Raw genomic sequence first — 57,671 nt, 5'->3', positions numbered from 1 at the left:
CGGGGCGGCGCCGTGGAGCGCCAACTGGACCGCCTGGACAAGGCGGTGGGACTGCCGCTGACCCTGCGCGGCCGGCACACCGCACGCCTCACCTCGGCGGGCTCGCGCCTGCTGGCCGCCGGCCGCCGGTTCTTCCGCCAGGTCGACCTCGCGGTCCGGACGGACATCTTCGGGCACGGGCCCGAGGCCGTCGACGCCCCGGCCGTCCTGGCCATCGCCTCCGCCGAACCGTTCCTGGAGGACGTCGTCGAGGACGCCGCCGCCGCCCTGGACATCCTGCTGTCGGTGCACCACGACACACCCCAGCAGGTCATGCGCAGGCTCGCCGGATACCACGTGGACGCGGCGCACACCTGGAGCCTGGACGCCCCGGGCCGGTCCGTCGAACGCCCCGTGCGCACCTACCCGGTACTCGACGACCCCCTGTGGGTCACCCTGCCCCACGGCCACCGGCTGGCCGGCGGCGGCGCGGTCTCGCTCGCCGATCTGCGGGACGAGACCTGGGTGTCCGAGGTCGGACCCGACTCCGAGGTCCTGGTCGCGCGGGTCTTCCAGACGGCCGGGCTGCCCGCCCCCGCCGCCCTGCACGTCACCGGGGCCTCCGTGGCCCGGGGCATGCTGCGGCGCGGCGACGCGATCGGCCTCGGCTCCCCGACCCGCCCGGCCGTCGTCGCGCCCTCCGTGGTGCACCGGTCCGTCGTGGAACGCCCCCACCGCTCCACCAGCCTCCTCGTCGACCCGACGGTCGTTCCCGGCGCCCTCGCGGAGCACCTGGCCGAGCTGCTCGCCGACCGCTATCTGCGGCGGTTCGCCGACCGTCACCCGGGCCTGCTCGCCGAGCCCTGGTGGACACGCTGGTACCGCGAGCGAACGACCGGAGCCGCCCGCACCGGCGGTCCGGCACCGGCCGCGCCCACGGCGCCGGACGCCGCGCAGGGCACCCGGAAGCTCGACGTCGACGACCTGCACGTACTGCGGGCGGTGGCGCGGCACGGCAGCATCAACCGGGCGGCCGCGGTGCTCTCCATCAGCCAGTCCGCGCTGACCCGCCGCATCCACCGGCTCGAACTCGGCCTGGGCACCCAGCTGTTGCTGCGCAGCGCACGGGGTACGGACCTCACCGGGTCCACCCGCAGCTTCCTGCACCGGCTGGGCCGCTTCGAGGCGGAGTTCCACGAGGCGGCGCAGTCCTGCCGGAGCCTCGCCCTGCCGGTGGTCACGGGAACCCACCGGCAGGACCCGCGCGCGGTGTCTCAGCTCGCCCCGAGCGCCACGTAGTCGTACATCCCGAAGGACCCGGTCACGTAGACGTTGCGGGCGTCCGGGTGCCGGTAGAGGAGCGAGCGCGGATACAGGTACGGCACGATCACCGCGTGCTCCATGGTGAGGCGGTCGATCCGGTGCCAGATCTCCGCGCGCTCGGCCGGGTCGGAGGAGGTCGCCCCGCGGTCGAGCAGGGCGTTGATCTCCGGGTCGTCGAGCTCGCCCATGTTCTGGTTGCCGCGCTCCTTGATGGCCCGGCCGTCGACGATCTGCTGGAGGAACCCGTACCCGTCGGGGAAGTCGGCGCCCCAGCCGAACATGATGATCCCGATGCCGTGTTCGCGCAGATAGGCCGGGCAGCCGCCGTAGATGTCGAAGTAGTCGCCCGAGGGGAAGTCCAGGACCTCGGCCTCGATCCCGACCCGGGCGAGCCCGGCGGCCAGCGCCTCGGCCGCCCGGTACTCCTTCAGCCGGTCCTTGCGGGCGGCGATCTTCGTACGGAACCCGTCGGGCATCCCGGCGGCGGCGAGTTCGGCACGCGCCGCGTCGAGGTCGCCGCGCCCCTCGGGTCCCACCGGGTAGCGGTCGAAGTCCTGATGGCCGTCGATGGTCGGCGGCAGGATGGTCGTCGCGATGTCCCCGCCGACCGAACCGCCGTACGCCTCCTGCATCGCCGCCTTGTCCGTGGCGAACTGCACGGCACGGCGGGCGTGCACGTTGTCGAACGGCGCGATCCGGCTCGACAGGCAGTAGATCCAGGTGAACCCGGACAGCGGGTTGTCGGCGTCGGCGCGCAGCGCCGGGTCGGCCAGGATCTTCTCCTGCGTCGAGGGCTGGACGCCGAACCCGGCGAGGTCGATGTGCGCCTCCCCGGCGAGCAGCATCCGGTCCACGTCGTGCGGGTCCTTGCCGAGGTGGACCTCGATACGCTCCGCCCGCTGCCTGCGGACCGGGTCGGTCTCCGGGTCCCAGTGCGGATTGCGTTCCAGGACCGCGAGTTCACCGCGCGTGTACGAGACCACGCGGTACGGGCCCGTCGCGACCGGCCGCAACCGGTACGCCGCGCCGGTGTCGAGCCGGCGCGGCACCGGGGTCGTGCTCGGCATCGTCGCCAGCAGGTCCATCCCCGCGAACGGCTCGGCCAGCCGGAACACGAGGGTGCGCTCGTCGGGGGTCTCCAGGGTGACCGGCCCGTCGGCCTCGGGCTCACGCCACGGCCCGCCGTACTCGGTGCCCAGCAGGTGCCGGAAGTAGGTGGGTCCCGCGCCGAGCACGTCCGTGCCGTAATTGCTGCGGGCTATCGCGTACTTGACGTCGCCGGAGGTGACCGGGCCGCCGTCCTCGTACCGCAGTCCCTCGCGCAGCCGGTACGTCCACACCCGGCCGCCCTCCGAGGCCTCCCCGAGAGACTCCGCCAGGTCCGGCACGAGGCGCTGGCCGTCCTTGCCCGGCGCGGTGTCGAAGGTGACGAGCGTCCGCCCGATCAGGCGCAGGAAGTTCCACGTGTACGCGTAGTACGTGTTGCCCGGGTCCAGCGAGTCGAAGTCGTCGGTGCGGACGAGGCGGAGGGTGCCGCCGAGTGCGTCGCCCGGCCTCACCACGCCCCGGACGCCCGCGTCGTACCCGGCCTCGCCGGCAGATGTCCTCGTGCTCTCCATGTCCCTGCAGCCCTCCTCGCGGATGCTTTCCGCCCTCATCGTGGGGGCCGGACACCGTCCGCAGGGCCGCTGGACAGGGGGACGCATAGCGACTGCGGGGTCGGCATACCCGTGCCCGGGGGCGCCCCCCCCGGACCCGCCCGAAGGCTCCGGCCCGTCCGGCGAATGAGGACGAGGCCGTACAGGCCGAAGCGGGCGCCCGGGGGCGGCAGCCCTCAGGTACGGGACGGGCAGGGGCGGCGGGGGCGAGAACCCGCCGGGGCGGACGTCAGGTCGTGTACTCCGAGTTGAGGCGGACGTAGCCCTCGGTGAGGTCGCAGCCGTACACGGTGAACGCCCCCTCGGCGATCCCGAGGTCGATCCCGATGACCACCTCGTCCCCCTTGAGGTGCTCCGCGACAGCGGCCCGTACGGCGTCCTCCTCCACCACGTCGGCGGACCCCGCGGGGTACACCTCCGTCTCCCCGAACCGGATCCGCACCGCGTCCTGCTCGATGTCGGTGTCGTCGGAGCACTTGCCGACCGCCATCGCGACCCGTCCCCAGTTGGGATCGCTGCCGTGCACGGCGGTCTTCACGAGCGGCGAGTTGACGACGGTCTTGCCGACCCGCTTGGCCTGGGCGGCGTCCCGTGCCCCGGTCACCCGCACCTCGATGAGCTTGCTCGCCCCCTCACCGTCGCTCGCGATGTCCTTGACGAGCGCGAGGGCGACCTCGTGGAGGACCTGTTCGAACTCCTCGGGATCGACGTCGCCGGCCAGCCCGTTGGCGAACAGGACCGCCGTGTCGCTGGTCGAGGTGTCCGTGTCGATGCTGACGGCGTTGAACGTCCGGTCCATGACCCGCCGGAAGATCCGGTCCTGCTCGGCCGGGTCGAGGCGGGCGTCGGTGGCGAAGAAGGTGAGCAGCGTCGCCATGTCGGGCTCCAGCATGCCGACACCCTTGGCGATCCCGACGACCGTCGCGGCGCCGCACCGCAGCCGGACCTCCTTGGGCCGGGTGTCGGTGGTCATGATGGCGCGGGCCGCCCGGTCGAAGCCGCCCTCGGGGAAGGGCAGGGCCAGCGACTTGAGGTGCTCGCGGATCTGCGGCATGGGGTACTGGCGGCCGATCACGCCGGTGGAGGCGACCAGCACCTCCGACGCGGGCACGCCGAGCGTGGCGGCGACCGAGGCACGGATCTCGCGCGCGTTGGCCTCGCCCTCCCCGCCGGTCGCGACGTTGGCGTTGCGGGCCAGCACGACGACGCCCCGCGCCTGTCCGTCGGCGACGGCCTCGCGGCTCAGCAGAACGCTCGGCCCGACGAACCTGGACCGGGTGAACACCCCGCTGACCTGGGCCGGGACGGTCGAGGCGAGCACGGTGAAGTCGTCCCGCCCGTCGTCGCCGAGACCGACCGGAGCGGTGTGCACGACGAAGCCCAGCGGCGTCGCCCGAGCCGTCGATGTGGAGTCGGACATGTCCATCGTCTCCCGTCTGTGTTACCTGCAGTGAGCCAGCGTTTCACGCACCGCTCGGGGCGCCACCGAGAACGAGCCGAACGCGCCGCGGCCCCCTCCGCGCGCCCCGGGGCCAGGATCGGGGTGCGCGAAGAGGGCCCGACGACCGTCCGGCGGCAATCTGCCTAGCGGCGCGGGGAGAACGACACCACGTCGCCCGCCCGTTCACCACCCGACAACTGCCCGTTGCGCTCCGTCCTGATGTACACCCGGTGCAGCCAGCGGTCCTTGCCGTCCCAGCGCGGGCTGAACGGCGTACGGGCGTGCGTGGTACGGAAGTTGTCGATGATCAGGAGGTCACCGGGGGTCAGCTTCACGGCCTCCGTCACGTCGTCCAGGGCCTGCGACAGGGCGGCGACGGCCTCCTTGTCGCCCGCGTCCTCGGGGGCGAGCAGCTCACGGTCGTAGCCGAGGAACGGGTCCTTCGCGTCGCCGTACAGCGCCTTGACCTCGGCGATCGCGCCCGGGTCCTCGATGCCGCCGCGGAAGGCGACGTCCACGCAGCACGGCAGCTTGCGGTCGAAGAGCCGCGCCTTGGTGTCCTCGTCCAGCAGGGCGAGAGCCTTGCGCACCGAGCCGACCAGCGTCTCGGCCCGGCGCTCGTGGTCCGCGCGGGAGCAGGCGAGCATGACGTAGTTCGGCTGGAGGACGTGGTACGCCATCTCGGTGTGGAACTCCAGGAGCGTCTCGGAGGTCTCCGAGCTGAGGTAGTGCGCGCCCGGCGAGGGATACACGTCGTGGTAGACCGTGCCGGAGCGCAACTCGGCGTAGCCGGTGTGCAGTCCGAGCCGGCGGCCGGCCAGGGCGAGCATCGCCTCCATGAGCAGCCGGCCCCGGTCGGCCGGCGCGGGTGTGGAGACGGGCGTGGGCGGCAGCTCGCCCTCCGTCTCCAACGGCAGTCCGCGCAGCAGCAGATAGCCGTCCTCGGTGCCCTCGGCGTTGAACCTGTCGAGGGCGGTGCCTATGTCGCGCGGCAGCCGCTCGGACAGGGCCTTCGCCTGCTCCAGGAAGCCGTACAGGTCGGCGCGCGGCACCTCGGGGAGTTCGGCCGCGAGGGCACGCAGGTGTTCCTGGTGGGCGGTGCAGTCGATGATCGGAGAAGCCATGGGTGCGATGTCTCCTTTGCGTCTGGATGCGACGGTGCGCGGGCCGCGTCGGGCCGGAACGGCCTCGGGGCTACGCCGGGGCGCGGTGGGCGCGGGCGTACTGGTAGAGCAGTTCGGCGCCGATCTCGGTGGCCAGGACGGAGGTGATCCCGGCGTGGTCGTACAGGGGCGAGACCTCCATGACGTCGAAGCCCACCGGTCTGAGGTCGCCGACGCAGCGCAGCAGGGCGAGGACCTCGCGGGAGCTCAGACCGCCGGGCGCGGGGGTTCCCGTGCCGGGGGCGAAGGCGGGGTCGAGGACGTCGATGTCGACCGACACGTACACGGGCCGTCCCCCGACCCGTTCCCGTACGAGGTCCGCGGTGCCCGCCACACCGAGGTCGCCGAACTCGTCGGCGGTCACGACGCGGACGCCGTTGCCGCGGGCGTAGTCGAGCGAGTCGGGCTTCGGGTTGTGGCCGCGGATCCCGATCTGCACCATGGCGGCCGGATCGATGAGCTTCTCCTCGATGCCGTGCCGGAAGGGTGTGCCGTGGTGGTACTGGCCGCCGTAGAACGCGGGGTTGGTGTCGGAGTGCGCGTCCAGGTGCACGACGGCGACGGGCCCGTGCTGCTCGGCGACGGCCCGCAGGGCGGCCACGGTCAGGGAGTGGTCGCCGCCCAGCATCATGAAGGCGGCGTTGCTCTTGAGCAGTTCCGCCAGATGACGCTGCGCGGTCTCGATCGCGATGTTCATGTTGAACGGCGTGAGGTCGATGTCGCCGCCGTCGACACAGTTGATGAGGTCGAAGGTGCCCGGGCCCCGGTCGATGCCGACGCCGTGGATGAGCCCGGACTCGTTGCGGATCGCGCGGGGTCCGAAGCGGGCGCCGGGCCGGTAGCTGGTGCCGCCGTCGTAGGGGGCGCCGATGACGACGACGTCGTAGCCGCGCGGATCCTGGTCGTGCGGCAGGCGCATGAAGGTGGGGATCTGCGCGTAGCGGGGCGAGACGTGCGAGTCGATGCGTTCCACGGCTCAGTTCCCCTCCGGGAGGTCGTCGGCGCGCACGGTCCCGGCCGGGACCGTGCGGCGGGTGTACGGCCTGGTGCTGGGGCCACGCGGTGGCCGGCCGGCGCGGACGCGGGGGCCGCCGCCGGCGGATCCTCGGCCGGCTGTGAGGGAGTTCGGTTCCGTGCGGTCGGTGGGCGCGCTCATGCCGCACCCCGTCGCAGCCGCTCGGCGACCGAGCGGACCACCTCGGTGGTGCTCACCTGGCCCGGGTCCTCGCCCCCCACCACGGTGCGGTCGAACAGCAACCGCACGACCTGCTGTTTGGCCGCGTCGACGGAGCGCTCCGCGATGCCCTCCTCCAGCAGCATCAGCGAGAAGGACGAGGTGGTGCCGGAGCCCTCGTGGACGCCCAGCTTCGGCCGCTTCACGGTCTGTTCGGGCAGCAGCTCGGCCATCGACGCCCGCAGCACCCACTTGTCGCGCCCGTAGCGGCGCTTGAGCCCCGCCTCCAGCGACACGAGCAGGTCGAGCACGTCACGGTCCCAGTACGGGTGCGTGGACCAGTGGCCGCACACGGCGGACAGCACCGGCGACATCTCGTTGAGCCCGTCGTACGTCGCCATGTCGTACGCGACCGCCGTGTCGAGGTCGGGCAGCCGGTCCTCACGGTGCATGCCCGCGAGCGGGATGTCGGCGCCGTATCCGGTGAGCACGCGGCGGGGCGGCCCGTCGAGCGCGCGGTAGAGCGCGACGAGGGGCAGCAGGTACTCGATGATGTTCGGGTCCTCCGACTCCGACGCCCAGACGGCGTACGGGAGTTGGCCGAGCAGGTCCGTCGTCGGGACGACGATCTCCCGGTGCCGGCTGCCGAGGTGGTCGGCGACCGTGCGGGCCTGCGCGAACTCGTCGGAGACGTCGGTGCCCATCGACAGCGAGTCGATCCGCCCGGCGGCCCGGTGGGCGAGCGCGGCCACCCCGGAGGAGTCGATGCCGCCGGACAGCACGACCAGCGGGGTGGCGCCGGGGGTGACGCGGGCGCCCACCGCCCGGTCGAGCGCCGCGTGCACGGCGTCCACGGCCTCGCTCTCGTCCATGACGCGGCGGGCCAGCGGCGGCGCCCAGGTACGGTGCGCGGCTGCCGTGCCGGTGCCGAGGTCGATGTCCAGCACGGTGCCCGCGGGCACTTGGTAGACGCCGGGAAGGCCGCGCACCCGGCGGGCGTCCGCGAACGGGAAGCCGCGCGGACCGCCGTGTCCGGACAGGGTCTTGGCCTCGGTCGAGGCCGTGACCTCGCCGGGGCCCGCGCACACGTACAGCGGGACGGAGCCGGCGTGGTCGGTGGCCAGCAGCACCCGCCCACCGGAGCAGACGACCGCCGCGAAGCGGCCGTTGACCAGGCGGAAGGCGTGCAGGCCGTAGCGGCGCAGCAGGTCCAGCAGCAGCTGGGCGTCGCCCGCCGAGCCGGCGCCGGATCCGAGGACGGAGGAGAGGTCGCCGCGGTTGTAGATCTCCCCGGCGAGCACAACGGCGGTGTCGGTGTCGTGCGCGAGGGCGGCGTCGGGCGGGGTCCCGGGGGTGTGCACCAGGGTCGTGCCGAGGGTCTGCGAGCGCAGTCTCAGGTCGACGCCGGTGTGGGTGCCCCGGGTGGCGAAGGCGGCTCGGGGGGCCCGGCCCCCGCTCGGGCGAGCGGAGGCCAGGAACCCGAAGGCCGCTGGAAGGTCCTGGGAGGCCATGATCAGATACTCAGTGCCCCGAAGCCACCGGGCTGGAAGTCGTAGTTGATCGGGACCTCGATCAGGAACGGGCGGCCGAGCCCGGCGCCCTTGCGCAGCGCGGCGAGTAGTTCCTGCCGGTCGGTCGCCTTGGTCGCCTCGACACCGTTGGCCTCGGCGAGGGCGACGAAGTCGACGCCGTTGAACTTGACCGCCGGGTCGTGGCTGCGGTGGTGACCGAGGTTCTGGTAGAGCTCGATCAGTCCGTTGGTGTCGTTGTTCACGACGACCGTCACGATGGGCAGGTTGAGGCGGGCGATGGTCTCCAGGTCCGCGCTGTTGGAGTGGAAGCCGCCGTCGCCCGCGATGAGGAAGGTGGGCTGGCCGGGGCGCGCGAGCTGGGCGCCCATGGCCGCGGGGATGCCGTAGCCGAAGCTGGAGCAGCCGGCCGAGGTGAGGAAGCCGAAGGGCTGGTCGGCGCGGGCGAACAGCACCCCGTAGTGCCGGAAGAAGCCGATGTCCGAGACGATCGTGCCCTCACCGGACTCGGCGACCTCCTCCATGACGGTGTTCATGGAGTCCATGACCTGGTGGACCCGCATGCCGTCCTCGTGCACCGTCGGGTCCGCGAGGAACTCGGCGACCCGGGCGCGCAGCGGCTCGATGTCGTGGCGCTTCTTGGCCGGGAACGGGGCGGTCGCGGCGTCGAGGTGCTCGACGAAGGCGAGGACGTCGGTGACGACGTCGACGGTGGGCCGGTAGACGCGCGGGATCGGGTTGGCGGTGGGCGAGACGCGGACGGTCTTCTTCTCGGCGCCCTTCTGCCACATCGAGGGCCGCAGGTCCTCGGCGTAGTCGTAGCCGACGGTGAGGATGAGGTCGGCGGGGCCGAACAGGGTCTCCAGGGCGGGGAAGTCCAGGATGCCGTCCATGTAGCCGGTGACCGCGCCGTAGTTCAGCTCGTGTCCGTGCGGCAGGACACCCTTGGCTATGTAGGTCGTGATGACCGGCACGTTCAGCCGCTCGGCCAGCGCGCGGATCGCGGGCACCGCGCCGGAGCGGATCGCGGCGGCGCCGACCACCAGCACCGGGTGCTGCGCGGACCGGAACAGCTCGACGGCCTCGTCGGCGGCCTTCTGCCAGCCGTCCTGCACCGCGCCGATCGGCTTGCGCGGGGTGTTCGCCGGCGGGCGCTCCGCCTCGGCGTCGATGCCCTCGGAGGAACCGAGCAGGTCGACCGGCAGCGAGATGAAGCTGGGGCCGACCGGCTCGGTCATGGCGGCGGTCACCGCGGAGTCGACGAGGTCGGTGATCTCGTGCGGACGCTCCAGCTCCACCGCGTACTTGGACATCGGCGCGATGATCGACACGGAGTCCAGGCACTGGTGCGTGTCGTTGGGGAAGATGTCGTGCGACTCCGACTGGGCGGCCAGCGCGATGACCGGCGACCGGTCGAGGACCGAGGTGGCGATGCCGGTGGAGAGGTTGGTCATGCCGGGGCCGAGCGTGGCCCAGCAGGCCTGCGGACGGCCGGTGATACGGGCGAGCACGTCGGCGGCGACGCCGGCGGTGAACTCGTGCCGGGTGAGGACGAAGTCGATCCCCTCGACCTCGTCGAAGAGGATCGACGCGGCCTCGCGGCCGACCACGCCGAACACCTTCTCCACGCCGTGGTCACGCAGTCGCGCGAGGAGCGCGTGCGCTGCGGTCGGCTTGCTGCTGGGGCCGGTCGATACACGGGACATGGATGGTCTCCAGACTCGGTCAGCGGTGAACACGTCGCGGCAACCCTGACCAGGGCCGCTCTTCGCGGCCTCTCCCTGCCATATCGGGGAGCCTGCCGGGGAGTGCGCGGAGAGAATCCGAAGACCGGGTGGAACAATGGGTTCCGATTCAACTCTCTTCAAATCGGACAGAGTTCGTCCGATATCGCTTATCGGTGAACCCCGTTCCTGATGAGTTCAGGCCACTGTTGATCCCGGTACGGATCCATCAGGCGGCCCTTTCTTCTGAGGTCTAGACCACTAAAGGCGAATGACCGCTCGTTCCCGGCCAGACCACCCGGGCGTATTCGGCCGGGTCCCCGCCACGGCCAAGCGGAGGGGTCGGATACCCGCCACCACCCGTCCATGATTTCTTTCTCCTTTACCTTGTCTTGAACCGTGCGTCCGGGGAGAGACCGGAGAGCGACGGACGATTAATCTGCGCCACATGATTCGTTCGGACGGCTACGTCGACCACCCGCGGTACGACAGGCGCAGGTCCCGCCGTCGCGCCGTCGTATCAACGTTTGTGGCACTTGCGGCGACCGCGGGAATCGGCTACTGGGCACACAACGCCCTGGTCGGGGACGACGGGGACGATCCCCAGGTGACCGCCGCCACCGGGCAGCTCGACAAGTTCCTGACCGCGTGGGCGTCGGGCGACGCCCAGCGGGCGGGCCGGCTGACGGACACCCCCGACAACGCCGAGTCGTTGATCAAGTCCGTCATGACGAACCTGGAGCCGACCAGGACGGAGATCACGGCGGGCACCGGAAAACGGGAAGCGGAAGGGGAAGTCGAGATTCCGTTCACCGTGAAGATGGTCCTTTCGGGAGCCGGGGATTACCAGTGGCACTCGAAGGCCCAGCTCATCCGGAAGAGCGGCGGCTGGACGGTCGAATTCCGTACACCTCTCATTCACCCGGATATGGTTCCGGGTCAGACCCTCGCCCTCAAGTCCCGGGAGCGCGCGGAGATCCTGGACCGCAACGGCGACGAACTGCAGTCCGCGTCCCTCGCCGGCGCCGTCGACCCGAAGACCGGAAAAGGAATCTCCGGACTCCAGGCCCGCTACGACAAGCAGCTCACCGGAGGCGGCGGGGCCGCCCGGTCCGTCGTCGTCGTGGAACGGGAGAGCGGCCGCGTCGTGAAGCGGCTCACCGGCTCCGGCAAGGACGCCGGCAAGGCGGTGCGGACGACCATCGACCCGAAGGTGCAGGAGGCCGCCGCGGCGGCACTCGACGGCGTCAAGAAGAACGCGGCCCTCGTCGCCATCGACCCGAGCACCGGGGACATCCTCGCGGCGGCCAACCTGCCCTCCGGCATGAACCGCGCCCTGGAGGGCCGCTATCCGCCCGGCTCCACCTTCAAGGTCGTCACCTCCGCCGCCCTCCTGAAACAGGGGATGCGGCCCTCCGACAAGGCCGACTGCCCCAAGTTCGCCTACGTCAACGGCCAGCGCTTCGAGAACCAGGACCAGTTCGTGCTGCCCGCCGGCTCGACGTTCAAGGACGCGTTCGCCCACTCCTGCAACACCTTCTTCGTCGGGGCCCGGGGCAAGCTGTCCGCCTCGGCGCTGCACGACACCGCCGAGGCGTTCGGGATCGGCGGCTCCTGGGACGCGGGCACGGTCACGTACGACGGCAGCGTCCCGGTGGCGACGGGCGACAACGACAAGGCCGCCTCCACCATCGGCCAGGCCAGGACCCAGGCCTCCCCGCTCGTCATGGCCTCCATCGCCGCCACGGTCAAGGAGGGCGCCTTCAAGCAGCCCGTCCTGGTGCCGGACGCCGTGAGGAAGCGCTACGAGGCCTCCGCCCGGCTGGAGCCGGGCGTGGTCGGCAGCCTGCGCGAGATGATGCGCGCCACCGTCACCGACGGAGCGGGCCGGGCCCTCAAGGGCCTACCCGGCGAACCCCACGCCAAGACGGGCACCGCCGAGTTCGGCAACGACACGCCGCCCCGCACCCACGCCTGGATGATCGGCTACCAGGGCGACCGCGAACTCGCCTGGTCGGTCCTCCTGGAGGACGGCGGTTCCGGTGGCTCGGACGCCGGCCCGATCGCGGCCAGGTTCCTGAAGAACCTCGGCTGAGCCCCGCACGGCACCGACCGACCCACGCCGCCGGCGGAACCTCCGCCGGCGCGCGCCACCGAGAGACCCACCCATCCGTGACCAGCACAGCGGGACCGGCACCCCGGGACCGAAGCGGCGGGAACCGGCACCCCGGGACCTGCACAGCGGTCGGACGTCACGGAGCACTTGAGCCGACGGTACGGGGGACGCACCAGCACGCTCCACGAAACGCCGACGGGACCACCCTCCAGGTCCCCGCGGCGGTTCCCCTCCGTTCCGTCACCACCTCAGCCCCTGTTGGGCGACGGCTTGATTCACACAAACAAGGGGAACCGTCATGAACAGCAGGACCAGCCTGACGATCCAGCTCCTCGGCCCCGTGACCCTGGTGAGAAACGGGATACCGATACCCATCCGGGGTCAGCGGCAGCGACGGTTCCTCGCTTCCTTGGCGCTGAAGCCCGGACAGGTCACCACCAAGGAAGCGATCATCGAGGACTCCTGGGACGGCGAACCGCCGCTGACCGTCTCCGGACAGCTCCAGACCTCCGCCTGGATGATCCGCACCGCACTGGCCGACGCCGGCCTCACCCGGGACGCGCTCGCCTCGCACACCCTCGGCTACGAACTCCGCGTACCCGCCGACCGTATCGACGTCTTCGTCTTCCGCGACGCCGTACGGCACGTCCGTGAACTCCACGCCCGCGGCCAGTACAAGAGTGCCTCCGAGTCCCTCGACGGCGCGCTCGGCATGTGGCGGGGCGCCGCCCTCACGGACGTCACGTCGAGCCGACTGCGCATGAAGGGCGACGCCCTGGACCGCGAACGCACGGCCGCCGCCGAACTGCGCGCCCTGATCGACGTCGGGCTCGGCCACTACGGCGAGGCGATCTCCCAGCTGTCGGAGCTGGTCGACCACGACCCGCTGCGCGAGGACCTCTACGCCGGGCTGATGAAGGCGTACTACGGCGAGGGACGGCAGGCCGACGCCATCCGCGTCTTCCACCGCGCCAAGGAGATCCTGCGCGAGCAGATCGGCATCAACCCCGGCTCGCGCTTACGGGAGTTGATGCAGGCGATCCTCCAGCAGGACGAGCAGCTCCTGCGGGCCACCGGGATCCCGCTCTCCGGGGACCGGGTGGGGTGACCCGGGCACCCGGCGGGCAGCCGGCCCCGGCCGCCCGGCGCGCGTGAGCGAACTCCCGCCGGACCTGGGGGTGTCGTCCGGATCACGGGTCCCCGAGACCCGCCGGCCCCTCCCGACACCCCCGCCGCAATGACCGAAAATCCCCCCATACGCCACCCCCTGTCGTAGCGTTCCTCGGACTCATGACCCTCGTCAGTCGTCAGAGGAAGCGGGGCAGAACATGGCCGGGCGGCGTGCGGTCCTCAAGGGAGTCCTGGCGGTGTCGGGTACGGCGGCGGGTGCCGCCGGCCTGGTCGGAGCGGCGCCCACGGCGCGCCGGGGCGCCCCGTACACGACCTCCGTGGAGATGCGCTGGCTGGGCGTCTCCGGCTGGGAGATCGTCATCGACGGCGACCGCAGCATCCTCTTCGACCCGTACCTGAGCCGGATGCCGTACGCGGACAGGAAGGGCGACCTGGACCCGTCCCTCCCGCTCCGCTGCGACCGGACGGCGGTGGAACAGCTCGCCGCCCACCACCTGCGCGGCGCCCCGGAGCTGATCCTCGTCAGCCACGGACACTTCGACCACGTGGCGGACGTACCGCAGCTGCTGGCCCGCCCCGCCTGGGCGAGGCACCGCATCCGCGCGGTGTGCGACGAGACCGTGGGCCATCTGCTGACGGCGATGGGTACACCACGCGCCCGAATGGATGATGTGATTCCGGTCAAGGGCGGCGAGTACCTCCAGTTCGACGGCTACACGGTCGAGGTGTTCCGCAGCCTGCACAGCCAGCAGGCCGACCACGGCTACTTCGCCCCCGGCAGCAGGACCGTCCCGCCCCGCCGCCCCAGCACCCTGGGCGACCTCGTCGAGGGGGACACCCTGGCGTACCAGGTCACGGTGGACGGCGGCCCGAGCATCCTCCTCATGGGCGCGAGCAACTTCGCGGAACGCGAGCTGTCGGGCATCCGCCCCGACATCGCGACGATCGCCATGACCTCCCACTCGGCCCTCCACCGCTACGTGGAGCGCCTCCTGTCCGCGACCGGCAACCCGCCCCTGCTCATCCCGAACCACCACGACGACATGACCACCCCCCTCTCGAAGACCCCCTCGCTGCTGGCCGCCACCACCCCCACCACGGCGGCCGAGCAGCTGACGGCCGCCTCCACCCCCTCCTCACGGGTCCTGAACCCGCAGCATCTGCGGGCCGTGGACGTCACCGCCGCGCTCGCCTGACACCGGCGGCCCGGGCACCGCCCACCGCACGGATCGCCCCCGCGGCCCCGCGGGTCCATGCTGAGGAGAGCGGGCGCCCGGTCTCGCACGGACGGGCGCCACGAGGTTCCGGAGGGCGTCATGAGCTCACCATCCGTCCCGCCGCCCCCACCGCTCCCCCCGCAGGGACCGGGAGCCACGGACAAGGGCCTCAAGGGCGGCGCCCTGGGCCTGTTCTCCAGCACGGTGATCGGGCTGGCCTCCACCGCTCCCGCCTACAGCCTCGCCGCGACCCTCGGCGTCATCGTCGGCATCGTGGGCTTCCAGTCGCCGATCATCATCGTGCTCGCCTTCGTCCCGATGTTCCTGATCGCCTACGGCTACAAGGAACTGAACCGGGCCGACCCCGACTGCGGGACCACGTTCACCTGGGCGTCCCGGGCCTTCGGACCCCGTACCGGCTGGCTCGGCGGATGGGGCATCGTCGCCGCCGACATCATCGTGATGGCCAACCTGGCGCAGATCGCGGGCGCGTACGGCTTCCAGCTGATCGGCGCGGACGGGCTGGCGCAGAACACGTTCTGGGTCACCTTCGTCGGTGTCGTGTGGATCGCCGTGATGACGCTGATCTGCTACATCGGCATCGAGCTGTCGGCCAACCTGCAGAAGGCGCTGCTCACGATCGAGATCGTGGTGCTGGTCCTGCTGGCGGTGACCGCCCTGGTCAAGGTCTACGGCGGCACGGCGCCGGCCGTCTCCTCCGAGGTCTCCTGGTCGTGGTTCAACCCCTTCGAGATCAACTCCTTCGACGACCTGACCAAGTCCATCCTCGCCGGGGTGTTCATCTACTGGGGCTGGGACACCGCCGTGTCCGTGAACGAGGAGACCGCCGACCGCGACCGCACCCCGGGCCGCGCCGCCGTCATCTCCACCGTGATCCTGCTGCTGGTGTATCTCATGGTCACGACGTCGGCGCAGTCGTTCGCCGGTGTCGGCGACACGGGCATCGGCCTCGGCAACCCCGACAACTCCGGGGACGTCCTGTCCAGCCTCGGCGCGGAGGTGTTCGGCACCGGAGGCCTCGGCCAGGTCGCCACCAAGCTCCTGATCGTCATGGTCCTCACCTCGGCCGCGGCCTCGACCCAGACGACGATCCTGCCCACGGCCCGCACGACCCTGTCCATGGCCGCGTTCAAGGCCCTCCCGCAGCGCTTCGCGCGCATCCACCCGCGCTTCCTCACCCCGACCTGGTCCACCGTCGGCATGGGGATCGCCTCGATCGCCTTCTACGTGCTGCTGACGCAGGTCAGCGAGAACGTCCTCGCCGACTCCATCGGCTCCGTCGGCCTGATGATCGCCTTCTACTACGGCCTCACCGGCTTCGCCTGCGTCTGGTACTACCGCAGGGTCCTCACCCGCAGTCCGCGCGACCTCTGGACCAGGGGCGTCATGCCGGGCCTGGGCGGCGCCATGCTGCTGTACTTCTTCATCAACGCCTGCATCGTGTACTCCGCCTCCGACTACGGCAGCACGTCCTGGACCCTGCCGTTCCCGCCGCACTGGCAGCTCGGCGGCGTCTTCGTCACCGGCATCGGCGCCCTCCTCGTCGGCGCCGTCCTGATGCTCCTGTACGGCGTGTTCCGCCCGGCGTTCTTCCGCAAGGAGACGATCCCGGTCTCGGCCCACGACAAGGAGGGCCACTGACCGGTGTCACCCTGCCCTTCGGGCGTCCCGCGCCACCGGGCGTGCCGCTTCTTCAGGCGTCCCTCCGGACCCCCGGAAGCCCGTCGACCATCAGGCGGAGCGTGAAGTCGAAGCGGTCGTGGACCGTTCCGGCGGTGAGTTCGGCGGCGTAGCGCTTCGTGTGCGGGAAGGTGTCGTCGGGCAGGGCGGCGAACCGGCGCAGCAGTTCGTCGCGGCTCACGACCCACTCGCCCTCCCCACGGCCGAGCCGGCTGTTCACCAGGGCGACCTCGAGGCTGTAGGCGTTGACGTACAGCGACAGCGAGTCGAGGGCCCAGGCGGCGATCTGCGGGTCGACGCCTCCGGCGAGCAGGAGGGCGAGCATGCCCTCGCCGACCCGCAGCGTCTCCAGGTTCGACGGGGCGGCGGCGATGGCAGCGCGGGAGATGCCCGGATACCGCAGGTACTGGTCGCGCAGCTGGGTGCAGACTCCGATGAGCTGCTGCCGCCAGAGTGCGGGATCCGGCTCCGGCAGCTCGATCTCGGCGCACAGCCGGCCGATGAGCAGCTCGTCCAGGTCCTCCTTGTTGACCACGTGGGCGTACAGCGACGACGGCCCCGTCTCCAACGCGGTGGCCACCCGCCGCATCGTGAGGGCGTCGTACCCCTCCGCCTCGACGATGCCGAACGCGGTGCCGATGATGGCCTCGACCGTGATCGGCTTCTTGCGCCCGCCGGACGGTCCGCGCCGGGCCGTGGGTGCGCTCGTGCCGGTGCCGAGCTGGTGCCGGGCCGCGCGGCGTTGCTCCGGAGTCGGTGACATACGGGAAGTCTAACCAATCGACGAACGGTGTTCCGCGTCACCAAGAACACCGTTCGCCTTGCTCGGAACCGCGTTCTTCTGTAGAACAGTGTTCGTGTCCATCGACCAGCGCTTGCCCCAAGCGCCTCCCACCAGTAGCCCGCCGTCGCGCACCGCATGGCTCGTCCTGACCGTCGTGGTCATGGCCGACGTCATGGACCTCATCGACTCCAGCATCGCGAGCCTCGCCGGCCCGTCCATCCACGCCGACCTCGGCGGCTCACAGGTCACCGTCCAGTGGGTGCTCAGCGCCTACACCGCCGCCTTCGCGCTCGGCCTCGTCACCTCGGGCCGCCTCGGGGACGTGCTCGGACGCCGCCGCCTCTTCCTGCTCGGCATGACCGGCTTCACCCTGACCTCACTGGCCTGCGGCCTGGCGCCCGACCCGCTCTTCCTGATCGTCGCCCGCACCTTGCAGGGCCTGTGCGGATCGGTGATGATCCCGCAGGGTCTGGCCCTCGTGAAGGTCGTGTTCCCGCCGCAGCACCTGCGCAAGGCGCTGACCCCCGTAGGCCCACTGATGGGCATGACCATGGTCGGCGGGCCCATTCTGGCCGGCTGGCTGCTCCACCTGGACCTGTTCGGCAGCCAGTGGCGTTCGATCTTCCTCATCAACGTGCCGCTCGGCATCCTGGCCGGCGCCCTCGCGTGGCGGGTCCTGCCCCGCCGGGGCGGCGAGGACCCGACCGCCCGCCTCGACCTCACCGGCGTCGGCCTGCTCACCGCGGCCTCGGCCCTGCTGATCGTCCCGCTCATCCAGGGACGCGAACTCGGCTGGCCCGCCTGGACCTACGCCATGATGGCCGCCTCGGTCGTCCTGCTCGCCGCGTTCGTCCTCTCCCAGCGGCGCAGCCGCCACCCCGTCATCACACCGTCGCTGTTCCGCAAGCGCAGCTTCGTCGTCGGCCTGCTGATCGTCGCCGGGTTCTACGCCTCGCTCAGCGCGTTCGTCCTCGTCATCAACCTGCTGCTGCAGCAGGGTCTGCACTGGTCCCCGCTGCACACCGGCCTCACCCTGGTCCCCTGGGCCCTCGGCACGGCCGTCGCCGTCCTCCTCGCGGGCGCCGTGCTCGCCGAGAAACTGGGACGCGCGACCCTGCACCTCGGCCTGGCCGTCGCGGTCCTCGGCCTGCTGTCCCTGTGGTGGTCCGTCGCCCACTTCGCGGCCGGCATCACCGTCTGGAACCTGACCCCCGCGCTCCTGCTCACCGGATTCGGCTCAGGCCTGGTCTTCGTGCCACTGGTCGACTTCATCATCGGCGACGCCACCGCCGAGGAGGTCGGCACGGGCGCGGGCCTGCTCAACGCGGTCCAGCAGTTCGCGGGCGCGATGGGCGTCGCCGCCCTCGGCACGCTCTTCTTCGCCCGGGTGGGCCACCCGTCCCTGTCCTCCTACCTCTCCGCGGCGGAACTGATCTTCGCCACAGCCGCAGCCCTGAACTTCCTCACCCTGCTCCTGGTGGGCCTGCTCCCCCGCCACGCCCAACAGGCCCACGGCTGAACCCCGCCCGGACGGACCGCACCACCGTCCACGGATCACCTACCTCGCGGACCAGCGCCGCCGACACGGCCGCACTGCACCGTCCACCGAAACAGGGCATGAAAAAACCCCAGGTCACGGCGAGTGAGTCCTGGGGTAATTCCGAGCCGCCTTCGGGATTCGAACCCGAGACCTACGCATTACGAGCTGTCCGATCTTGCTCCGGGCGCGTCCGTAGGGGTCCATGAAACTGGCTTCCGAGCTGGTCAGAAGGTTCAGGAACTTCAATGGACGTTGGCGGACGACGCCGGTCTGAGCACTGAATGAGACTGCAACTGAGACTGACCCCTGGCTCGCGGCGTCGAGTGAAAGCACGCGGAAGGTCGAACCGGAAGATTGACAGGCCGCGCAACGATCAAGCCCCGCCCGCCCTTTCGCGCCTCATATCACCTCGGCGCTCCACTGGTGCCCCCACGCCGAGCCGGCCAGAGTCCGCTTACTTAGCTCTTTCGACAGCGATCAACAGAGCTGACAGCTACCTCTTGAGGCGGTCGTTGACCGAGGAGCATCAACTCCACGTCCCGCTCCATCTGCTCGGGCACAGATGTAGCCGTGCGCTGGGCGGGTGAGGCGGAACGACTGCGTGGAGCTGACCGGACTCGGTACGGTGATCGGCCAGACAGGGGTAAGAGGGGGACAGGCCTGTGCCTCAGGAACATGTGTACAAAGATGACGAGTGGGCGACCTATGCCGCGCGCGACAAGGCAAAGCATGAGCTCGAGATGGCCCGGCTGCGCAGCAAGACCCCTCCATACGCGCTCGTCGCACTCTCGGGGCTGTCCCTAGCCATCTTGATAGTGGTCCCGTCCGTGGTGACCCTGTTCAGAGGCTCGAGCTGGTGGCCCGCCATCGTCGCGACGTCGGGGCTGGTCTTGTTGGGGACGGGTGTTACCACGATCGTATTGCGTGACCGGCGCCGCGAAGCTGCTCGCCAGAAGGAAGCCGAGCGCCTGGATAGCGCGGCCGATCAGTTGAGGGAGCGAATGGAGCTCCCCAGCTTGGTCAACTTCAACCGAGTTTTGCTCGAGCAGTACCACGGCATCGCAACCAAACAGGCGAACAAGTCCTTCGCGAGCAGCCTGGCGGCCATGGCGGTGGGTTTGGTCGTCATGGTGGTCGCGTTCTACGCGTCGATGCAGTTCACGGCAACAGGAGAGCGGGTCTTCATCGGCTCGCTGGCCGCGCTGGCTACCGCGTTTGTCGGGTACCTCAGCAAGACGTTCCTCTCGGTCTATGACCGGTCGTTGCAGCAGCTCAACCAGTATTTCAACCAACCGGTCCTAAACCAGTACTTCCTGTATGCGGAACGGGTCGCGGACGGCATGGATGGCCCAACGAAGGAAGAGCTGCTGAAGCGCATCGTTACGGAGGTCCTTGACGCCGGGATGCAGATGCACACGGTGTTCGGCGCTGTCAGCACGCGTGGTGCCGATGGGCCAAAGCTAGCGCCATCAGGTAGCCAGCCGGTTGATGCGTCATCGACCATTGCCGCAGCCTGACAGGCGGCGTGACGCTCCCACAGCGATTCTGAGGATGCCCCCGGCTGTAGTCGGCTAGGCAAGTGACCTGGCTATAAGCCGATGACGGGGACCAACCAACCGCAGGCTGGAGCCCAGGTCTGCGGCCATAGCCGCCCTTGGCGCCTAACCAAGACCCAAGCGCTCCACCGGGCACCGATCGTCCCACCTGGCACCCCGCGCGGGTGCACCACTATGCACTCCGCGCAGGAAGCGGGCGGTCTCGGCTACGGCTTCCCTGCGGCCCTCGGCGCGGCGGCGGCCGATCCCTCCCGCCCGGTCCTCGCGGTGGTCTAGCAGGGCTGACACACGTCAGTCGCGAGGGGACAGCGCCGGTCGCCTTACGCAACCGCGCTCCGAGGTCGCGCGGAGCCGGTTGGACCAGGGCAAGCAGGTCTCCTTGTCAGTGCCTTGATTTACGGTGTCGCCCATGGCTCCATCTGAGATCACACGCGCGGGAATCCTGCGAGCGATTGAAGAGCACGACCGACTTGGAGTGGACTCGTTCCGTGCCACCTACGGCTTCCACGCGGCTGCCACCTACCTACTTGTGTACGAGGGGCGGCAGTACGACTCGAAGGCTATAGCCGGCGTCGCTCACAAGTACGACTTCGGCGAAGCTCTCAAGCCCTCAACGCCAGGGTTCAGCGGTGGCCTCAAGGCCGCCGTAGCGTGGCTGAGGCGGGAGGGCTTCACCGTCGTGGAGCTGCCCAAAACCTTCCACCGGCGCGTGGGAGACCTGCGGCCGGCACGGCGCGCGGCTGGCACGGCGTTGCACCGGCCTGTGCTTCTCCTGTGGGCGATCGGGCAGGCCATAGCTGGCGCTCCACGCATGCAGCCCTGGTCCACCACACGCGACGCCATAGCCCCGCTATTGGAGAAGTACGCCCACATCGAGGACGGCACGGCGGGCGCGCGCTACCCGTTTTGGGCACTCACGCGCGATGACTTGTGGATCTTGGATCGTGCGGAGGGCTTCGTCCTCACCAGCCGTGGACAGCGTCCCACCCTGGAGTCCTTGGATCAGGTCGACCCTACCGGCGGTCTCCGTGAGGATGACTGCGCTCTGCTGCAATCGCGCCCTGAAGCCGCGGCCTCTGCCGCAGCCAGCCTCATCATGCGTTACTTCTACCCGCTGCCTTCCGACCTGCTGAGGGACTTCGGGCTGCACGAACTGCTCGCCGGCCGGTGGGCCGACGCACTACGGCCGCAAATGGGCGAGACCTTCAAGGACCGCGACGCCATCTGGCGCGCCTACGGTGGCCAGAAGATGGCAGGGATCGGCTGTCTCGCTGATGGCATCTTGAGCGCCTTCTCGGATGACAAAGGCCCCTACGCTGACGGCCGCATGCCAGATACGAATTGGATCGCCTACGTCGGTGACGGTCTTTCCGGGGACCAAAGCATCACAGATGGCAACGAACTCATGGCCGAGTATCAGTCTGCTGGCCGCCCCCTGCGCTACTGGCACAAACCCTTCCAAGGACAATTCAGCTTCGAAACGTGGGCTGTCATCGTGCAACGCCGTTTGCGATGGGGCATCGGGGAAGACAAGCAGTGGCGACGCGAATACGTCTGGGTGCTTGCCCCTGTGCCCTCCCCAGAGCGCGAGGCTTGGCCGCCGGACGCCCTCGAAGCCTTGAATGCCGACACCCGCGAGCTTCACAACGACACGGACGCATACCGTCCAAGCGACCTGGACCCGCAACTACGCGATACCTCGGAGACCGACGAGGACGCCTACCGGCGCCTGACCCGGAACGCGGAAGCCAACGCCAATCGGCGGCAGGAGTTGAAGAAGCCATCACTCGCCGACCGCTACGTACGGGATCCCAGTGCAAGGGCGGCAGTTATGCGCCGCAGCAAGGGCAGTTGCGAGAGTCCCGAATGCGCCGGCCACCCGAAGGAGCGAACTACAGCAGGTCAGCCCATCTTGCAGGTCGACCATGTAAAAGACCTAGCTAAGGGCGGGCCCGACGCTCCCTGGAACATGATCGCCCTCTGCCCAAACTGTCACGCCCTAAAGACTTACGGCGTCAACAGGGAGAAGCTGCGTCGCCTCCTCGCTGCGACGGCACGGCTTCTGCACGTCGAGGCGCTTGGTTAGCCAGGCACCGGCCCCGTGCTCCCAAATCAACAGGGTGGTCGTGACCTGGCTGCCGGTTCACGGCCGATGAACTCTCCTGACAGGCAGCGCAACTGACGCAGACGGGGCGGCGCTAGCAGAGTTGTCAGCAGGGAGTCAACACGAACGCCGACAACTAGTCACTGCCCTCTAACGGAGAGTAGGCTCGCTGCGAACTGTGCGATCCAGGAGGTCCGTTGACGGCACGCCGACTGTTGCCCATCAATGCCTTGCTGGGTCTATGCACATCTCACGACATCAACCCAGCGCCCCTGGCCAGCACTGGCTTCCAAGTTGTTGCACTCGAAGCGCCCATTACCTGCGGTGGAAGCTCCAGCGTGGTCGCTGACGTGGTCCTGTTTCACCGAGAGGCCGCACACCTAGTCGTCTGCGAGAGTAAATCCGGCGCAAATGTTGAAGTCGATCAAGCTCGCCGGTACGGCAGGCTCCTACCTCAAAACGTGGTCAGGGCGGTGTCACTCAGCCTGCCTCACGCCATGGAGCTGTCGCTGGAGATCCTCTACGTCGGCCTCGAGGAGCATGCCGAACGCCTCACTCTCAGCCTGGACGCGGCCAAGGCCAATTGCCCCCTCCTCACGGTGTCGGACAAGTCGATCAAGCTCCTCCGCCCCGAGCACGCTTCTGCGAACCTGCTAGCCGGGATCCCTGCGGATGGAGTCGGCCTCTTGGCTCCCCCCACTAGCTACATCCCCTACGACCATGAGTCAGACGACACCGAGTTCGTAGTGCCAGTACGCGGCCGCCTTGTGCAAGCCGCATCACGGGGCGAGGTCTCCGTCACAGCACGCGGACTGGCCGAGGCATGCTGTCCTCGCTTCGGGCACTACGGCAGACAGGCCCGGGGGCAAATCGTGGCAAAGGTCGCCAAAGCCGCCCGCCAGATCGCCACTGAACACCCCGATACCTTTCGGTGCGCAATGAGCCCTGGCCGGGACGAGACGCTCGTTAACATCCTCCGAACACCTGAGGATTTCGACGCTCGTGGACGTACACAGGCTTATCAGGCCCTTTCGAGACGCTCGCGCTCCCGGCAGCGACTCCAAACGGACCCAAACCAGCTTGACCTGTTGCAGGAGCTGGGCGACGGTGACGATAGTGAAGACAACGAGGCAGAGGAGAGGCCATGACGACTCGGGCGACCATGGTCGAGAGCCTGCAAGACGCCTCCGGACCGACACGCACAGTAGTGCTAGAAGCACACTGCGGAGAGGCGAACCCCGAGAAGCGAATTCGCTCCATCTTCGGCACAGAGGAATACATTCCAACCGAAGACGCTTTCCTCTTCCGCGTATTCTCCGATGAGGGTGATTTTTGGGTAGACCAACTCGGAGATCGATTCTGGTCTGTGCATTCAAGCATGCCAATGCGCAAGCTAAATCCAATTCTTCATGAGAAAATCGAGAGACGTCGGGACCTCGATTGGATGTGGCTTCCATCAGGGCATCTAGAAAACGTGTGGCCAAACGCGGTTTCAAATCGTGTCCGAACGAAGTTTCACGGGAGAGATTTCCTAACCGAAGACGACCCAGCCCAAGATCTCACGATTAATCTGGCTGGGCGCGACGCTGAACGCTTGTTGAGGCACATTTCGAACGACGCAGAGTATCGATCTGCCGTCTCATTCGACAGTGTGCAAGTGTCGCTAAGCGATCCCGCCCTAGGTCGCATCAATGAAGGCATCGACAGAATGGGACGCTTTGCGGTCTCAGGGGATCTGGAATATCACTTCCAGTTCGTCGATACGGTTATCCGTCGGTATAGTCGACTCGTGAAGCTATTCGAGACGCGCGCGATTGACTGGTCTCCTGCGGCAGCGACCGGAGGGGTTGCGCTAACAGGATCCCCTATCGCGATTCGCTTCAGCCGCCAAATCCCTGACCTTGAGAGTTTCGCATCTAGCCTCTTTGCTTCACGGCAGCCATTCCGCCTATGGGGAGTGCCAGAACTGTCAGGGGAAGTAATTAGCGTCGAAGCCGTGGACCTACACGTGGGACACAGCTTGCGCATGGAGATTGGCCGCCAATGGATGCGCATTTACATTGGCGTTGGAACGTGCGGCAATACAATTGCCCGCCTAGTCAGCAATCTCCAACATCGCTTTGACAGTCAACTAGAATTCATCGACCCAGAACTACAATCCGCCCTGGAACTCGACGGCGAGGCAAGCACGCACGCGAATACTTTGAGTCCAAGCCTGTAACGGATTCGTTCAAAGTGAGAGCCGCACTGTAGAGCGGCTCATTTGGCATACCCGAACTACGGGCTGGGCCGTGACGTCGCCCGACAACTAAGTAAGTAAGTAAAAGGACTGCTCAGGTAGCGCCTGTGCCGTTGATGACTGGTCGCGCTCAAGCGGCGCATCGCAACCTCCCTTGCGAGATCTCGCGCGCTCTTTCATGCCTTCAGCAGCGACTGGATTCAAGCGATGCAGAGCTTAAGACGTCTCATGCCTCTCAGGGCTCTCCCGAAGCAGACGCCTTACGAGCTGTCCGATCTTGGCTTGGAGGCGTACATGGGCGTCCGCGAAGCAGGCTTTCCCCTGGTCGGTGGGGTTCGCGGACGTCCACGGACCCCTCTGAACGGTTTCGGACCAAGCATCAAATGAGACTGCAACTGAGACTGGCCCCTGGCCGATCGCTCTAATTGCCGTGCGCCACAGCGCTGCGCCCCGGCACCCTTGCCTCCATGACGAAGGTTGAGCAAGACAACACGCGGGCCACCACCGGCCTGGAAGCATTGACAATGCTGTTGGAATCGGACGTGGCAGCCTTTACCCCTACGTCGGATGATCAGCGGCCCTTCCTAGTCGGATGGGGCTTGCTGGCAGCCCTCCATGGTCAGGCGTCCGCAGTGGTACTGCTGCATCGCAAGGGGTTCGGCCACGAGGCAGCCCCCAATCGTCGCTTGATGATCGAGTACATGGCACAGATTCAATGGCTGGCAAGGGACGGTGGGGACGCCGTTGATTCTCTGAATAGGGCGTTCCAGCACACTCAGGACAAACTACGCAAGGCGATCGACCGTGGCGGCACCTTTTCGTACGACGACGAGGTAGCTGCGTCGGCCGATGCAGTCGCGTCGGCCGCTATCACACCCAACGCCGCCAACCAGTACGCGAATACCAGCAAGCTCCTGAACAGCCTGGCGACCAAAGGCTTGCTGGAAGTCTGGCTCAGCGAAACGCAGCTGTCGCACTCGGGACTGACGGCCGCTCAGTCATTCCGTGATGACTCTGGCGAGGCGGTGCGACTGCTCGCACGGCCGGAGTACGGGAAGGCTCCCGACCCGAGCGAGCGTTCGCCACTCATGGCCTGCCTGCTGCTCTACCTCGGCATGCAGGCGTTCAACGACTTGATGCCGGGCAAGCCCTGGGCCGCAGACCTTGACCGCATCGGGAGGGAGGTCGGGCTAATCGAGGACGAAAGCCCTGCCGGCCCTTGACGATGCCTCCTGGCAAGTACCGCTCGCCACCTCCACAAGCAGATGACCTACCAACTTCCCGCGGCTAGGCTCCTACTCCTCAGCCAGAGATGAGCAGGAGCCACCGCAGGACAGGAACGGCTTTCAGGGCCGCCGATCTCCAGCACGGAACATGCCTCCGACCCGGGGGTTCTCTCACTCCCGTTCGCAACTCTCACGTCTTGGTCCACTTATGGCCCGCAGTGAGCCGATGCCGGGCATCATTCCGTCATGGACGCAGGGATAGCCGCAGTGCTAGGTGCCGCCGCGGGCACCGTCGGAACCTTCGCCTCGGGTTGGGCATCACGGTCCGTGGCCAGGATGCAGGTGCACAGTGACGCCATCCGAGAGCGCACGGAGCCCCGGCGGGCATCCTACGAAGCCTTCGCGTCGTCCGCGGCAGCTCTGCAAAATCATCTCGCCCCTTGGATCACTCACGGACGACACTTCTTACCACCGAGTTTCCTCGCCGGAGATCGCTCAGAGGATAGCGGCGTCATTATTTCGCCGGACACCTTCAAAGAGGGCTACATATCGCGAGCTGTTGAACTGGCCGATGAGATAGCCACTAACGGGAGAAGAGTAATCCTAAACGGCCCCCTGACCATAGAGCCAGAGGCCACGAAAGTTATGGAACTCTCAAAATCACTCGTAGGCCTTTTTCGAGTCATGCATGAACTGAAGAGCGTAACGGATAATTTCCCGACAGCCATGGGATGGAAGACATCTCATCTACCTAAGGATCTAGAGCTTTTCAATAGCGCGTTGCGCGCATTCTTGAAGGTCGCCAGTTCCGCACTCGATCAGCACGCTAGCCAGAAGGGGCGGAAAGAGTAGAATGCAAGCGGAGGTAATTTCCGCCCTTATCGGGGCGGCCGTAGCCACACCCGCCGCAGCAGCCGCATATGCGGTGGGTCGACATCAGGCGACGGCTTCCATAAAGTCGGCGGAAACGCAAGTAGAAGGTCCTCACCACATGTGGCGCAGCGAGAACCAGCGGACCGCCTGGCTTGCCTTTACTGAGGCACTGGACGGCGCCGAGAACGTTCTCAGTCGCCCTCTCGACGCCATTGCATCGTGGGCAGAGTACGCCACCGAGGTCGCCGAGGCCGCGACCTGCGTAGATACTGAACTACGGAAAATTGAGTTCGAAGGGCCTGGAAAAATATACGCCCTGGCCGAGCAGGCATCGGCGAAACAGCGCGGTTTGGCGATTATCAGGTTTCAATTTGGCCCACTTATAGCGGCACAGGACAAATTCGATCTGGCTGTGGCTAAGGCGCGGCGAGCGCAAACATTGGGCATAAGCCAACCACTGGACGGTACGACTCTCGAAGCTCAAACCGCGCTTACCGCTACGAGAGCAGAAATTCTGCGCAACGGCCCGGTAGAACTGCCTATCGAAATCCGGCAAATGGCAGAGACGGCCATGGCACCATTTTCCGTAAATATGGACCCTCTCTCCCAGCAAATAATCCAGAACTTTACACAAGGACTCACTACTGGAGTTATCTCGATTTTTTCCTCGGCGCCGCAATCCGCAGTAGCGGCGAGAGGGAAGCTGCAAGAATGCACTTACCTGAGCGAGCAAGAAAGGATGGGCGTCCTGTATCTCTCCGCCTTCGGCGTCGCTCCCACATTTAAGAGAGTTATGGATTCATTCAACTCCACCTACAAAGCCACGCGAGCGATTTTCTTAAAGGAAGTCAATCAGCGTATGAGAGCAAAGCCAACCGAACCCGAATTGCCGGACATCGTGTAAGGTCGCATCGTGCTTGTACTTTTCGACCTAGACAACACGCTAATAGACCGTAGTGCCAGCCTGGACGAATGGGCTCGCGCCTTCATTCGCTCCCACTCCCTGCCCGGCGGGGCATACGCAATAATCTGCGCACAACTCTGCGAGCGGGCGTATCCCGAGGACTTCGTGGCACTTCAGACAGTGCTTGGGATCGGAGACGACCCCTGGAACCTTTGGCACGAGTACGTCGAAGGCGTTGCGCGCTCTGTGCGCTGCTTCCCCGGAGTCAGGGATGGGCTCGAAGCGCTGCGCGGCTCGGGGTGGACCATTGGCATCGCAACGAACGGCGCAGGGGACATCCAGCGGGCCAAGCTCGCTAGGTCGGGTCTCGCGCCGCTCTTCGACGGCATCTGTGTGTCAGAGGAAGTAGGAGTGCGGAAGCCGGCCCACGGCTTCTTCGAAGCCGCAGCGGCGGAATGTGGTGCGACGCTGAGCGCCGGAGGGTGGCTAGTAGGCGACAACCCTGACACGGACATGGGTGGGGCAAGGGCGGCGGGGCTAAAGACGTTGTGGGTGGCCAATGGACGGGAATGGCCCGATGGCCTCGACGCGCCGGACGTCATGGTGTCGGACATCGCGGAGGCCATCGAGGTTCTGCAAAGGAGTACGGTCTAGGGCAACTCGTCGTGCAGGCTGGTGTGCAGCTCGTCCAGTACAAGTGCGAGATCCGGCGACACGTCTTTAAGGCCCGTCCAGCGATCCATCACGGCGCCTGCGGCCATGGCCAGCTCAGACGGGAGGCCCACCTCTTCGAGAGCGTGCGCCGCCTCCTTCATTTCGGGGCCCCAACGCCATGATCGGGCAGCGACCTTTGGGAGGTAGCCGGTCTCTGCCAGGTAGCTGGTCGTACGCTCTTCGGCGATGTCGAGTAGCTCAGCCTCTACCCCGTGATCACTAGCGAGGGCGTACGCGACGGCCGCTAGTACGCGGCTCGCCTTCTGATAGCTGCTGTACGACAACTTGAGGGCGGAGGCCTGCCCGATGCCGCCAGGCAAGAGGCGCGCTTGCACGGCACTTCCGTCGAAGAGGCGGGCGCCCAAGGCCACAGCGTCGGCAGGTCCAGAAAGGTAGAGGCGAGTGTTCTTCGAGTTCGACGGCGGGGACCCGATCACGGAGCCGTCAACCGCGGTCGCGCCAGAACACTGAACGATGGCACTGATGTTGGCCATCGTTGCTGGGGAAACCGCGTTCCCATCGACGTAGATACGGGCATACGAGCACGCCGCGACGTCACGCGCCACGTCCTCAGCGGCGGCCGGCGGGCAGAGACTCAGGATGATGTCCGCCCTCTCGGCCATCTCTCCCAACGCGTTTACAGGGGTGAGCCCATATCGTTTGGCTCGGGCTTGACTGCTCGCACTGCGCCCGGCCGGGCACCAGAGCACCTCAGCGCCGGAGCGCCTAACCTGACCAGCGACGGCAGCCCCCATGCTGCCCGGGTGCAGGATGCCGACCGTCGTCATCCGACAAGCTCCCGAATGTTCCGGTCCTCGGCTGAGGCATTGGTCGCGAGGGCGTCGATGATGGCGTCGGCGGACTCGGTGGGGCTGAGCCGATCGGTCCGGAGCGCTAGGGTCCAAGGCTCGGTTTCGTGGGCCAACAGGTCCTCTCGGGTCTCGTGCCAAACCTTCACCCGGGCCTCCGCATCCCTGTCCCCGCGGCTGATGGAACGCGACTCCGTAACATCCAGGGGACACCACAAGAGCACACGGATCCAGTTCAGTGGAAAGGTAGCAACCGCACTGGCCCCCAGGACCTGCCCCATATGTAGAACGGGGATGCGGTTGGCGTCCACCAAAGCAGCGATGCCCTTCCAGTCGATGGCGTACTCAGCTTCATAGCGGGCGTTGCGGTAAAGGAGCGCTCCGGCCCGCGACAGTGCTTCGATGTGCTCAGCGGTCGTAAGCCGGTATCCCGCCGTACGCCCAGGCCCAGCCTTGAGACGCTCGAACAGCGCGAACTCCGCGCGGAGTCGCGACAGTTCACCAGTGATGGTGTCCTTTCCAACGCCGGGCGGCCCGTAAAGGATCACGCCCGAAGATGTCACAGTCCACCGCCACTCAGCACATCGCGCGCCTCATCGACAAGGGCGACGGCAGCGCCAAGGCTGTTGTCGACGACAAAATGTGGGCCCTGCGGACGGAAATTCAGGTCGAGTCCTGACGCGTACTCCTCCCACGCTTCCATTTTCCAGGCGTCACGTGCCGCACCTCGGAATTCGATATACTCGCGCATCGATTCGAGATCACACTCAACCCATATGGTTGCAACCGAAACCCGCTTTGACCGACAACGGTTTTGGAAGCGCTGCATCCACTCAGCTTGGGCGTATTCGGCGATGAACGGGGCGTCAAGAATTGCCGATATTCCGCAATCCAAGTTGTCCCATGCAGATTCCATGAGGCACCGGTATTCTAGCGGCCGGACCTGCTCGCGATAGAGCTGCGAACTCCGGTCGTGCGCCTCCCCACCCAGCGACACGAGCAGTCGGTCAACCAGCGGACGCGTCAGTGAGTCTTTGTCGAGGATCGGCCAACCAGTGAGCCCTCCGAGAAACTTCGCGAACTCCGACTTTCCCGATCCGGCGTAACCCCCTACCAACACCACGGTTGGCCCATCAGTGCTTACCCCTGCTGCGTGGCGGCTCCATGCATTTATCACACGGTTACGCAGAGCCTCACTGTCCACGCCATCCGTACCTTCGCGGATGCTGCTCAGCGCCTTACGTACTGCGTCCGGCTGATCGGGGAGCTTTCGCTCAGCGGAAGCGGGTGCCGGTACGGATTCCACAGGGGCATCCTCTCCGGGCAGAGCCTTACGGAAGCCGAGTTGAGCCTCATTGCGACGATAGAGGCGGCAGTACGCCCGGCGGTAATGCGGACCGGGATACACCGAACCCTTTTCGTGGCCCCAGATCGTCTGGAAGTTTGCGGCGACATTGAAACCGTGCCGCTCCGCGATTTCGCGGAGCTTCTCCCCTGTGTCTTCAAGAGTGAGCCCTATCTCCTCGCGGTGCATCCGCAGGAGATCCGGCTTCCAGTCTGGGTGCTTCCGAGCCATCTGCCCCTCCTAGATAGCTAGTCGGAGCCGCGAGTGTAGCGGTCCGACTAGCACAGTGGAAATTCGTGATAGCGCATGTGTAAGCGGATGTATAAAACCGCTCGGACTTTCTCAGCTAGCGGGACGTGATACCGGTTTTCACGCCGCGGCGGTGAACTTGAGGCACATCGAACGAGGAGGTTCAGATGCCCCACGGCACGGTCTTTCAGGCCTCACCCTGGCTTGCTCGAAGGTCAGCTAGCTTCCAGGGTCGCGACACGTTGACGCAGCTCGCCAACTTCGGTCCGGAGCTTCTCGACTTCCTGGCGCAGCTCGGCCACGGCCCCGCCCGGATCGGCCAACTGCGCAGCGGAACGGCCGGCGCCAGCAGTCAGAAACACGCCCTTGCCCTGATGGCTGACGACAAGCCCGTCAGTCTTCAACTGACCGATGGCGGCTCGCGCCACGGTCACCGTGACGCCGTACGCCTTCTGAAGGTCGCCGTACGAGGGGAGTTGGCCAGTACTGGCGAACTCGTCATTCGCGATGCGTCGCCGCAGGTCATCGGCCACCTGCTGATAGGCGAACTGTTTGCCGGTCCACTCGACCATCCGCACCCCAACTCTTGTTCGGTCCCTGCCTCATAGTGCCCGTGTCGCAGAGGTAGAACCAGCGCCCCACGCCGCTTGTTCCGTGAGAAGACTTGACGCACTCTGCCTCAGAGTGCACTCTGAGGCAGAGTTGAGAAAGTGACTCAGCCTGCAAGGGGCAGAACACCTAATCAACCTGTTTGACCTGCACGAATGCGCATGGCGGGGACGCTGCAATCCCGCGAAAGGCCAGAGGGACAGGGCTTCGGCCCGACTGGCGAGGTGGCCCGGTGACCGCGAGCAACGGCCGGAGAGTGGGGACAAGGTCCCCCTTGCAGTGTGTTTGCCCTGTTCAGCAAGCCGAAGGAGTCCCAGTGAGTCAACGAATGCGATGGGCGCAGCCGTGACCGACCGGCACGGCGGCGCCGCTTCACTCCCGGTCCGTGAGCGCGATCGAGCGCCACGGCCAACCGGTCACTTCCGATCGATCCGCGGCGGCTAGCGCTGCGGCCGGTTGCCTCCCCCGCCCGTCCGGCCCGCGAGGTCGTACGGGCGAGGTCGAGGGGAGCCGGGGCCGGCATCACCGGCCAAGGTCCGTCACCCATACCGATACGGCGCGCCCCCGGAGCTGGAACTCCGGGGGCGCTTTGGGCCGTACCAGAGCTAGGAGACACGACCCATGAAGTGCATCGTTGCTGGTCATGTGGCTGTTACGCCCGTCGAGTTCGCGGAGCTGGCGTTCGGCATCGACCTTGAGCTGTTCACCGGCCCCGGCAGGGAGTCGGACCTGGAGCGGGCGGCGCGGCTGGACGTGGCGCGGGAAGTCCTCGCGGAGCTGCGCGAGAGCGACCCGGAGGCCGCCGCGTTCGCCGAATCGCTGCTGCGCATGAGCCCGCTCATCTCCCCCCCGGGCGTTCGCCGTTCGCGCCGCACCACGAAGCGTCAGGGTGGCCGCTGCACCGCCGGAACGCAGGTGGCGGCATGACGGAGCCATTGACCCTGGCCGGTCTGTCCGTACCGATGCGGGCACTGCGCACGCTGGCCGCCGAGTACGGCGACCTGCCCACACCGACCGTGGGTATCACCCCGATCTTCCCCGAGCGTCTGGACCTGTCGCTGCACAACGGGCTCGGTGAGTTCGAGTCGTGGCGATTGGCTCTGGACATCCGCCCGGAGCACGTGGAGTTGCGTGAGCAGTCCGGCGACACATGGACGCTCCGCGGGACCGCCCCCTACGCCGGTGCTGAGATCCACCTGATCGCCTACGGGCCCACCCTCAACAGCATGCAGGCGGTCGCCGGGGACGGGGGCCGCGATGCTTGAGTCCCTGTCCGCGGAGCAGATCCGCTCCGCTGAGAAGACGCTCTCCTACGGGACGTGGGCCATCACCGCGGGCGCGGTGCTGTTCTCCGTTCTCACGGTCACGCCGCTGGTCGAACGGGTCACCCCGGACGGCTGGGACCGCACGGCGCCGATCCTTCCCCTGGTTGTGGATACCGCGGTGGTCATCGTGGTCCGCCTGGATGCAACCGTGGCCCGACTGGGCGGAACGTCCGGGGCGTGGCCGGCCGTGCTGCGGTGGATGACCGGTCTCATGACGCTGCTCCTGAACATCGGGGACAGTGCCCTGGACGGGGACACGGTCGGTGTCGCGGTCCACTCCGTGGCGCCGCTCCTGCTGATCGCCACTGCCGAAGCGGGGCTCTCCTACCGGCGTGCGATCAATCGAGCCGTGGACCGGATCGAGCGTTCACGGGTCGCTGAGATCGAGCAGCGTGAACAGCAGCAGCGGGCCGACCGTGAACGCGAACGGGCGGACCGTGAACACCGTGAACAGCAGGCTCGCGATCACGCCGAAAGGCTCGAACGCGAGCGTGTCGATCGGGAGGCTTCCGAGCGGGCCGCGGAGCGCGACCACACGGCCCGGATGGAGCGTGAACGCCAGGACCGTGAGGCCGAAACCCGTCGTGAGCAGCGCGAACACGAAGAACGCGTCCGGCGCGAAGAGCAGCAGCGCGAGGATGCGTTGCGCCGTGAACAGCGTGAACAGGCGGACCGTTCACGGGCCGACCGGCAGGCCCGGGAGGTCGTCTCCCTAGCCCGCGAGACGGTTGAGCGGGAGAGCGTGAACACCGTGAACGGCGTCGTGAACACCGCCGTGAACAGCCGGCCGACCCCGTTCACGAAGATGCCCGAGGACGACGCTCGCGCCTACCTCCGCTCGTTCGGAGAGGGCGAGAAGTCGGTGCGGCAACTCGCGGAAGAGACCGGCTGGTCGATCGGCTGGGTCGCCACCCGGCTGCGCGAGAGCAGCGCGGAGGAGAGCGAGCCGGCTGAGGCTGCCGTCTGATGGCCTCCGTACCGGTCTACTCCTGGCGCCTCGCCCCCGACGGTCTCGCCACGATCCGGCAGCTCCGTGCCCGGGGGTTACGGCCCGGCGGGCAGGACGTGGCTGCGCAGATCGAGCGGCCCCGCTATCGGCGCGGCCCGTTGGTCGCCTACCTGTACGAGATCGACAAGGCCAAGCCCGTACGCCCGATGACGCCGGCGAAATGGGCTGCTCTGGCCAAGGCCAACACCGCGCGCCGCACGTGCCCGGAGTGCAGCAGGGATGCCGGATACGTCATCCCCGCCACGCTCGGCATGTGCGTGACCTGCGCCTATCCCGAGGAACAGTGCATCGCCTGAACATCCCATCCGAGTAGAGGAGTTCGAGTGAAAAGCACTCGTCACCGCGTCCTCACCGCGTGCGCCGCCGCTCTCAGTGCGGCGCTGGCTGTCGCTATCGGCGTGCGGCTGTCCGGCTACGGCGTGCCGCCCGTGCTGCTGCTGGCCTGCTGCCTGTCCTGCGTGGCCACCTTCGCCAGTCTGCTGTTCCGCCTGATCAGCGCCATGTCGACCACCATCCACCGCTGTGGGCGGGCCGGCTGCGACTTCTCGGTGAGCCTCACCCACACGGACAGCGCGGAAAACCGGCGCTGGCAGGAGATCGCCGCGAGCCACCCGCACCGCACCCACTGAACTGCGCATTTCCCCTAATTCGGCAGGCCCGGCCGGACGACCTCTCACAGACACCAGCCGGGCCCTACTCCGCTTAAGGAGTGCTCACAGCATGACGGACCTCAGTACAGAACCGGTAGCCGTTCCGGCTGCCCCCACCACACCCCCGCCCCCGCCCGCGCAGCCCAAGACCGCAGCCAAAGACGTGAAGGAGGTCGACCACACGCCCGGCGGCTGGCCGATCGTCCCGCTCGCCCTGTCCGGTGCCAACGGCACCGTCGGCGCGGTCGCCGCCGCTTCCCTGGCAGGCGGGCCGATCGCCGCGGCGGTGGCCGCGACCGGCATGGTCGTCCTCGGCACCATCGCCGCCGCCCGCTCGCGCAAGCCCAACGACCGCCGCGACGCCCGCCGGCAGGCGGCCCGCACCGCCGGCCGCGACACAGCCCGCAGAACCGGTACGGGCAGTCACGGCAGCGGCGGGAGTCGCTCGGGCGGCTCGCGCTCCGGTAATTCCGGTGGCCGGTCGGGCAAGGTGCCCGGCCAGCACCGCCGCAGCAACGGCGGCAGCACGGCCCGCCACGGCAGCACCGGCGGAAAGACGCTCACCAAGACCGGCAACGGCCTGTCCAAGCACGCAGCCCCCACGCACAGTGTGGGCGCGGGCAAGGGAGCTGCGGGCCGGTTGGGGCAGGTCAAGGCTCTGCGAGCCGCGCAGAAGGACGCGGCCGGCTCGCGGGGCGGGCAGCGGAAACAGACGACCGACGCCCGCCGCGCGGTCGCCGACGCCCGCCGCAACGCCAAGACCGCCAAGACCGGCGGGGCCGGCAACAGCCGATCGGGCAAGCGCACGAGTCCCGCAAGTCGCCTACTCGGAGGCACCGCCCGCAAGGCACGGGCCATGCGGGATGCAGCGGTGGCCAAGCAGCGCAACAAGCGGGACGCCAAGACCGGCGGCACCGTCGCAGCCCAGCGGGCGCAGGTCCGCAAGGCCCCGGCCCGTAAGGCGGCCCGGCAGGCGTTGCGCCGGTCCGCGGCCCGCTTCCACGGCCGCCGTCTGCTCGCCGCGCTGCTCGCGCTGCCGGTCGGGTTGCTCGGCTGCCTGTCGACCTGGATCGGCCGGAAGTTCCGCCTCCCCGCCCTGATCCACCCCGGACGGCGCCTGTTCCGGCGGATGGTGCAGACCGCGGGAGAGCAGCGCGCGGCCCGGGATGCGACCGCCCGCGAGAAGCAGCGCGAGCAGGAGGCTGCCGCGGATGCGGCAGCCTCGAAGGACGGCACAGACGGTATCGCGGACGGCGTTGCCCGGCCCGCGGCCACGGTTCCCACCAGCACGAACATCCCTGTGAGTGAAGGAGAGCACGTGTCCGGATTCCGGTTCGAAGAGGCCGCTGCCGAGATGGAGCAGGCCGCCAACCAGTACGAGCCCGAGAACGCCATGGAGATCCTCGCCATGGTCGAAGGGCTCCCGGCCGCGCTCACCGCGGTCGCCAACGTCATGAAGATCCTCGCCGAACGCTCCGACTCCGAGTTCCCGCTGGAGAAGGAGGTCGCCGACGGGTTCAACGACATCTTCGGCGCCCTGATGAGCGCGGTCGCGGTCGCAGAGGACATGGGGCCGCTGTTCCGCCAAGCGCACGAGCAGGACATCGCCCGGCACGAGGACCCCCGCAACGGCACCGACGCTGAGAAGGGCTGGAACGTCTGACATGAGCAGCACCGCCACCGCCAAGAAGCAGCAGAGCAGTGGCCCGGTGCTGGACTGGAGCGCCGGTCACGGACCCGTGACCGGCGCTCTGTCCGCCACCACCGGAGCCTTCGCCCTCGCCACCACCGGCGCCGCAACCGCCATGCCCCCCGGCTGGGCCCTCGCAGTCGGCGCCGCCGGCGCCCTCGGTCACACCGTCGCCGGCATCCGGGTCCGCAACGCCGGCCGCACCCTCGCCACCAAAGCCGCATCCTGGCTGGTCGGCGCAGGCTGGACCACGTGGGCCATGACGCACGGCCCGCTCACCTGGACCGCCCTCGGATCCCTCGCCACCATCGGCGTGGGCATCGGCGCCGCCGCACGCTCCGTCGCCCTGTACGAGGAGGCGCGTGAGGACGAAGCCAACGCCGCTGAACAACGTCTAATCGCTGCGGAGTTGTCCGCGGAGCGGCGTGCGATCGCCGCGGAATGGGTCGACCGCATCCAGCGCGTCTGCTCCATCAGCGTCCGCGTCGTCGGTGTGGAGATGTGGAAGACCGGCGCCGGATACTCCATCGACGCCGAACTCCCGCCCGGCGGCGCCACCTGGAACAAGATTGCAGGCGAGTCGCCGCGGCTGTCCGCCGATGCGCGGCTGCCGCACGGCTGCACCGCCACTGCCTCCCCCGGCATCCACCAGGGCCGCGTCATCATCGACGTGACCACCGTCAACGTGCTGGAAGAAGTGCGCAACTACCCCGCGGACTACGGGCCGCTCTCCGTGCACACCGGCATCCCCTGGGGGTACCGGACGAACGCGAAAGAGGTTCTCGCCTACCTGCGCGAGCAGTGCGCCCTGATCGTCGGCCCGACCGGTTCGGGCAAGACGAACATGGTCCACAACATTCTCGCCGGGTTCGCCCGCGCTGAGGACATGCTCACGTGGGTGATCGACCTCAACGCCGGCTCCGCCGGACTCCCTTGGGTCCTCCCGGCGCTGAACGGGGAGCTGACGCGGGAGGACGGCAAGCCTGTGCGGCCCGGGGTCGACTGGCTGGCAGGGACGTACGAGGACGCCGCGGCCATGCTCGATGCCGCGGTGCGCGTGGCCAAGCAGCGCAAGATGGGCTACCAGGACGTGTTGTCCAAGGCCAACACGGACCTGCTGCCGGTCAACGCGAAGATCCCGCAGATCATGCTCGTCATCGACGAGGGCGCGGAGATCCTGGCCAGCACCGACCGGCAGATCCGCAAGCTCGCCGAGAAGCTCACCGAGGTCATCCGCATCGCCCGCGCCATGGGCGTCCGCACCGTCATCACCGCCCTCGGCGCCACCGGCAGCGTCCTCAACAACCTCATGATCCGCCGCGAAGCAAAGGTCCGCGTCGCCCTCACCGGCGGCGAGACCGAAGGCATGGACCTGAGCAAGATGTTCCCCGGCAGCCGCGGGCTCCGAGTCGACCAGGCCCCGCACAAGGGTGCCGGGTTCATGAGCACCCCGGAATCGCCGGCCGCGCTGTTCAAGTCGTGGCGGATCCTCCCCAACCAGATCCGGGAGATCACCGCCGCAACATCCGACCGGCACCCCACGCTCGATGACGTGTCCGCGAAGGCCGCCGGCCCCGCCTACGCGCGGCGCTGGGATGCCGAGCGCACCGCATGGATGCGCGATCAGGTCGTCTCGGACGACGCCGGCGACGACTCGCCGACGACGCCCGGACTGCGACTGTCCGCCCTGAGCGAGCAGCAGGAGTCCCCCGAGGACGCGTTGGCTCGCCGCTTCCGGGAGGAGATCGACGCGCAGTTCGGCACCGTCCCCGAGCCCGGGATTTCAGAGCCGAACGACGTGACGGAGCACCCGGCCGGACTGAACCTGTCGGCCCTGCGAAGCGAGGAAGACAGCCCCGCGCAACAGGCCGCACTCGCCGCGCTGATCGCCGCCGGGCCCGCCGGGACGGGAGCGTCCGCGATCGCTCGCGCACTGGAGGACGCGTTCGGCACGACGCGTCAGACGGTCGTGGGGTGGCTGAAAACGTGGGCACGGGACGGCACCGCCGTGCGTGTCGGGGAGGGCACGAAAGCCCGCTACGTCCACCGCTCCCACAACGCCAACGACTGATCGCTTGTCGCTTGTCGTCCCTCCCACGCCGCATGTCGTCCGAGGGTCCCGTGGGGCCCGGATACGGCTTGTGACCTGGGAGGCGACAAGCGACAAGACAAGCGACAAGACAAGCAAGGCGACAAGCCGCACGACAAGCCAGACGACAAGCAAACCCACCCGCCGCGCGGGCCCGCGCCACCAGTTGGCGCGGGCCCGCGGCACACCCCTGAGGGAGTCATAAATGCGTCAGCACACCCCGCCCGGACAGATGGCCCCGCACATCCCCGCCGACGTCTTCCAGCAAGCGCAGGCGACCGGACAGCCGGTCGTGTTCGTCGTCAACGACACCCCGCCCCCGTTCCCGTGGGCCCGGCTGTTCATCCCGTTCGCGATCGCCGGGGCCGCCGCCCTCGGCACCTGGGGCGTGGTCGCCGCCCTGTGCTGGCTCATGGATGTCGCTGCACACACCGCGACCGTCATCGGCGGTGCCGCCGGACCGATCGGAGCCGGCGGCATCACGTTGAAGCTCGCCCGCGGCAAGAACACCTAGCTACGCCAAGGGCGGCCCCCTCGTCTCGCCAAAGTCGCGGGGCCGCCCTTGTGATCCAGCCCGTTCATACCGAACTGGAGACCTCCAGCATGACCGATCGAACCGACAAGCCGCGAGTACCGGACGGCACCGAGCAGGTGACCATGGTCCGCACCGAGCCCCGCTCCGACGGCAGCGCCGTTCTGGTCCTGCTCACCGTGGGCCCGCCGCTCACCCTCATCGAGCACCGCATGGAACTCGACCCGTACCTGACCCGGGCCCTGTTCCACACCCTCGCCCGCGACCTGGACGGCATCCCCACCCCGCCCCCGACCCCCGAAGCGACCGCGCTACTGGACGCACTCCGAGCCGGCGACCGCGAAGCCTTCACCGCGGCCGTGGACGGATACAGCGACAGCATCCTCAGCCTGTGGACGGACAAGGGAGCCAGCGCATGACGCTCGCCATCCCGTGCCGCAGCGAACGCGCCTTACGACCGCGAGCACTGGACCTGTACTCGTGCGCCGGCGGCGCCGGAACCGGGCTCGCCCGCGCCGGGTTCGCCGTGCACGGCTGTGACATCGCCGACCGCCCGAACTACCCCTTCCCGTACCACCAGGGCGACGCGCTCGAATACTTCGCCCACCTGATCGACTCGGGTGAGATCCGCCAATACGCGTTCGTCCACGCCTCCCCGCCGTGCCAGGAAAAGTTCACGCTCACCGTGGGTACCAACCGCTCCCAAGGGTGGGGCGGAACGCACGTCGACCTGGTCGCCCCCACCCGCGATCTGCTCGAAAAGACCGGTCTGCCGTATTCGATCGAGCAGCCCAACGGGCGCGCGGAGATCCGCAAAGACCTCTCCCTGTGCGGGGAGATGTTCGGGCTCGGAGTCATCCGGCACCGCAACTTCGAGCTGGGCGGCTGGACCATCGAGCGGCCCGCGCACGTCCCGCACCGGGGCCGCGTACGCGGATGGCGGCACGGCGAGTACTACGAGGGTCCCTATGTCGCCGCGTACGGCAACGGCGGGGGCAAGCCCTCCATCCCCGAACTGCAAGCCGCGATGGGGATCACATGGACCGACGTCCGCGAGGAACTCACCGAGGCCATCCCGCCCGCCTATGGCGAGTTCATCGGCCGTGCCTTCCTCGCCTCCCTCCCGGTGGGGGCGGCGGCATGAGCGAGCACCTGCGTACCGCGCTCACCCTCGCGGCTCAAGGCGTGCCCGTGCTGCCGTTGCGCGAGGGAAAGGTGCCATTCGGAAACTGCCCTACCTGCGCCAAGAACGCATGCGGTGGCCGGCCGAACATGAAGACGCCCGGCTTCTGCACCTGCCCGGCGCCCTGCCACGGCTGGGCCGCCGCGACCACCGATCCGGACCTCATCGAGTCCGCCATCTGGCGCCGTGCATGGGTGCGGGCGAGGGCGGTCGCCTATCACCCTGGCGGGGCCTGGTTGACGGTCGTGGACCTGGACCACGCCGAAGCCATCGCGTGGGCCCGCGAGACCCTGCCCGCCACCCGGACCGTGCCGACCACACGCGGCGAGCACTGGCTCTACATGGGGCCCATGCCGTCGGCGAACGCCGTACGGCCCGGCGTGGACATCAAGTCGTCCATGCAGTACGCCCGTTGGCTCGGCACCGGAACCGGCACCATGGCGCCCCTGCCGGACGTCGTGCGAGGACTGATCGTCAAGGAGCCCACCCCGGCTCGTCTGACGACCGTCACGGTGCCCGCGCCAGCTGGCGGCGGGGAGTGCCCGCACCGCACGCCGACCTATCTGGACCGTGGGATCGCCATGGCGGAGCAGCGCATCACCGAGGCCCGGGAGGCGGTGCACGCGACCGTCTACCGCACATTCCTCGCCGTGCTCTCGACGCACGGTCGGTGCGGCTGCCTCACCGAGACGCACACCGCGCGCCTGTTCACCGCCGCGCAGGCCAAGGGCGAATCGCCCCGGCACTGCACGGATGCGTGGACCAACGCTCTGACCACGTTGGGACTGAGCCATGTCTGAGGACGACAAGACTCCCGGCCGCGAGGTCATCGCGGACTACGCCCAAGAGCACTTCCGGTACTTCCGCACCGCCGACGGGACCGTGTACGCGCAGAAGAAGGGCCACCCCGTGGCCCGCCCGATCCGCTCCCAGGGCACCACCGGCAGCCACAGGCAAGAACTCATGGTCGGACTGTTCAAAGACGGCATCGGCGTCTTCAACGGCTCCGCACTCAAGGAGGCTTTGGACTTGATCGAAGCACTCGCACTCACCGAGGACGTCCAGCCCGTGCACATCCGCGTCGCCCCCGGATTCGACGGGGCAACGTGGCTGGACCTGGGACGCAACGACGGACAGTCCGTCCGCATCCACCCGTCCGGCTGGGACATCCTCACCCCCGACCCGCGCGAAGTCTGCTGGCGGCGCACGCAGCTCACCGGCGAACTCCCGTTGCCGGTCAAGGACACCGACGGCAAGGGCATCGACCTGCTGATGCGGCTGTGCAACTTCGCCAACGCGGAAACCGAGTGCCTGGCCATCGTGTGGCTGATCGGCTGCCTCGGACCGTCCGTGCCGGTCCCCGCGCCGTTCCTCACGGGACCGCAGGGCGCGGGCAAGTCCACCGGTGGGCGGATGCTCGTGCGGATCATTGAGGGCATGAGCGGTGACCTGCGCCGGGCGCCGAAGGATGAGGAGAACCTGATCGCGGCCGTGGCAGCCGGCTGGGTCACGGCGCTGGACAACCTCTCCCACATGACGCCGGACCTGTCCGACGCGATGTGCTGCATCGTCACCGGCGCCGAGAGCGTCAAGCGGGCCCTGTTCACAGACGGAGACGTATTCCGCGTCGGCTACCGCCGGCCCCTCCTACTCACCGGCATCGACGTCGGCGTCATCCGCCCCGACCTCGCCGAACGGCTCCTGCCCCTGCGCCTGGAGCGGCCCAAGGTCCGCCGCACCGAAGCCGAACTGTGGGCCGACTACGCGGAAGTCCTACCCGTCGTACTCGGCTCGCTCCTGGACCTGACGGTCAAGGTCCGCGCCGTGGACGCGGAAACGCCGACCGATCTGCGGATGGCGGACTTCGCCCACCTGTGCGCGCAGTTCGACGCGGCAACCGGTCTCGGGGCTCTCGCCGCGTACCGGGCGAGTCTGGACGACCTGAACGACGACGTCATCGAAGGTGACCTGCTCGCGCAGACCGTCCTTCTGCACGCCGAGAGCATCGAGCCCGGCGCCGCGCAGCAGATGACGTCCACGGAGTGGCTCGCGTGCCTCAGCCGCCTCTACAGCGGCGACGAGTGCCGTGCGCTGCCCAAGGGGTGGCCGACCACCGGCAAGGTTCTCTCTGACCGTCTCAAGCGTCTTCAACCGACGTTGGCGGCCCGGGGGGTGCTCATCGACTCGGGACGCACCAAGGCGGGCCGCTACCTCGAAATGACCCGCACGGTCGCCCTGACCGTGCCTCCGAACGAGCAGACGCAGGCGTTCTGACCCGCGACCCGCAGGCTCAAGCGAACGGCAAGAGGAGCACGTGCTCCTCTTGCCGTTCGGCGGAACGCCGCCCCGAGGTCGTGCCGCGTAGCGGCTCCTTCTTCGCTCTGTAAGGCGCACCCAAGTACTACAGGCAGCCCCTTCTTTGTCCTAAGTAGGAAGACGCTGCGTCACCTGCGTCACCACGGTCGGAAAACGGCTTCTGGCCTGCGGCAACAGCGGTGACGCAGACGGATTTCTCTGCGTCATCCTGCGTCACCTGCGTCACCCGGTGACGCAGCGGGTGACGCACCGGTGACGCAGGCCCGATCCGCCGCGTCACCGAAAGTCGCAGTTCAGAGCGCTAAATGACGCAGGTGACGCGGTGACGCAGCAATCCGAGCTTCGGACACACACCGACCCAGAACCCGCGCACCACTCCCCTTGGCAATACCGAACTGCCCTGGAGGCACCCCGGATGAGCACCGCGATTGCCGCCCCCGTCGACCGACTCCTCTACAAGCCCGAAGAGGCGGCCGAAGCCCTCGCCATCGGCCGCTCCACCGTCTACGAGCTGATGGCCGAAGGCTCCCTGAAGTACATCAAGTTGGGCCGCACCCGCCGGATCCGACGTGCGGACATCGAGGCGTACGTCGACAGCCTCGCCACACTCCCCAACTGACCACACCCCGGCCCAAAGGCGCCCCGAGCACACCGCCCGGGGCGCCTTTCGCATGGAGGAACAGATGAGCCCCCGCAAGTCGAACCTGGAATCCACCATCTACCTCGGCGACGACGGCTGGTGGCACGGCCGCGTCACCATGGGCGTACTGCCCGACGGGAGTCCCGACCGCCGGCACCGCATGGCCCGCACCGAACCTGCAGTGCGCCGCAAGGTCCGTGAACTGGAGAAGCTCCGCGACGAGGGGCGCGCGACCAAGGCAGGCCGTAAGCCCACGGTCGGACAGTGGATGGAGACCTACCTGACCGACATCGCGAGCCTCAAGCTCAAGCCCCGCTCGCTGGACGACTACTGGTCCAAGACCCGCAACGACATCATCCCCGGTGTCGGGAAGCATCGCATCGACAAGCTCGCCCCCGAGCACCTTGAGCAGATGTACCGGGCCATGCTCGATGCCGGGCGGGCCCCGTCCCACGTGGTCAAGGTGCACCGGATCCTGTCGCGGGCCCTGAAGATTGCCCACCGCCGGCGGATGATCGGGGAGAACGTCGCCACGCTGGTCGACCCGCCCAGCATCGAGGAGACCGAGACGAACCCGTTCACTCAGGAAGAGGCGAAAGCCTTCCTGCTAGCGGCGGCCAAGCGGCCCACCTTCATGCGGTGGATCGTCGGCGTCGGCATGGGGTTCCGGCAGGGCGAGACCCTCGGGCTCCGCTGGTCGTACGTCGACCTTGAGGCGGAGCTGTTCCACCCCCGGTGGCAACTCCAGCGGCTCACGTGGCGCCACGGCTGCGGCAACGCGCACACCTGTGGGGCGCGCCGGCACCGGTTCGAGCCGTGCCCGCCGGACTGCACCACCCACAAGGGCTACAAGCGCGGGTGCCCGAAGCCGTGCACTAGGACGTGCGTCAAGCACGCGAGCATCTGCCCGGACCGCAAGGGCGGTGGTCTGGCGTTCACCCGGCCCAAGACGAAGAAGAGCACGAACCCCGTGCCGATCCCGCCCGCCTTCATCCCGTACCTGCTCGCACACAAGGCACAGCAGGACGAAATGCGGGAGGCAGCCGGCGAACTCTGGCAGGAACACGAGGCCGTGTTCACCCGGGCCGACGGCCGCCCCATCGACCCCCGCGACGACTGGGAAGAGTTCAAGGAGCTACTCGCGGAGGCGGGCATCGGTGACCGACGACTTTACGACGGGAGCCGCCACACGGCGGGCACGATCCTGAACGAGCTGGGCGTGGACATGCCCACCATCATGGAAATCCTGCGGCACACCCAGATCAGCCAGACCCGCCGCTACGTCAAGGGCCGCTCGCACCTCTCCAAGGACGCCATGCGCCGGATGGGAGACGCCTTCCTGCCCGCCCCGGCAACGGCGCCTGAGCCCGCGACTGAGACTAGAACTGAGACTGGCGACCGCCGCGCGGCCCGTGCGCGACGGCGCCGCCGCATCCAGTAAAAGCAAAAGCCCCAGGTCACGGCGAGTGAGTCCTGAGGCTTCTACAGAGCCGCCTTCGGGATTCGAACCCGAGACCTACGCATTACGAGTGCGTTGCTCTGGCCATCTGAGCTAAGGCGGCGCGCTGCCCACACCTATGGTGCGATCAGCAACGTCGGTAAGTCTACACAGTTTCGAAGGGTGCTCCGAACACCCCCCGAGGCCTCCGGGAGGTGTGCGCGCGGCAGGGCTACGAGCAGCGCTTTCCCTTCCCGGGAGGGGTGCCCCGGAGGAGGTAGCGGTCGATCGCGGAGTCGATGCAAGCGCTGCCGCGGCCGTACGCGGTGTGCCCGTCACCGACGTAGGTGAGGAGGGTCGCGGAGGAGAGCTGGGAGGCGAGGGACTGGGCCCACTGGTACGGGGTCGCCGGGTCCCGGGTGGTGCCGACGACGAGGATCGGGGCCGCACCCTTCGCCTCGATGCGGTGCGGTTCCCCGGTGTTCTTCACGGGCCAGTAGGCGCAGTTCAGGGAGGCCCAGGCGAGGCCCTCGCCGAACACGGGGGACGCTTTCTCGAACGAGGGCAGCGCCTCCTCCACCTGGTCCGGCGTGGAGAAGGCGGACGGCAGGTCGAGGCAGTTCACGGCGGCGTTGGCGAACATCAGGTTCGCGTACTTCCCGTCGGCGTCCCGCTCGTAGTAGCTGTCGGACAGCGCGAGCAGGCCCGCGCCGTCCTTCTCCTTCATCGCCGAGGTGAGCGCCTCGCGCAGTTGCGGCCACGCCGACTCGTCGTACATCGCCGCGATCACCCCGGTCGTCGCGAGCGCCTCGCCGACCTTGCGGCCGTCCGCGTCGCCCGCCGGGATCGGCGTCTTGTCGAGCTGCTGGAAGAACGCCTTCAGGTTGCGGCCCACCTCGTCCGGGCCCGTACCCGCGTCGCCCAACGGGCAGTCGCTGTGCCGGACACAGTCCTTCGCGAAGGACTGGAACGCCGTCTCGAACCCCGCCGTCTGCTCCTCGTTGAGCTTGCGCGCGGTCAGGGACGGGTCCAGCGCGCCGTCCAGCACCAGCCGCCCCACCCGCTCCGGGTAGAGCCCCGCGTACGTCGCTCCGAGGAACGTCCCGTACGACGCCCCCACGTAGTTCAGCTTCCCGTCGCCGAGGACGGCCCGCAGGATGTCCATGTCCCGGGCCGCCTCGACGGTGGAGACGTGCCGCAGCAGTTCGGGCGACCGTTCTCCGCAGCCCTCCGCGAACTTCTTGTACGCGGCGACCAGTTGGTCCGTCTCCCGGCCGTCGTCCGGGGTGCTGTCGGTCTGGGTGTACGTGTCCATCTCGGGGCCGGTGAGGCACTCGACCGGCTCGCTGCGGGCCACCCCCCGCGGGTCGACCGCGACCATGTCGTAGCGGGCGCGGACGTCCGCCGGATACCCGATGCCGGCGTACGACTGGAGGTAGCCGATGGCCGAGCCGCCGGGGCCTCCCGGGTTGACCAGGAGCGAACCGAGGCGTTGGCCCGGCCCCGTGGCCTTCTTGCGGGAGACCGCCAGCCGCACGTCACCGCCGTCCGGCTTCGCGTAGTCGAGCGGCGCCTTCATCGTGGCGCACTCGAAGCCGGGGACACCGCAGCTGCGCCAGTTCAGCTTCTGCGCGTAGTACGGCGACAGCGCCGCCGGGGTGGCACGCGGCAACGCGGTCAGCACCGCGTCCGTCTTCGCGGCCGTCGCCGTGGAACTCCCCGAGGAGCAGGCGGAGATGAGCAACGCCGCGGCGGCCAGCAGCACGCCGCTCGCGCGGAGGGGTCGGGTCGGCCGGGAGGTGCGCCTCAGGTACATCTCGCGAGCGTAACCGTGCGCGATCAATTGATCACCTTCAGTCGCCTGTGCGGCTCGTACGAGTGACTCGGTCAACCTGTCACCGGATGCGGCACCTCCTGACCGGGCGGAGCGGACAAGAAACGCCCTCACAGGGGAGGCCTGTGCCACGCGCGGAGGCCCGCCCCGCTGCCGGGAACCCCGTCCGCACGACGGGCACGAGAGGGAACCCGGCCCTCCCGCGGAACCCGGCTCAGCCCGCCCGCAGCGCCATCGTCATCGCCTCCACCGCGAGCAGCGGCGCGACGTTGCGGTCGAGTGCCTCGCGGCACACGGCGATCGCGTCGATGCGGCGCAGGGTCGACTCCGGCGAACTGCCGCGGGCCAGCCGCTCCAGCGTGTCCCCCGCCTCCGCGTTGGCGATGGCCAGGCGGGAGCCGAGCTGAAGGGCAAGCACGTCGCGATAGAACATGGTGAGGTCGATCAGCGCCAGGTCGAGGCTGTCGCGCTGCGTACGCGTTCTTCGGCGCTTCTGCCGGTCCTCGAGCTCCTTCATCACGCCCGCCGTGCCCCGCGGCATCCGGCCGCCCTGCGCCGCGCCGAGCGCCGTCTTCAGCTCCTCGGTCTCCTTGACGTCGACTTCCTCGGCGAGCTGCTTCGCGTCCTCCGCAGCCGTGTCGATCAGCTCCTGGGCCGCCTTGAGACAACTGCCGACGTCGTCGACCCGCATCGGGAGCTTGAGGACCGCGGCCCGGCGCTTGCGGGCGCTCGGGTCGGTGGCGAGGCGACGGGCCCGCCCGATGTGCCCCTGCGTGGCACGCGCGGCGACGGCCGCCACATCGGGCTCGACGCCGTCACGCCGTACGAGGATGTCGGCGACCGCCTCGACCGGCGGGGTGCGCAGCGTGAGCAGCCGGCAGCGGGAGCGGATGGTGGGCAGCACGTCCTCGATGGACGGCGCGCAGAGGAGCCAGACCGTACGGGGCGCGGGCTCCTCGACGGCCTTCAGCAGGACGTTGCCCGCGCCCTCCGTGAGGCGGTCCGCGTCCTCGAGCACGATTACCTGCCAGCGCCCGACGGCCGGGGACAACTGCGCGCGGCGGACCAGCTCGCGGGTCTCCTTGACGCCGATGGACAGCAGGTCGGTGCGGACGATCTGCACGTCGGCGTGGGTGCCGACCAGGCTCGTGTGACAGCCGTCGCAGAACCCGCAGCCGGGGATTCCGCCGAGCGCGCGGTCGGGGCTGACGCACTGCAACGCGGCCGCGAAGGCACGCGCCGCGGTGGAACGGCCCGAACCGGGCGGGCCGGTGAACAGCCAGGCGTGCGTCATCCTGGACGCCTCGGGGACCGGCGTGCTGGCGGCGACGGCCGTGACGAGGGCGTCGGCGTCCCGGGCAGCGGCGGCGAGCTGCTCGCTCACCTTCTCCTGGCCCACCAGGTCGTCCCACACAGGCATGGGGCCCGCCCTTCCGTCGCGTTTTGTCGTGCGTCGTCCATTGTGCGGGTCGCCACCGACAATCGGCCCCGACGGTCCATTCTTCGGCATCGAGAGCGTGCGGCCCGCTACCGCGATCGGGCCTCCAGCGGCCGGAGCCCGGCCTGTGCCGTCACGAATCGGCCTCCGACACCGGGCCTGCGCCGGCCTCCGCGAACGGCCCTCGGCGCCCGGCTCCCTGGCGGCCGTCGCCGCTCGTGTACTTCGACACCGCGCTCCGGGCATCCGTTCGGCAGCAGCCGTGCTCGACGCCCGGCTCCTGCGGCACGGCTCCGCGAGCCACCCTTCGGACGGTCGGCCCCCACCGCCTGCTCCCGCAGTGCCGGCGGCAGGCAGCGGATGCCGGACGTGCCCACTGTCGGCGCCGGGTTCGGAAAGCCCCGGTGCCGGGCCGCCCACCGAGCGGCGTCCACGGAGTCCACCGAGCCCGCCCCGGCCGGGTTCAGGCGCGCCGCACCTTCCTGCGCCCTCCGCCGGCCAGGGCCGATCGGCAGCCCGCCCGCCCGGTCCTACCGGCGGCGCCTGCCGCGTCCCTCGTCCCGGTCGTCGTCGTCGCGCGAGCCGAGCAGCTCGTCCGCCAGGGTCGGCAGGTCGTCGAGCGGGGTCTCCTCGGCCCAGTCGGAACGGGGCCGGCGGCGCGGGGTGCCCGTCTCGTCCACCTGGGGCAGTTCACGCGTGCGGTCGACGGCGCTCTCGGGGTTCTGCTCCGGCGTCGGCGCCTGCCGCTCGTCGCGGAAGAAGCCCCGGGGCATCCGGTCGGCCGGAGCACCGGACGGCGCTTCGGCCGAAGCCTCCGCGCCCCGGTCCCGTACCGGAGGAAGCACGGCCGTCTCGTCCGCCTCACCCGGGGTGACGGGCCGCAGGACCGCGGTCTCGTCCGCCGCGCGGTCGGGCGTCGGCGGCTTCGGCAGCGTGGCCGTCTCCTCGACGTCGCGCCGCGGCTCCGCGCGGGACGTCGAAGACGCCCCGGAGTCGCCACGGTCGGCGCCACCCGTGTCCGGTCGCACCGCGGGCAGCACGGCCGTCTCGTCCGCGGGCCGCGCGGCCGAGGGGTCGGGTACGACGGGCGTGGGCACCGTCGTCTCGTTGTCCGGCACGCGGGCCGGCGCGGTCCGCGAGGACGCGGGCGCGGTGGGCCTGGACCCGGACGCCGACGCGTTCCCGGCCTCGTCGGCGCGTCCCGTACCGGGGGCACCGGAAGCGGCCCCGGTCGTTCCACCGGCCGGCGCACCGCTCCCGAAGCCCGCTCCGGTCTTCGACGCCGCGGAACCGGCCGACGCCGCCGCGGCTGCCGAAGCGGCCGCCGCGTCCGCGGCGAGCTGCCGGGCCTGCTCGGCCCGCAGCAACGCCTCTTCGGCCTTGCGCTGCTTCTCCAGGCGACGCTCCTCGGCCTCGGCACGCAGACGTGCCTCCTCCTCGGCCTGCCGGCGCAGACGCTCCTGCTCGGCGGCGCGGGCCTGCTCCTCGGCGAGCTGGCGGACCCGCTCCTCCTCGGCACGACGGCGGGATTCCTCGGCGCGCTGCCGGGCCTCCTCCGCCTGCCGCTCGGCCTCGCGCCGCTGCGCCTCCTCCAGCTCGCGCCGCTTGCGCTCCTCTTCCTCGGCGCGCAGCTTCGCGAGCTGTTCCTGCCGCTCGCGCTCCTGGCGCTCCTCCTCGGCCTTGCGGGCGGCCTCGGCCTCGGCCTTGCGCCGGGCCTCCTCCTCGGCGGCCTTGCGTGCCTCCTCCTGTGCCTTCACCTCGGCCTCGGAGAGGGGCAGCATCATGTCGAGCCGGTGCCGGACGACCGTGGTGACGGCCTCGGGCTCCTGGGCCGCGTCGACCACCAGGTAGCGGCCGGGGTCGGAGGCGGCGAGCGTGAGGAAACCGGACCGCACGCGCGTGTGGAACTCCAGCGGCTCCGACTCCAGTCGGTCGGGCGCCTCGGTGAACCGCTCGCGGGCGGCTTCCGGAGACACGTCCAGCAGCACCGTCAGGTGCGGGACCAGACCGTTGGTCGCCCACCGGTTGATCCGGGCGATCTCCGTCGGGGACAGGTCGCGGCCCGCGCCCTGGTAGGCCACGGAGGAGTCGATGTAGCGGTCGGAGATGACGACGGCGCCGCGCTCCAGAGCGGGCCGCACCACCGTGTCGACGTGCTCCGCGCGGTCGGCCGCGTACAGCAGCGCCTCTGCGCGGTGCGAGAGCCCGGCGGACGACACGTCGAGGAGGATCGAGCGCAGCCGCTTGCCGACGGGCGTGGCGCCCGGCTCGCGGGTGACGACGACCTCGTGGCCCTTGCCGCGGATCCAGTCGGCGAGGGCCTGCGCCTGCGTCGACTTGCCCGCTCCGTCGCCGCCCTCCAGGGCGACGAAGAAACCGTTCGTGGTGGGCACCTGGTCCGGATCGTCGCCGCCGCGCAGCGCGTCCAGCAGGTCCTTGCGCAGCGGCACCCCGGAACGGTCGTCGACCTTCGCGAGCACCACGGCGGCGACGGGCAGCAGCAGCGCGCCGACCAGCATCAGGGTGAAGGCGGCGCCGCCGTGCGCGAAGACGAACTTGCCGTTCTCCAAGCGGTGCGGGCCGATGGCGGCGGCCACCAGGGGCGCCACGATCGCGCCGGCCCCCACGGCGAGCCGTACGACCGCGTGCAGGTGCTCCGTGGTCCGGGCGCGCCGGTACTCCTCGGTCTCCTGGTCGAGCAACGCGTGCCCGGTGTTGGCGGCGACGCCCGCGCCGACGCCCGCGAAGGCGACGATCAGCAGCACGGTGGTGACGTCCGGGACGAGCCCGGCGGCCAGCAGCGCGACGCCGGTGAAGGCGATCGCGAGGGCGAGCAGCCTGCGCCGCGACAGCGACGGGAGCAGCGAGGGCGCCGTGCGGATGCCGGCGACGACCCCGCCGGTCACGGCGAGCACCAGCAGTCCGTAGGTGACCGGTCCGCCGCCGAGGTCCTTGGCCTCCAGGACGGCGACTCCGACGGCGGCCGAGATGGCTCCGGCGACCGCCGCGCAGGCCGGCACCAGGAGCGGGATCGCGCCGGTGCGGCCCTTGTCGACGCCGGTGCCGGTCTTCGGGCGGCGCAGTCCTTCGAGCGGCGAGCGCGCGCGGGGGGTGCGGGCGTCGGGCAGTTCGAGGAAGGTGACGACGGACAGGCAGGCCGCGAAGAGTCCGGCCGCGACGTACGAGGCGAGGGCGGCCTGGTGCTGGTCGAACCAGTCGATCCCGGCGCCCAGCAGGTTGCTGACGAGGGAGACGACGACGAGGGTGGCGGCCGCGACGGGCACGGAGATGAACGCCGTACGCAGCGACAGCCGCCGCAGCGCGTCCATGTGGTCGGGCAGCGGGCGCACCGTGGCGCCCTCCGGCGGCGGCGCGGGCAGCAGCGCCGGGGCCGCGCCCTCGCGGCACACCGACCAGAACCGCTCGGCGACTCCGGCCACGAAGGCGATGACGAGGAGAACGGCCAAGGCGTTGTCCGGGGTCCAGTCGATCCACATCGGCGCGACGATGAGGAGCCCGGCCCGCAGACCGTCCGCTCCGAGCATGGTCCAGCGCCGGTCGAGGAGACCGTCCGGTGAGGTCAGGGTGGTCAGGGGCCCAAGGAGCACGGCTCCGAAGAGCAGCGTCGCGAGGACGCGTGCCCCGAAGACGGCCGCCACGGCGAGGGCCGCTCCGCGGTAGCCACCGCCGAAGGAGCCCTCGGAGATCGCCGCCTGGAGGGCGAGGACGACCAGGACGAGCAGGGCGAGCGCGTCCGCGACACCTCCCACAAGGTGTGCGCTCCACAACCGCTTCAACTGCGGTTGGCGCAACAGCGCGCGGACGGCGCGCTCGCGTGAATCCGCGACCAGGGAGTCGTCGGGGGCCGGATTGTGGGCCGTTGGCTGCTCGGCTCGCGTCATCCTGCCAGCCTATCCGGACCCACTGACTCCCCGAAGGGGTGCCCGAACATACGGACGCCCCCGCACCTTTCGGTACGGGGGCGTACATGCTCTGACGTGGGCGGGAAGCCTGTGAACACCGCCGGATCGCGGAAAGTTCACGGGCCTTGGAGCCCGGCTTCGTCTCTCCGGTGGCGGGACCGCCGGAGCGACCGACCGAGTCGGCCACTCTCTCCGGAAGCCTCCGGATTCGGCTGGTTTCCACCGGTCTCGGGTGAGTTCGGCCGACGAGGCCGGCCTCGGGCCGAGACCGGCTCAGCCTTCGGAGGCCGCCGTCTTCTTCGCGGTGGTCTTCTTGGCGGGCGCCTTGGTGGCGGCCGTCTTCGCCGTCGTCGTCTTCTTCGCTGCCGTCTTCTTCGCCGGCGCCTTCTTGGCGGTCGCCTTCTTGGCCGGCGCCTTCTTCGCGGTCTTCTTCGCCGGCCCCTTGGCGCGCTTCTCGGCGAGCAGCTCGTAGCCGCGCTCCGGGGTGATCTCCTCGACGCTGTCGTCGGACCGCAGGGTCGCGTTGGTCTCGCCGTCGGTCACGTACGGACCGAAACGGCCGTCCTTGACCACGACGGGCTTCTGGCTGACCGGGTCCTCGCCCAGCTCCTTGAGCGGCGGCTTGGCGGCCGCGCGACCACGCTGCTTGGGCTGGGAGTAGATCTCCAGCGCCTCTTCCAGCGTGATGGTGAAGAGCTGGTCCTCGGCCGTGAGCGACCGCGAGTCCGTGCCCTTCTTCAGGTACGGGCCGTACCGGCCGTTCTGCGCGGTGATCTCGACACCCTCGGCGTCCTTGCCGACGACGCGCGGCAGGGACATCAGCTTGAGGGCGTCCTCAAGAGTCACCGTGTCGAGCGCCATCGACTTGAACAGCGAGGCCGTCCGCGGCTTCACGGCGTTCTTGCCCGTCTTCGGGGTGCCCTCGGGGAGCACCTCGGTGACGTAGGGGCCGTAGCGGCCGTCCCTGGCGATGATCTGGTGACCCGACTGCGGGTCCGCGCCCAGCTCGAAGTCGCCGCTCGGCTTGGCGAGCAGTTCCTCGGCGAGTTCGACCGTCAGCTCGTCCGGGGCCAGGTCCTCGGGCACGTCGGCGCGCTGGTGGTTCTCGGAGTCCTTCTCGCCACGCTCCACGTACGGGCCGTAGCGGCCGACGCGCAACACGATGTCGTTGGCGACCGGGAAGGAGGACACCTCGCGGGCGTCGATGGCGCCCAGGTCGGTGACGAGCTCCTTGAGGCCGCCCAGGTGGTCGCCGTCGCCGTTGCCGGCCTCGGCGGCGCCGGTCGCCTCGCCCTCACCGAAGTAGAACCGCCGCAGCCACGGCACGGCCTGCGCCTCGCCCCGCGCGATGCGGTCGAGGTCGTCCTCCATCTTGGCGGTGAAGTCGTAGTCGACGAGCCGCCCGAAGTGCTTCTCCAGGAGGTTGACCACGGCGAACGACAGGAAGGACGGCACGAGGGCCGTGCCCTTCTTGAAGACGTAACCGCGGTCGAGGATCGTGCCGATGATCGACGCGTACGTCGACGGGCGGCCGATCTCGCGCTCTTCGAGTTCCTTGACCAGCGAGGCCTCGGTGTAGCGGGCCGGCGGCTTGGTGGCGTGGCCGTCGACCGTGATCTCCTGGACCGACAGCGGGTCGCCCTCGCCGACCTGCGGGAGGCGGCGCTCACGGTCGTCGAGCTCGGCGTTCGGGTCGTCCGCGCCCTCGACGTACGCCTTGAGGAAGCCGTGGAACGTGATCGTCTTGCCGGACGCGCTGAACTCGGCGTCCCGGCCGTCGGAGGACGCGCCCGCGATCTTCACGGTGACGGAGTTGCCGACCGCGTCCTTCATCTGCGAGGCGACGGTCCGCTTCCAGATCAGCTCGTACAGCCTGAACTGGTCGCCGGTCAGACTCGTCTCGGCCGGGGTGCGGAAACGATCACCCGAGGGACGGATCGCCTCGTGCGCCTCCTGCGCGTTCTTGACCTTCCCGGCGTACGTGCGCGGCTGGGCCGGCAGGTAGTCGGCGCCGTACAACTGCGTGACCTGGGCGCGGGCCGCACCGATCGCCGTCTCCGACAGGGTCGTGGAGTCCGTACGCATATAGGTGATGAAGCCGTTCTCGTACAGCTTCTGGGCCACCTGCATGGTCGCCTTCGCACCGAAGCCCAGCTTGCGCGAGGCCTCCTGCTGGAGCGTCGTCGTACGGAACGGTGCGTAGGGCGAGCGGCGGTACGGCTTCGACTCGACCGAGCGGACCGCGAAGTTCGTGTCCTGGAGGGCGGCGGCGAGCGCGCGGGCGTTCGTCTCGTCCAGGTGGAGCGTGTTCGCACCCTTGATCTGGCCGAGCGAGTCGAAGTCGCGGCCCTGGGCGACGCGCTTGCCGTCGACCGCGGTCAGACGGGCGACCAGGTTGGCCGGGTCGCTCGCGTCGCCGGTGCGTCCGGTGCCGAAGGTGCCGGTCAGGTCCCAGTACTCGGCGGAACGGAAGGCGATGCGCTCGCGCTCCCGCTCGACGACGAGCCGGGTCGCCACGGACTGCACACGGCCGGCCGACAGGCGCGGCATGACCTTCTTCCACAGGACCGGCGAGACCTCGTAGCCGTAGAGGCGGTCGAGGATGCGACGGGTCTCCTGGGCGTCGACCATGCGCTTGTTGAGCTCGCGCGGGTTGGCGACGGCGCTGCGGATCGCGTCCTTGGTGATCTCGTGGAAGACCATCCGGTGGACGGGAACCTTGGGCTTCAGGACCTCCAGGAGGTGCCACGCGATGGCTTCGCCCTCGCGGTCCTCATCGGTTGCGAGGAAGAGTTCGTCGGAGTCCTTCAGCAGGTCCTTGAGCTTCTTGACCTGGGCCTTCTTGTCGGCATTGACGACGTAGATCGGCTGGAAGTCGTTCTCCACGTCGACGCCGAGACGGCGGACCTCACCGGTGTACTTCTCGGGCACCTCCGCGGCGCCGTTGGGAAGGTCACGGATGTGCCCGACGCTCGCTTCGACGACATAGCCGGGGCCGAGATAGCCCTTGATCGTCTTCGCCTTGGCAGGCGACTCGACGATGACGAGTCGGCGGCCGCCGTGTGCGGTGTCGCTGGTCGGGGACAACTTCGCTCTTCTCTCCGGTCGACGCGGTGCTCCCCGGGGGGCTCGGCTCCCGGGGGTTCGGGTCATGCTGACGCTGCGGAGTGTGACGGTACATCCCGCCCCCGTGTCAAACGGGAAAAGCCCGCAACGGCCACTCGAACGGTAACCCGACTACCGCCATTCCTGCCGCCCGGAGTGCCGACCAGCTCTTTCGGGCCCATCCGGAGCGTAACTTCCCAGTTACCGAAGTCGCGATCCTCACGCGCGTTGTCCCTCGCGCGTGAGGGGTTGCCTCAGAGGCGGGTGAAGCACCACATTCCGACCATGAGCGCCACTGCTCCGGCGAGGGACGCGAGCGTCGCCGATGCGACGCGGTTCACACCGTGGGCCACCGGCTCGCCCTGCCGCAGCCGGATTCCGGTCCAGGCGAGCAGCCCGCCCCCGAACAGGGCGAACACCACCCCTGTGAAGATCGTCGGTCCGCTTTCCATGGATCTGCCCTTCCGCCCCGAGCCTCGGACTCGGGAGGCTGACACGCCCCGGCGACGTCGGCGCGAACCCACGGTGAACGCACGGCGACCGCCGCCCCATGCCGGGCCTCGACCACGCCCGTACCGAGCCTCACCCCCGCCCCGTGCGGGCCTCGACCGGGTCTCGGCCCGTCCTGTCCGGACCCGCCGCCCCGCCGCACGTTGTAGACCGTGTCCGGCGTGGCGACCCGCAGACTGCCGCCGACCGGCACCCACGGGCTCGCCCCACCCGCACCACCCGACCCCGGAGAGGTTGGCCGGTTCCGCGCCCCGGGCGGGGCGCCGCGCGGCCGCACCGCCCGATCCGGCACGTCCGCCCGTGCCGCTCTCTCGCTACTCGACCGGCTCCAGGAACCCCTGCTCCACCAGCAGGCGGATCTGTGCGGGCGTCCGGTCACGCAGCAACACCGGATCCTCGCCGACCAGTTGGGCGATGGCGTCGAGGATCCGCCCGGCGCTCAGCGTGCCGTCGCACACACCGGCGAAGCCCGCGCCGACCGTGTCCACCTTGGTCGCTCTGCGCATCCCGCGGTGCTGACGCAGCACCACATGCTCCGGGTCCTCGGCACCGGGCAGCCCGACCTGCTCCTGCACGACCTCCGTCACCAGCCTGAAGTGCCCGGCGAGCAGGCCCGCGTCGTCGTGCGCCCGCAGATAGTCGACCCGGTCGAAATGGGCGCGCACGCTCTCACCGAGCGGCTGCTCCACCGAGTGCGGCCACTCCTCGACGGTGATGGACGTCTCGGCGGCGGACGTCCTGCGCAGGGTGATCCAGCCGAAGCCGACGGCCTTCACCTTGCGTGCCTCGAACTCGTCGAGCCACGCGTCGTAGAGCGCCTGGTACTCCGCAGGGTCTGAGCGGTGGTCTCCGGCGTCGCGCAGCCACAACTCCGCGTACTGAGTGACGTCCTGGACCTCCCGCTGCACGATCCACGCGTCACAGCCGCGCGGCACCCAGGAGCGGAGCCGGTCCTGCCAGTCCTCGCCCTCCACGTGCTGCCAGTTGGCCAGGAACTGGGCGTACCCCCCTTCGTTCAGCCGGTCCCCCGCCTGCTGAACGAGCGTGCGGCACAGATCGTCCCCGGCCATGCCTCCGTCGCGGTACGTGAGCCGGGCACCGGGCGAGATGACGAAGGGCGGGTTCGACACGATCAGGTCGTACGTCTCGTCGGCGTGGACCGGCTCGAAGAGGGAGCCCTCGCGCAGGTCGGCGGCGGGCGCGCCGGAGAGGGCGAGGGTCAGCGCGGTGATGTGCAGGGCACGGGGGTTCAGGTCGGTCGCCGTCACGCGCGTGGCGTGCTGCGCGACGTGCAGGGCCTGGATCCCGGAGCCGGTGCCGAGGTCGAGCGCGGAGTCGACGGGCGTGCGGACGGTGATGCCGGCCAGCGTCGTGGAGGCGCCGCCCACACCGAGGACGACACCTTCCTCCCGGCTGCCGATGCCACCGGCGCCGCCGACGGCGCACCCGAGGTCGGACACGATGAACCAGTCCTCGCCGTCGAGTCCGCCGTACGGGCGGATGTCGACGGTCGCGGCCACCTCGTCGTCGCCGGCCGAGGTCAGCCAGCCGCTCTCCAAGGCGTCCTCGACGGGCAGCACGCCGGCCACGCGTGCGTGGGGCACGGGCTGCTGCAACAGGAACAGCCGGACGAGCGTCTCCAGCGGTGTGTCGCCCCTTGTCGCCCGGAGGGCGGGCACGGTCTCGCTGCGCGCCAGCGCCGCGTAGGCGGGGGCGCCGAGGAGGTCGAGGAGTCCGTCGGCGGTGAAGGAGGCGCCGAGCAGGGCGCTCCGGAGCCGGGCGGCGACGTCGGCGCGGTCGGACGAGGGCAAGGGTGACAGGCTGCTGTGACTCACGCCTCCCATTGTGTCCGCTGTCGTCCGCGGGCACCCGCACCTGTGGACAGAGCCCTGTCGGCGTCTGTGGACAACCCCGCCGAACCCTTTGGCCGAAGGCGCCACCGAGAACGGCACGCCGAGAGCATCAAGTTCTCGGCGTGCCGGCGCGCGGAAGGCTTCCGCCTCGGGGGGTCCGTCGGGGGTCAGCTTCTGGCGGCTTCCGGGACTCCGGTGCTCACCAGATCGACCGCGGACGGCTCAGCCCTGGGTGGCCGCCGGGCTCCCCGAAGCGGTCTTGCAGCTCTCCTGCTGGGACATCGCCTTGCCCACGTCGCCCTCCTCCAGCTTCTTCAGCGCGTCGTTCCCGCTCTGGCTCAGCTTGTCGAGCTGGGTGGCGACGTCCTTGAGACCGTCGGCGAACTTGGCCTGGTCCTTGGTGTTGAGCTTGTCGACCTGCTTCTTCAGGTCGGCGTAGGACGCCGAGATGCCCTTGAGTTCCTTGACCGCGTTGGCCTGCTTCGTCTTGCCGTCGTCGACGTTCGGCGCTCCCGCGTTGTCGACGGCGGTGCCGATCGCCTCGTAGGCGTCGGACATGTCCTGGAAGGCCTTTGCGTCCGTCTTCTGGACGGCTTCCGGCGTGCTGTTGTCCGAGGTCTGCTTCTGGATCGCGGCGTTCGCGTCCTCGATCTTCTGCGCCTGCGGCTTCACCGCGTCACAGACCTGCTTGGCCCAGGAGTCCAGCTTGTCGTTGCCGTCGTCGCTGCTGCATCCGGACAGCGCGAGTACCAGTACCGCACCGCCGGACAGTGCGGCCGCGAGCTTCTTGTTCACCGGTTTGGTCCCTTCCATGGCTCTCGGCCCCGGAACATACACGCCAAGCGGGCGACACCAGTATGCCGAATGTCCGCTAAGACATCATTTGAAGCCATTTGCACCAAGCGAGAGAAGGCTCACGGCCCCGAAGTGAACACACACAGGGCGGGGGGGGGGGGGGGGGGGCCCCCCCCCCCCCCCCCCCCCCCCCCCCCCCCCCCCCCCCCCCCCCCCCCCCCCCCCCCCCCGCC

Annotated in this window: 46 protein-coding genes, 1 tRNA gene and 1 pseudogene (1 of these 48 only partly in view); 29 read left to right on the top strand and 19 right to left on the bottom strand. The window is 69.1% G+C overall.

The annotated features are described in order from the left end of the window. Positions 1-1,278, top strand: partial view of a LysR family transcriptional regulator gene (locus ACIRQH_RS09300; RefSeq protein ID WP_404225026.1) — the 3' portion only. The gene continues 66 nt to the left of window position 1, outside the view; 1,278 of the gene's 1,344 nt are visible here — the last part of the coding sequence; its start codon lies beyond the left edge, outside the window; its stop codon occupies positions 1,276-1,278. Here the strand turns inward: ACIRQH_RS09300 and ACIRQH_RS09295 are convergent. From ACIRQH_RS09295 to ACIRQH_RS09270, 6 genes are all read right to left on the bottom strand, one after another. Continuing rightward, a complete protein-coding gene (locus tag ACIRQH_RS09295) occupies positions 1,254-2,921 on the bottom strand; it encodes an ABC transporter substrate-binding protein (RefSeq protein ID WP_388930176.1) in 1,668 nt (555 codons plus the stop codon). The two genes, ACIRQH_RS09300 and ACIRQH_RS09295, sit on opposite strands and share 25 nt — an antisense overlap. Positions 2,922-3,189: 268 nt before the next feature. After that, a complete protein-coding gene (gene argJ, locus ACIRQH_RS09290) occupies positions 3,190-4,380 on the bottom strand; it encodes a bifunctional glutamate N-acetyltransferase/amino-acid acetyltransferase ArgJ (RefSeq protein ID WP_388876006.1) in 1,191 nt (396 codons plus the stop codon). A 164-nt stretch (positions 4,381-4,544) separates the two neighbouring features. After that, positions 4,545-5,525: a clavaminate synthase Cs1 gene (gene cs1 / locus ACIRQH_RS09285; RefSeq protein WP_404224928.1), complete on the bottom strand. Its 981-nt coding sequence runs from the start codon at positions 5,523-5,525 to the stop codon at positions 4,545-4,547. 70 nt (positions 5,526-5,595) lie between these two features. Beyond that, positions 5,596-6,537 (bottom strand): agmatinase, encoded by a 942-nt coding sequence (speB, locus tag ACIRQH_RS09280; RefSeq protein ID WP_358815469.1) that lies wholly within the window; start codon positions 6,535-6,537, stop codon positions 5,596-5,598. 179 nt (positions 6,538-6,716) lie between these two features. Continuing rightward, complete coding sequence (locus ACIRQH_RS09275; protein ID WP_404224926.1) at positions 6,717-8,249, bottom strand: asparagine synthase-related protein; 1,533 nt, start codon at positions 8,247-8,249, stop codon at positions 6,717-6,719. 2 nt (positions 8,250-8,251) lie between these two features. Beyond that, complete coding sequence (locus tag ACIRQH_RS09270; RefSeq protein ID WP_358815467.1) at positions 8,252-9,973, bottom strand: thiamine pyrophosphate-binding protein; 1,722 nt, start codon at positions 9,971-9,973, stop codon at positions 8,252-8,254. A 466-nt stretch (positions 9,974-10,439) separates the two neighbouring features. On the opposite strand from ACIRQH_RS09270, the gene ACIRQH_RS09265 reads away from it, so the two are divergent. From ACIRQH_RS09265 to ACIRQH_RS09250, 4 genes are all read left to right on the top strand, one after another. Next, a complete protein-coding gene (locus ACIRQH_RS09265) occupies positions 10,440-12,086 on the top strand; it encodes a penicillin-binding transpeptidase domain-containing protein (RefSeq protein WP_404224924.1) in 1,647 nt (548 codons plus the stop codon). Positions 12,087-12,405: 319 nt separating this feature from the next. Then, complete coding sequence (locus ACIRQH_RS09260) at positions 12,406-13,215, top strand: BTAD domain-containing putative transcriptional regulator (RefSeq protein WP_355882179.1); 810 nt, start codon at positions 12,406-12,408, stop codon at positions 13,213-13,215. Positions 13,216-13,435: 220 nt separating this feature from the next. Further along, positions 13,436-14,434, top strand: coding sequence for an MBL fold metallo-hydrolase (locus ACIRQH_RS09255; RefSeq protein ID WP_388875995.1), 999 nt, complete (start codon positions 13,436-13,438; stop codon positions 14,432-14,434). Between the two features lie 120 nt (positions 14,435-14,554). Beyond that, complete coding sequence (locus ACIRQH_RS09250; protein ID WP_358815464.1) at positions 14,555-16,117, top strand: APC family permease; 1,563 nt, start codon at positions 14,555-14,557, stop codon at positions 16,115-16,117. 52 nt (positions 16,118-16,169) lie between these two features. Here ACIRQH_RS09250 and ACIRQH_RS09245 read toward each other — a convergent pair whose 3' ends face one another. Further along, positions 16,170-16,919: a TetR/AcrR family transcriptional regulator gene (locus tag ACIRQH_RS09245; protein ID WP_404224922.1), complete on the bottom strand. Its 750-nt coding sequence runs from the start codon at positions 16,917-16,919 to the stop codon at positions 16,170-16,172. 88 nt (positions 16,920-17,007) lie between these two features. Here ACIRQH_RS09245 and ACIRQH_RS09240 point away from each other — a divergent pair, with 88 nt between their 5' ends. The 10 genes and pseudogenes from ACIRQH_RS09240 to ACIRQH_RS09195 all read left to right on the top strand — a co-directional run bounded on the left by ACIRQH_RS09240 (position 17,008) and on the right by ACIRQH_RS09195 (position 28,036). Then, positions 17,008-18,459 (top strand): DHA2 family efflux MFS transporter permease subunit, encoded by a 1,452-nt coding sequence (locus tag ACIRQH_RS09240; RefSeq protein ID WP_404224920.1) that lies wholly within the window; start codon positions 17,008-17,010, stop codon positions 18,457-18,459. Positions 18,460-19,157: 698 nt separating this feature from the next. After that, a complete protein-coding gene (locus tag ACIRQH_RS09235; RefSeq protein WP_404224918.1) occupies positions 19,158-19,997 on the top strand; it encodes a hypothetical protein in 840 nt (279 codons plus the stop codon). A gap of 195 nt (positions 19,998-20,192) precedes the next feature. Continuing rightward, positions 20,193-20,306: pseudogene (locus ACIRQH_RS09230) on the top strand (thiamine pyrophosphate-dependent enzyme); the annotation flags it as partial. Positions 20,307-20,445: 139 nt separating this feature from the next. Beyond that, positions 20,446-22,122, top strand: a complete 1,677-nt coding sequence (locus ACIRQH_RS09225) for an HNH endonuclease (RefSeq protein WP_404224916.1) — start codon at positions 20,446-20,448, stop codon at positions 22,120-22,122. A 356-nt stretch (positions 22,123-22,478) separates the two neighbouring features. Beyond that, entirely contained in the window at positions 22,479-23,288 is an 810-nt protein-coding gene (locus ACIRQH_RS09220; protein WP_404224914.1) for a hypothetical protein, read from the top strand. Further along, complete coding sequence (locus ACIRQH_RS09215; protein WP_404224912.1) at positions 23,285-24,361, top strand: hypothetical protein; 1,077 nt, start codon at positions 23,285-23,287, stop codon at positions 24,359-24,361. Before ACIRQH_RS09220 ends, ACIRQH_RS09215 begins: the two co-directional genes overlap by 4 nt. Positions 24,362-24,846: 485 nt before the next feature. Further along, the gene (locus ACIRQH_RS09210) at positions 24,847-25,602 is read left to right on the top strand and encodes a hypothetical protein (RefSeq protein ID WP_404224910.1); all 756 of its coding nucleotides are present in this window, start codon (positions 24,847-24,849) and stop codon (positions 25,600-25,602) included. Between the two features lie 249 nt (positions 25,603-25,851). After that, entirely contained in the window at positions 25,852-26,457 is a 606-nt protein-coding gene (locus tag ACIRQH_RS09205) for a hypothetical protein (RefSeq protein ID WP_404224908.1), read from the top strand. 139 nt (positions 26,458-26,596) lie between these two features. Beyond that, positions 26,597-27,382: a hypothetical protein gene (locus ACIRQH_RS09200; RefSeq protein ID WP_404224906.1), complete on the top strand. Its 786-nt coding sequence runs from the start codon at positions 26,597-26,599 to the stop codon at positions 27,380-27,382. A gap of 9 nt (positions 27,383-27,391) precedes the next feature. Continuing rightward, complete coding sequence (locus ACIRQH_RS09195; protein ID WP_404224904.1) at positions 27,392-28,036, top strand: HAD family hydrolase; 645 nt, start codon at positions 27,392-27,394, stop codon at positions 28,034-28,036. Here ACIRQH_RS09195 and ACIRQH_RS09190 read toward each other — a convergent pair. From ACIRQH_RS09190 to ACIRQH_RS09175, 4 genes are all read right to left on the bottom strand, one after another. After that, the gene (locus ACIRQH_RS09190; protein ID WP_404224902.1) at positions 28,033-28,884 is read right to left on the bottom strand and encodes a DUF1932 domain-containing protein; all 852 of its coding nucleotides are present in this window, start codon (positions 28,882-28,884) and stop codon (positions 28,033-28,035) included. The genes ACIRQH_RS09195 and ACIRQH_RS09190 overlap by 4 nt on opposite strands. Beyond that, complete coding sequence (locus ACIRQH_RS09185; protein WP_404224900.1) at positions 28,881-29,453, bottom strand: guanylate kinase; 573 nt, start codon at positions 29,451-29,453, stop codon at positions 28,881-28,883. The genes ACIRQH_RS09190 and ACIRQH_RS09185 overlap by 4 nt, the downstream gene beginning before the upstream one ends. A gap of 11 nt (positions 29,454-29,464) precedes the next feature. Next, complete coding sequence (locus ACIRQH_RS09180) at positions 29,465-30,481, bottom strand: AAA family ATPase (protein WP_404224898.1); 1,017 nt, start codon at positions 30,479-30,481, stop codon at positions 29,465-29,467. A gap of 233 nt (positions 30,482-30,714) precedes the next feature. Then, positions 30,715-31,071 (bottom strand): GntR family transcriptional regulator, encoded by a 357-nt coding sequence (locus tag ACIRQH_RS09175; RefSeq protein ID WP_404225024.1) that lies wholly within the window; start codon positions 31,069-31,071, stop codon positions 30,715-30,717. A gap of 658 nt (positions 31,072-31,729) precedes the next feature. On the opposite strand from ACIRQH_RS09175, the gene ACIRQH_RS09170 reads away from it, so the two are divergent. The 14 genes from ACIRQH_RS09170 to ACIRQH_RS09105 all read left to right on the top strand — a co-directional run bounded on the left by ACIRQH_RS09170 (position 31,730) and on the right by ACIRQH_RS09105 (position 43,983). After that, on the top strand, positions 31,730-32,035 hold the full coding sequence (locus ACIRQH_RS09170; protein ID WP_404224896.1) for a hypothetical protein: 306 nt from the start codon (positions 31,730-31,732) through the stop codon (positions 32,033-32,035). Continuing rightward, positions 32,032-32,373, top strand: coding sequence for a hypothetical protein (locus ACIRQH_RS09165; RefSeq protein WP_404224894.1), 342 nt, complete (start codon positions 32,032-32,034; stop codon positions 32,371-32,373). Before ACIRQH_RS09170 ends, ACIRQH_RS09165 begins: the two co-directional genes overlap by 4 nt. Next, positions 32,366-33,400, top strand: coding sequence for a DUF2637 domain-containing protein (locus ACIRQH_RS09160; RefSeq protein WP_404224892.1), 1,035 nt, complete (start codon positions 32,366-32,368; stop codon positions 33,398-33,400). Before ACIRQH_RS09165 ends, ACIRQH_RS09160 begins: the two co-directional genes overlap by 8 nt. Further along, entirely contained in the window at positions 33,400-33,738 is a 339-nt protein-coding gene (locus ACIRQH_RS09155) for an RRQRL motif-containing zinc-binding protein (protein WP_404224890.1), read from the top strand. The genes ACIRQH_RS09160 and ACIRQH_RS09155 overlap by 1 nt, the downstream gene beginning before the upstream one ends. A gap of 27 nt (positions 33,739-33,765) precedes the next feature. Next, positions 33,766-34,071, top strand: a complete 306-nt coding sequence (locus ACIRQH_RS09150) for a hypothetical protein (protein ID WP_404224888.1) — start codon at positions 33,766-33,768, stop codon at positions 34,069-34,071. Positions 34,072-34,162: 91 nt separating this feature from the next. After that, entirely contained in the window at positions 34,163-35,755 is a 1,593-nt protein-coding gene (locus tag ACIRQH_RS09145) for a hypothetical protein (protein ID WP_404224886.1), read from the top strand. Position 35,756: 1 nt separating this feature from the next. Beyond that, a complete protein-coding gene (locus ACIRQH_RS09140; protein WP_404224884.1) occupies positions 35,757-37,853 on the top strand; it encodes a hypothetical protein in 2,097 nt (698 codons plus the stop codon). Positions 37,854-38,076: 223 nt separating this feature from the next. Beyond that, the gene (locus tag ACIRQH_RS09135) at positions 38,077-38,385 is read left to right on the top strand and encodes a hypothetical protein (RefSeq protein WP_404224882.1); all 309 of its coding nucleotides are present in this window, start codon (positions 38,077-38,079) and stop codon (positions 38,383-38,385) included. 89 nt (positions 38,386-38,474) lie between these two features. After that, positions 38,475-38,822, top strand: coding sequence for a hypothetical protein (locus ACIRQH_RS09130; RefSeq protein WP_404224880.1), 348 nt, complete (start codon positions 38,475-38,477; stop codon positions 38,820-38,822). Beyond that, on the top strand, positions 38,819-39,547 hold the full coding sequence (locus ACIRQH_RS09125) for a DNA methylase (RefSeq protein ID WP_404224878.1): 729 nt from the start codon (positions 38,819-38,821) through the stop codon (positions 39,545-39,547). Before ACIRQH_RS09130 ends, ACIRQH_RS09125 begins: the two co-directional genes overlap by 4 nt. Further along, positions 39,544-40,386, top strand: a complete 843-nt coding sequence (locus ACIRQH_RS09120) for a bifunctional DNA primase/polymerase (RefSeq protein WP_404224876.1) — start codon at positions 39,544-39,546, stop codon at positions 40,384-40,386. The genes ACIRQH_RS09125 and ACIRQH_RS09120 overlap by 4 nt, the downstream gene beginning before the upstream one ends. Beyond that, positions 40,379-41,860 carry an ATP-binding protein gene (locus ACIRQH_RS09115; RefSeq protein ID WP_404224875.1) on the top strand — a complete coding sequence of 494 codons (1,482 nt, stop codon included), beginning with the start codon at positions 40,379-40,381 and terminating at the stop codon, positions 41,858-41,860. The genes ACIRQH_RS09120 and ACIRQH_RS09115 overlap by 8 nt, the downstream gene beginning before the upstream one ends. A gap of 457 nt (positions 41,861-42,317) precedes the next feature. Then, entirely contained in the window at positions 42,318-42,521 is a 204-nt protein-coding gene (locus tag ACIRQH_RS09110) for a helix-turn-helix domain-containing protein (RefSeq protein WP_267051191.1), read from the top strand. Between the two features lie 64 nt (positions 42,522-42,585). After that, a complete protein-coding gene (locus ACIRQH_RS09105; protein ID WP_404224873.1) occupies positions 42,586-43,983 on the top strand; it encodes a tyrosine-type recombinase/integrase in 1,398 nt (465 codons plus the stop codon). Between the two features lie 47 nt (positions 43,984-44,030). On the opposite strand, the gene ACIRQH_RS09100 is transcribed toward ACIRQH_RS09105, so the two are convergent. From ACIRQH_RS09100 to ACIRQH_RS09065, 8 genes are all read right to left on the bottom strand, one after another. Continuing rightward, a tRNA-Thr gene (locus tag ACIRQH_RS09100) sits at positions 44,031-44,104 on the bottom strand. A 108-nt stretch (positions 44,105-44,212) separates the two neighbouring features. Further along, a complete protein-coding gene (locus tag ACIRQH_RS09095) occupies positions 44,213-45,796 on the bottom strand; it encodes an alpha/beta hydrolase (protein WP_404224871.1) in 1,584 nt (527 codons plus the stop codon). A 232-nt stretch (positions 45,797-46,028) separates the two neighbouring features. Next, positions 46,029-47,234: a DNA polymerase III subunit delta' gene (locus ACIRQH_RS09090; protein WP_358815459.1), complete on the bottom strand. Its 1,206-nt coding sequence runs from the start codon at positions 47,232-47,234 to the stop codon at positions 46,029-46,031. A gap of 548 nt (positions 47,235-47,782) precedes the next feature. Beyond that, on the bottom strand, positions 47,783-51,154 hold the full coding sequence (gene tmk / locus ACIRQH_RS09085; protein WP_404224868.1) for a dTMP kinase: 3,372 nt from the start codon (positions 51,152-51,154) through the stop codon (positions 47,783-47,785). 294 nt (positions 51,155-51,448) lie between these two features. After that, complete coding sequence (topA, locus tag ACIRQH_RS09080; protein WP_404224867.1) at positions 51,449-54,262, bottom strand: type I DNA topoisomerase; 2,814 nt, start codon at positions 54,260-54,262, stop codon at positions 51,449-51,451. 272 nt (positions 54,263-54,534) lie between these two features. Next, positions 54,535-54,732 (bottom strand): hypothetical protein, encoded by a 198-nt coding sequence (locus ACIRQH_RS09075; RefSeq protein WP_388875975.1) that lies wholly within the window; start codon positions 54,730-54,732, stop codon positions 54,535-54,537. 372 nt (positions 54,733-55,104) lie between these two features. Then, complete coding sequence (locus ACIRQH_RS09070; RefSeq protein ID WP_358815455.1) at positions 55,105-56,634, bottom strand: class I SAM-dependent methyltransferase; 1,530 nt, start codon at positions 56,632-56,634, stop codon at positions 55,105-55,107. A 231-nt stretch (positions 56,635-56,865) separates the two neighbouring features. Continuing rightward, complete coding sequence (locus ACIRQH_RS09065) at positions 56,866-57,456, bottom strand: small secreted protein (RefSeq protein ID WP_358815454.1); 591 nt, start codon at positions 57,454-57,456, stop codon at positions 56,866-56,868. Positions 57,457-57,671: the final 215 nt, after the last annotated feature.

Source organism: Streptomyces sp. NPDC102279, assembly GCF_044766365.1.
Lineage (GTDB): Bacteria > Actinomycetota > Actinomycetes > Streptomycetales > Streptomycetaceae > Streptomyces.
This window is presented reverse-complemented; position numbering and strand designations above follow the sequence as displayed.

Coding starts and splice junctions, on each gene's coding strand:
- ACIRQH_RS09295 (WP_388930176.1), bottom strand. CDS start 2,921: ATGGAGAGCACGAGGACATCTGCCGGCGAGGCCGGGTACGACGCGGGC.
- argJ (WP_388876006.1), bottom strand. CDS start 4,380: ATGTCCGACTCCACATCGACGGCTCGGGCGACGCCGCTGGGCTTCGTC.
- cs1 (WP_404224928.1), bottom strand. CDS start 5,525: ATGGCTTCTCCGATCATCGACTGCACCGCCCACCAGGAACACCTGCGT.
- ACIRQH_RS09275 (WP_404224926.1), bottom strand. CDS start 8,249: ATGGCCTCCCAGGACCTTCCAGCGGCCTTCGGGTTCCTGGCCTCCGCT.
- ACIRQH_RS09270 (WP_358815467.1), bottom strand. CDS start 9,973: ATGTCCCGTGTATCGACCGGCCCCAGCAGCAAGCCGACCGCAGCGCAC.
- ACIRQH_RS09265 (WP_404224924.1), top strand. CDS start 10,440: ATGATTCGTTCGGACGGCTACGTCGACCACCCGCGGTACGACAGGCGC.
- ACIRQH_RS09260 (WP_355882179.1), top strand. CDS start 12,406: ATGAACAGCAGGACCAGCCTGACGATCCAGCTCCTCGGCCCCGTGACC.
- ACIRQH_RS09255 (WP_388875995.1), top strand. CDS start 13,436: ATGGCCGGGCGGCGTGCGGTCCTCAAGGGAGTCCTGGCGGTGTCGGGT.
- ACIRQH_RS09250 (WP_358815464.1), top strand. CDS start 14,555: ATGAGCTCACCATCCGTCCCGCCGCCCCCACCGCTCCCCCCGCAGGGA.
- ACIRQH_RS09245 (WP_404224922.1), bottom strand. CDS start 16,919: ATGTCACCGACTCCGGAGCAACGCCGCGCGGCCCGGCACCAGCTCGGC.
- ACIRQH_RS09225 (WP_404224916.1), top strand. CDS start 20,446: ATGGCTCCATCTGAGATCACACGCGCGGGAATCCTGCGAGCGATTGAA.
- ACIRQH_RS09215 (WP_404224912.1), top strand. CDS start 23,285: ATGACGACTCGGGCGACCATGGTCGAGAGCCTGCAAGACGCCTCCGGA.
- ACIRQH_RS09210 (WP_404224910.1), top strand. CDS start 24,847: ATGACGAAGGTTGAGCAAGACAACACGCGGGCCACCACCGGCCTGGAA.
- ACIRQH_RS09205 (WP_404224908.1), top strand. CDS start 25,852: ATGGACGCAGGGATAGCCGCAGTGCTAGGTGCCGCCGCGGGCACCGTC.
- ACIRQH_RS09200 (WP_404224906.1), top strand. CDS start 26,597: ATGTGGCGCAGCGAGAACCAGCGGACCGCCTGGCTTGCCTTTACTGAG.
- ACIRQH_RS09190 (WP_404224902.1), bottom strand. CDS start 28,884: ATGACGACGGTCGGCATCCTGCACCCGGGCAGCATGGGGGCTGCCGTC.
- ACIRQH_RS09180 (WP_404224898.1), bottom strand. CDS start 30,481: ATGGCTCGGAAGCACCCAGACTGGAAGCCGGATCTCCTGCGGATGCAC.
- ACIRQH_RS09175 (WP_404225024.1), bottom strand. CDS start 31,071: ATGGTCGAGTGGACCGGCAAACAGTTCGCCTATCAGCAGGTGGCCGAT.
- ACIRQH_RS09170 (WP_404224896.1), top strand. CDS start 31,730: ATGAAGTGCATCGTTGCTGGTCATGTGGCTGTTACGCCCGTCGAGTTC.
- ACIRQH_RS09165 (WP_404224894.1), top strand. CDS start 32,032: ATGACGGAGCCATTGACCCTGGCCGGTCTGTCCGTACCGATGCGGGCA.
- ACIRQH_RS09160 (WP_404224892.1), top strand. CDS start 32,366: ATGCTTGAGTCCCTGTCCGCGGAGCAGATCCGCTCCGCTGAGAAGACG.
- ACIRQH_RS09155 (WP_404224890.1), top strand. CDS start 33,400: ATGGCCTCCGTACCGGTCTACTCCTGGCGCCTCGCCCCCGACGGTCTC.
- ACIRQH_RS09145 (WP_404224886.1), top strand. CDS start 34,163: ATGACGGACCTCAGTACAGAACCGGTAGCCGTTCCGGCTGCCCCCACC.
- ACIRQH_RS09140 (WP_404224884.1), top strand. CDS start 35,757: ATGAGCAGCACCGCCACCGCCAAGAAGCAGCAGAGCAGTGGCCCGGTG.
- ACIRQH_RS09135 (WP_404224882.1), top strand. CDS start 38,077: ATGCGTCAGCACACCCCGCCCGGACAGATGGCCCCGCACATCCCCGCC.
- ACIRQH_RS09130 (WP_404224880.1), top strand. CDS start 38,475: ATGACCGATCGAACCGACAAGCCGCGAGTACCGGACGGCACCGAGCAG.
- ACIRQH_RS09125 (WP_404224878.1), top strand. CDS start 38,819: ATGACGCTCGCCATCCCGTGCCGCAGCGAACGCGCCTTACGACCGCGA.
- ACIRQH_RS09120 (WP_404224876.1), top strand. CDS start 39,544: ATGAGCGAGCACCTGCGTACCGCGCTCACCCTCGCGGCTCAAGGCGTG.
- ACIRQH_RS09115 (WP_404224875.1), top strand. CDS start 40,379: ATGTCTGAGGACGACAAGACTCCCGGCCGCGAGGTCATCGCGGACTAC.
- ACIRQH_RS09110 (WP_267051191.1), top strand. CDS start 42,318: ATGAGCACCGCGATTGCCGCCCCCGTCGACCGACTCCTCTACAAGCCC.
- ACIRQH_RS09105 (WP_404224873.1), top strand. CDS start 42,586: ATGAGCCCCCGCAAGTCGAACCTGGAATCCACCATCTACCTCGGCGAC.
- ACIRQH_RS09095 (WP_404224871.1), bottom strand. CDS start 45,796: ATGTACCTGAGGCGCACCTCCCGGCCGACCCGACCCCTCCGCGCGAGC.
- ACIRQH_RS09090 (WP_358815459.1), bottom strand. CDS start 47,234: ATGCCTGTGTGGGACGACCTGGTGGGCCAGGAGAAGGTGAGCGAGCAG.
- tmk (WP_404224868.1), bottom strand. CDS start 51,154: ATGACGCGAGCCGAGCAGCCAACGGCCCACAATCCGGCCCCCGACGAC.
- ACIRQH_RS09075 (WP_388875975.1), bottom strand. CDS start 54,732: ATGGAAAGCGGACCGACGATCTTCACAGGGGTGGTGTTCGCCCTGTTC.
- ACIRQH_RS09070 (WP_358815455.1), bottom strand. CDS start 56,634: ATGGGAGGCGTGAGTCACAGCAGCCTGTCACCCTTGCCCTCGTCCGAC.
- ACIRQH_RS09065 (WP_358815454.1), bottom strand. CDS start 57,456: ATGGAAGGGACCAAACCGGTGAACAAGAAGCTCGCGGCCGCACTGTCC.